Source organism: Aquipseudomonas alcaligenes NBRC 14159 (assembly GCF_000467105.1).
In the GTDB taxonomy this organism is placed as follows: Bacteria; Pseudomonadota; Gammaproteobacteria; order Pseudomonadales; family Pseudomonadaceae; genus Aquipseudomonas; species Aquipseudomonas alcaligenes.
The window spans coordinates 1-57,671 of record NZ_BATI01000024.1 but is presented as its reverse complement, the minus strand read 5'-3'; the positions used below and the strand labels follow the sequence as shown (position 1 = coordinate 57,671).

At 60.0% G+C, this 57,671-nt stretch carries 46 protein-coding genes, 2 tRNA genes and 2 pseudogenes (1 of these 50 running past the window's edge); 36 read left to right on the top strand and 14 right to left on the bottom strand.

Going from position 1 to position 57,671, the window contains the following annotated elements:
• From PA6_RS13890 to PA6_RS13850, 9 genes are all read left to right on the top strand, one after another.
• Positions 1 to 777: the 3' portion of a benzoate/H(+) symporter BenE family transporter gene (locus tag PA6_RS13890; RefSeq protein WP_021701562.1), read on the top strand. 429 nt of this gene lie to the left of the window's left edge; only the last 777 of its 1,206 coding nucleotides appear in the window; its start codon lies off the left edge, out of view; the stop codon is at positions 775 to 777.
• 86 nt (positions 778 to 863) lie between these two features.
• On the top strand, positions 864 to 2,144 hold the full coding sequence (locus PA6_RS13885) for an OprD family porin (RefSeq protein ID WP_021701561.1): 1,281 nt from the start codon (positions 864 to 866) through the stop codon (positions 2,142 to 2,144).
• Positions 2,145 to 2,286: 142 nt separating this feature from the next.
• Positions 2,287 to 3,135, top strand: coding sequence for a CoA transferase subunit A (locus PA6_RS13880; protein ID WP_021701560.1), 849 nt, complete (start codon positions 2,287 to 2,289; stop codon positions 3,133 to 3,135).
• Positions 3,135 to 3,920, top strand: a complete 786-nt coding sequence (locus tag PA6_RS13875; protein WP_021701559.1) for a CoA-transferase subunit beta — start codon at positions 3,135 to 3,137, stop codon at positions 3,918 to 3,920. The genes PA6_RS13880 and PA6_RS13875 overlap by 1 nt, the downstream gene beginning before the upstream one ends.
• The gene (pcaF, locus tag PA6_RS13870; protein WP_021701558.1) at positions 3,917 to 5,122 is read left to right on the top strand and encodes a 3-oxoadipyl-CoA thiolase; all 1,206 of its coding nucleotides are present in this window, start codon (positions 3,917 to 3,919) and stop codon (positions 5,120 to 5,122) included. Before PA6_RS13875 ends, pcaF begins: the two co-directional genes overlap by 4 nt.
• A gap of 98 nt (positions 5,123 to 5,220) precedes the next feature.
• Positions 5,221 to 6,015 (top strand): 3-oxoadipate enol-lactonase, encoded by a 795-nt coding sequence (pcaD, locus tag PA6_RS13865; protein ID WP_021701557.1) that lies wholly within the window; start codon positions 5,221 to 5,223, stop codon positions 6,013 to 6,015.
• Positions 6,016 to 6,263: 248 nt separating this feature from the next.
• Positions 6,264 to 10,022 carry a PAS domain-containing hybrid sensor histidine kinase/response regulator gene (locus PA6_RS13860; protein WP_052520171.1) on the top strand — a complete coding sequence of 1,253 codons (3,759 nt, stop codon included), beginning with the start codon at positions 6,264 to 6,266 and terminating at the stop codon, positions 10,020 to 10,022.
• Complete coding sequence (locus PA6_RS13855; RefSeq protein ID WP_021701555.1) at positions 10,019 to 11,089, top strand: HD-GYP domain-containing protein; 1,071 nt, start codon at positions 10,019 to 10,021, stop codon at positions 11,087 to 11,089. The genes PA6_RS13860 and PA6_RS13855 overlap by 4 nt, the downstream gene beginning before the upstream one ends.
• Positions 11,090 to 11,186: 97 nt before the next feature.
• The gene (locus tag PA6_RS13850; protein ID WP_021701554.1) at positions 11,187 to 11,492 is read left to right on the top strand and encodes a DUF2388 domain-containing protein; all 306 of its coding nucleotides are present in this window, start codon (positions 11,187 to 11,189) and stop codon (positions 11,490 to 11,492) included.
• A 58-nt stretch (positions 11,493 to 11,550) separates the two neighbouring features.
• Here PA6_RS13850 and PA6_RS13845 read toward each other — a convergent pair whose 3' ends face one another.
• Positions 11,551 to 12,834 (bottom strand): NAD(P)/FAD-dependent oxidoreductase, encoded by a 1,284-nt coding sequence (locus PA6_RS13845; protein WP_021701553.1) that lies wholly within the window; start codon positions 12,832 to 12,834, stop codon positions 11,551 to 11,553.
• Between the two features lie 185 nt (positions 12,835 to 13,019).
• Here PA6_RS13845 and PA6_RS13840 point away from each other — a divergent pair.
• The 10 genes from PA6_RS13840 (at position 13,020) to PA6_RS13795 (ending at position 20,776) form a co-directional block, all read left to right on the top strand.
• Positions 13,020 to 13,096, top strand: a tRNA-Val gene (locus tag PA6_RS13840).
• A 227-nt stretch (positions 13,097 to 13,323) separates the two neighbouring features.
• The gene (gene thrS / locus PA6_RS13835) at positions 13,324 to 15,246 is read left to right on the top strand and encodes a threonine--tRNA ligase (protein ID WP_021701552.1); all 1,923 of its coding nucleotides are present in this window, start codon (positions 13,324 to 13,326) and stop codon (positions 15,244 to 15,246) included.
• The gene (infC, locus tag PA6_RS13830) at positions 15,246 to 15,797 is read left to right on the top strand and encodes a translation initiation factor IF-3 (protein ID WP_169919782.1); all 552 of its coding nucleotides are present in this window, start codon (positions 15,246 to 15,248) and stop codon (positions 15,795 to 15,797) included. The genes thrS and infC overlap by 1 nt, the downstream gene beginning before the upstream one ends.
• A 60-nt stretch (positions 15,798 to 15,857) precedes the next feature.
• Positions 15,858 to 16,052 carry a 50S ribosomal protein L35 gene (rpmI, locus tag PA6_RS13825; RefSeq protein ID WP_021701550.1) on the top strand — a complete coding sequence of 65 codons (195 nt, stop codon included), beginning with the start codon at positions 15,858 to 15,860 and terminating at the stop codon, positions 16,050 to 16,052.
• A gap of 31 nt (positions 16,053 to 16,083) precedes the next feature.
• Complete coding sequence (gene rplT / locus PA6_RS13820) at positions 16,084 to 16,440, top strand: 50S ribosomal protein L20 (RefSeq protein ID WP_013716023.1); 357 nt, start codon at positions 16,084 to 16,086, stop codon at positions 16,438 to 16,440.
• Positions 16,441 to 16,535: 95 nt separating this feature from the next.
• Positions 16,536 to 17,552 carry a phenylalanine--tRNA ligase subunit alpha gene (pheS, locus tag PA6_RS13815; protein WP_021701549.1) on the top strand — a complete coding sequence of 339 codons (1,017 nt, stop codon included), beginning with the start codon at positions 16,536 to 16,538 and terminating at the stop codon, positions 17,550 to 17,552.
• Positions 17,553 to 17,595: 43 nt separating this feature from the next.
• Positions 17,596 to 19,974, top strand: coding sequence for a phenylalanine--tRNA ligase subunit beta (pheT, locus tag PA6_RS13810; RefSeq protein WP_021701548.1), 2,379 nt, complete (start codon positions 17,596 to 17,598; stop codon positions 19,972 to 19,974).
• 3 nt (positions 19,975 to 19,977) lie between these two features.
• Positions 19,978 to 20,280, top strand: a complete 303-nt coding sequence (ihfA, locus tag PA6_RS13805; protein WP_002553164.1) for an integration host factor subunit alpha — start codon at positions 19,978 to 19,980, stop codon at positions 20,278 to 20,280.
• A complete protein-coding gene (locus PA6_RS13800; RefSeq protein WP_021701547.1) occupies positions 20,261 to 20,617 on the top strand; it encodes a MerR family transcriptional regulator in 357 nt (118 codons plus the stop codon). Before ihfA ends, PA6_RS13800 begins: the two co-directional genes overlap by 20 nt.
• Before the next feature lie 82 nt (positions 20,618 to 20,699).
• Positions 20,700 to 20,776: transfer RNA gene (locus PA6_RS13795), tRNA-Pro, on the top strand.
• A 122-nt stretch (positions 20,777 to 20,898) separates the two neighbouring features.
• On the opposite strand, the gene PA6_RS13790 is transcribed toward PA6_RS13795, so the two are convergent.
• A complete protein-coding gene (locus tag PA6_RS13790; RefSeq protein ID WP_043216706.1) occupies positions 20,899 to 21,741 on the bottom strand; it encodes a hypothetical protein in 843 nt (280 codons plus the stop codon).
• Between the two features lie 432 nt (positions 21,742 to 22,173).
• Here PA6_RS13790 and PA6_RS13785 point away from each other — a divergent pair, with 432 nt between their 5' ends.
• Both PA6_RS13785 and PA6_RS13780 read left to right on the top strand, forming a co-directional pair.
• Positions 22,174 to 22,428 carry a helix-turn-helix transcriptional regulator gene (locus PA6_RS13785; RefSeq protein ID WP_021701545.1) on the top strand — a complete coding sequence of 85 codons (255 nt, stop codon included), beginning with the start codon at positions 22,174 to 22,176 and terminating at the stop codon, positions 22,426 to 22,428.
• Positions 22,429 to 22,749: 321 nt separating this feature from the next.
• Positions 22,750 to 23,721, top strand: coding sequence for an inovirus-type Gp2 protein (locus PA6_RS13780; RefSeq protein WP_021701544.1), 972 nt, complete (start codon positions 22,750 to 22,752; stop codon positions 23,719 to 23,721).
• 13 nt (positions 23,722 to 23,734) lie between these two features.
• On the opposite strand, the gene umuC is transcribed toward PA6_RS13780, so the two are convergent.
• The 3 genes from umuC to PA6_RS13765 form a co-directional block, all read right to left on the bottom strand.
• Entirely contained in the window at positions 23,735 to 25,009 is a 1,275-nt protein-coding gene (gene umuC, locus PA6_RS13775; protein ID WP_021701543.1) for a translesion error-prone DNA polymerase V subunit UmuC, read from the bottom strand.
• On the bottom strand, positions 25,002 to 25,439 hold the full coding sequence (locus PA6_RS13770; RefSeq protein ID WP_021701542.1) for a LexA family protein: 438 nt from the start codon (positions 25,437 to 25,439) through the stop codon (positions 25,002 to 25,004). The genes umuC and PA6_RS13770 overlap by 8 nt, the downstream gene beginning before the upstream one ends.
• A gap of 332 nt (positions 25,440 to 25,771) precedes the next feature.
• Positions 25,772 to 26,647 carry a helix-turn-helix transcriptional regulator gene (locus PA6_RS13765; protein ID WP_021701541.1) on the bottom strand — a complete coding sequence of 292 codons (876 nt, stop codon included), beginning with the start codon at positions 26,645 to 26,647 and terminating at the stop codon, positions 25,772 to 25,774.
• Between the two features lie 138 nt (positions 26,648 to 26,785).
• Between PA6_RS13765 and PA6_RS13760 the strand changes: the two genes are divergently transcribed.
• The 8 genes and pseudogenes from PA6_RS13760 to PA6_RS13730 all read left to right on the top strand — a co-directional run bounded on the left by PA6_RS13760 (position 26,786) and on the right by PA6_RS13730 (position 40,737).
• The gene (locus tag PA6_RS13760) at positions 26,786 to 27,454 is read left to right on the top strand and encodes an OB-fold protein (RefSeq protein ID WP_021701540.1); all 669 of its coding nucleotides are present in this window, start codon (positions 26,786 to 26,788) and stop codon (positions 27,452 to 27,454) included.
• A 159-nt stretch (positions 27,455 to 27,613) separates the two neighbouring features.
• A pseudogene (locus tag PA6_RS23415) lies at positions 27,614 to 27,997 on the top strand (NUDIX hydrolase); the annotation flags it as partial.
• 106 nt (positions 27,998 to 28,103) lie between these two features.
• Entirely contained in the window at positions 28,104 to 28,559 is a 456-nt protein-coding gene (gene brxF / locus PA6_RS13755; protein WP_021701538.1) for a BREX-3 system P-loop-containing protein BrxF, read from the top strand.
• A gap of 39 nt (positions 28,560 to 28,598) precedes the next feature.
• On the top strand, positions 28,599 to 32,339 hold the full coding sequence (locus PA6_RS13750) for a DUF6079 family protein (protein ID WP_021701537.1): 3,741 nt from the start codon (positions 28,599 to 28,601) through the stop codon (positions 32,337 to 32,339).
• A 46-nt stretch (positions 32,340 to 32,385) separates the two neighbouring features.
• A complete protein-coding gene (locus tag PA6_RS13745; RefSeq protein ID WP_021701536.1) occupies positions 32,386 to 35,175 on the top strand; it encodes a DNA methyltransferase in 2,790 nt (929 codons plus the stop codon).
• Between the two features lie 2 nt (positions 35,176 to 35,177).
• The gene (locus PA6_RS13740; protein WP_021701535.1) at positions 35,178 to 38,006 is read left to right on the top strand and encodes a DEAD/DEAH box helicase; all 2,829 of its coding nucleotides are present in this window, start codon (positions 35,178 to 35,180) and stop codon (positions 38,004 to 38,006) included.
• Complete coding sequence (pglZ, locus tag PA6_RS13735) at positions 38,003 to 40,018, top strand: BREX-3 system phosphatase PglZ (protein ID WP_021701534.1); 2,016 nt, start codon at positions 38,003 to 38,005, stop codon at positions 40,016 to 40,018. Before PA6_RS13740 ends, pglZ begins: the two co-directional genes overlap by 4 nt.
• Entirely contained in the window at positions 40,015 to 40,737 is a 723-nt protein-coding gene (locus PA6_RS13730) for a hypothetical protein (RefSeq protein WP_021701533.1), read from the top strand. Before pglZ ends, PA6_RS13730 begins: the two co-directional genes overlap by 4 nt.
• Before the next feature lie 9 nt (positions 40,738 to 40,746).
• Here the strand turns inward: PA6_RS13730 and PA6_RS13725 are convergent, their stop codons facing one another.
• The 8 genes from PA6_RS13725 to PA6_RS13695 form a co-directional block, all read right to left on the bottom strand.
• Positions 40,747 to 41,049 (bottom strand): hypothetical protein, encoded by a 303-nt coding sequence (locus tag PA6_RS13725; protein WP_021701532.1) that lies wholly within the window; start codon positions 41,047 to 41,049, stop codon positions 40,747 to 40,749.
• A 122-nt stretch (positions 41,050 to 41,171) separates the two neighbouring features.
• The gene (locus tag PA6_RS23835) at positions 41,172 to 41,336 is read right to left on the bottom strand and encodes a hypothetical protein (RefSeq protein WP_021701531.1); all 165 of its coding nucleotides are present in this window, start codon (positions 41,334 to 41,336) and stop codon (positions 41,172 to 41,174) included.
• 9 nt (positions 41,337 to 41,345) lie between these two features.
• Complete coding sequence (radC, locus tag PA6_RS13720) at positions 41,346 to 41,843, bottom strand: RadC family protein (protein ID WP_021701530.1); 498 nt, start codon at positions 41,841 to 41,843, stop codon at positions 41,346 to 41,348.
• Positions 41,815 to 42,765 carry a recombination directionality factor gene (locus tag PA6_RS13715; protein WP_021701529.1) on the bottom strand — a complete coding sequence of 317 codons (951 nt, stop codon included), beginning with the start codon at positions 42,763 to 42,765 and terminating at the stop codon, positions 41,815 to 41,817. Before PA6_RS13715 ends, radC begins: the two co-directional genes overlap by 29 nt.
• Positions 42,766 to 42,856: 91 nt before the next feature.
• On the bottom strand, positions 42,857 to 43,861 hold the full coding sequence (locus PA6_RS13710; protein WP_021701528.1) for a YqaJ viral recombinase family nuclease: 1,005 nt from the start codon (positions 43,859 to 43,861) through the stop codon (positions 42,857 to 42,859).
• A 78-nt stretch (positions 43,862 to 43,939) separates the two neighbouring features.
• Positions 43,940 to 44,908, bottom strand: a complete 969-nt coding sequence (locus tag PA6_RS13705) for a DUF932 domain-containing protein (RefSeq protein ID WP_021701527.1) — start codon at positions 44,906 to 44,908, stop codon at positions 43,940 to 43,942.
• Positions 44,909 to 45,005: 97 nt separating this feature from the next.
• Entirely contained in the window at positions 45,006 to 45,335 is a 330-nt protein-coding gene (locus PA6_RS22820; RefSeq protein WP_081693986.1) for a hypothetical protein, read from the bottom strand.
• Between the two features lie 285 nt (positions 45,336 to 45,620).
• Positions 45,621 to 47,051: an IS1182 family transposase gene (locus tag PA6_RS13695; protein ID WP_043216704.1), complete on the bottom strand. Its 1,431-nt coding sequence runs from the start codon at positions 47,049 to 47,051 to the stop codon at positions 45,621 to 45,623.
• Positions 47,052 to 47,377: 326 nt separating this feature from the next.
• On the opposite strand from PA6_RS13695, the gene PA6_RS13690 reads away from it, so the two are divergent.
• The 5 genes from PA6_RS13690 to PA6_RS22810 all read left to right on the top strand — a co-directional run bounded on the left by PA6_RS13690 (position 47,378) and on the right by PA6_RS22810 (position 52,888).
• Entirely contained in the window at positions 47,378 to 48,109 is a 732-nt protein-coding gene (locus PA6_RS13690; RefSeq protein ID WP_021701524.1) for a hypothetical protein, read from the top strand.
• 16 nt (positions 48,110 to 48,125) lie between these two features.
• Positions 48,126 to 49,622 carry a DUF262 domain-containing protein gene (locus tag PA6_RS13685; protein WP_021701523.1) on the top strand — a complete coding sequence of 499 codons (1,497 nt, stop codon included), beginning with the start codon at positions 48,126 to 48,128 and terminating at the stop codon, positions 49,620 to 49,622.
• A complete protein-coding gene (locus tag PA6_RS13680; protein WP_021701522.1) occupies positions 49,612 to 51,642 on the top strand; it encodes a DUF262 domain-containing protein in 2,031 nt (676 codons plus the stop codon). The genes PA6_RS13685 and PA6_RS13680 overlap by 11 nt, the downstream gene beginning before the upstream one ends.
• Positions 51,643 to 52,334: 692 nt before the next feature.
• Entirely contained in the window at positions 52,335 to 52,607 is a 273-nt protein-coding gene (locus tag PA6_RS13675) for a CopG family ribbon-helix-helix protein (RefSeq protein ID WP_021701521.1), read from the top strand.
• On the top strand, positions 52,595 to 52,888 hold the full coding sequence (locus PA6_RS22810; RefSeq protein ID WP_021701520.1) for a type II toxin-antitoxin system RelE/ParE family toxin: 294 nt from the start codon (positions 52,595 to 52,597) through the stop codon (positions 52,886 to 52,888). Before PA6_RS13675 ends, PA6_RS22810 begins: the two co-directional genes overlap by 13 nt.
• Here the strand turns inward: PA6_RS22810 and PA6_RS13670 are convergent.
• On the bottom strand, positions 52,882 to 54,291 hold the full coding sequence (locus PA6_RS13670; RefSeq protein WP_021701519.1) for a tyrosine-type recombinase/integrase: 1,410 nt from the start codon (positions 54,289 to 54,291) through the stop codon (positions 52,882 to 52,884). The two genes, PA6_RS22810 and PA6_RS13670, sit on opposite strands and share 7 nt — an antisense overlap.
• Before the next feature lie 412 nt (positions 54,292 to 54,703).
• Between PA6_RS13670 and PA6_RS13665 the strand changes: the two are divergent.
• Positions 54,704 to 56,539 (top strand): annotated as a pseudogene (locus PA6_RS13665) (N-6 DNA methylase); the annotation flags it as partial.
• The coding region (locus tag PA6_RS13660) for a restriction endonuclease subunit S domain-containing protein (RefSeq protein ID WP_021701517.1) at positions 56,536 to 57,671 on the top strand (1,136 nt) is incomplete at its 3' end. The pseudogene PA6_RS13665 and the gene PA6_RS13660, both read left to right, overlap by 4 nt.

Here is a 57,671-nt window from a genome sequence, read left to right as displayed (position 1 = left end):
AAGGCGCTGCCCGAGCAGCCGCTGCTGATCGCCAGCATGTTCGTCACCTACCTGCTGCTGCGTCGCGCGGCGCCACGCTACGCGGTGGCTGGCGTACTGCTGGTGGGCGCGGCACTGACCCTGCTCGGCGGCCAGCTGCGCAGCGAGGCGCTGGTACTGCAGCTGGCCACGCCGCAGTGGATCGCCCCCGAATTCAGCCTGGCCGCCACCCTCAACCTGGCGCTGCCCTTGGTGCTGGTGGCGCTCACCGGGCAGTTCATGCCGGGCATGGCGGTGCTGCGTAATGCCGGCTATGCCACCCCGGCCAGCCCGATCATCGGCGCCAGTGCCCTGGGGGGCGCGCTGCTGGCGCCTTTCGGCTGCCACGGCCTGAACCTGGCGGCGGTCACCGCCAGCCTGTGCACCGGCCGCGAGGCCCACGAGGACCCCGAGCGGCGCTACGTGGCCGCGGTGGTCGGCTGCCTGGCCTATCTGGCGCTGGGCATCGGTGGCGCCACTCTGGTGTCGCTGTTCGCCGCCTTTCCCGCGGCGCTGATCGCCGCCCTGGCCGGGCTGGCGCTGTACGGCGCGTTCAGCGAGGCGCTGGCGCGCAGCCTGAATGAGGCCGCCGAGCGTGACGCCGGGCTGTTCACCTTTCTGGTGACGGCCTCCGGGGTGAGTTTCCTCGGCCTGTCGGCGGCCTTCTGGGGCCTGCTGTTCGGTATCGGCGCGCACCTGCTGCTGCGTCTGCGTCGGCCGCCAATACCGGCACCGCGCGCCGTGCCCGCGCGCGACTGATCCCTTTCCTGATTCCCCGAGCCGGCCGCCCCCGAGGCAGCCGGGCGGGTTCCTGCAACCTGGATAACAACAAGAGCACCACGACGATGACGCACACCCCACGCCTTTGCCTGCTGTCCACCGCCATTGCCGCCTGCCTGCCGAGCCTGAGCCAGGCCGGCGAGGGCGGCTTCATCGAAGACACCACTGCCAGCATCACGGCGCGCAACTACTACTTCAGCCGCGACTTCTCCGATATCGTCGGGCCGAATCAGCAGTCCCGCGCGGAGGAGTGGGCGCAGGGCTTCATCCTCAACGTCAAATCCGGCTACACGGAAGGGCCGGTGGGCTTCGGTGTCGACGCCATCGGCCTGCTGGGGGTGAAGCTCGACAGCGGGCGAGGGCGGGTCAACAGCGGTCTGCTGCCGGTTCAGGAGGACGGCGAGGCGGCCGATGACTACAGCCGCCTGGGCGTGGCCGGCAAGATGCGCTTGTCGAATACCGAGCTGAAGGTCGGCGAGCTGCAGCCGAACCTGCCCGTGCTGGCGTTCTCCGATATCCGCCTGCTGCCGCCGAGCTACCAGGGCGTGAACCTGACCTCCAGCGAGATCGCCGGGCTGACCCTGCAGGCCGGCCACCTCAACTCCACCAGCCTGCGCAACGAGGCCGGCGACGACCAGATGATCGCCATGCTCGGCCATCTGCCAAAGCGCGGCGCGGTCAGCGATGCCTTCAACTACGCCGGCGGCGACTATTCCTTCAACACTGCGCGCACGACCGCCAGCGCCTGGTACGGCCAGCTGGAGGACATCTACCAGCAGCGCTTCCTCGGCCTCAAGCACAGCCAGCCGCTGGGCGCCTGGACCCTCGGCGCCAACCTCGGCGTCTACGACTCGAGCGAGGACGGCCAGGCCCTGCTCGGCGATATCGACAACCAGGCGGCTTTCGCCCTGCTGTCGGCCAAACACGGCGGCCACACCTTCTACCTCGGCTACCAGGCCATAGACGGCGACAACGCCTTCCCGCGGGTGTTCGCCAACATCTCGCCGCTGGGCAACGAGGTGCCGACCTACGAGTTCGCCTCGGCCGACGAGCGCTCCTGGCAGGTGCGCTATGACTACGACTTCGCCGCCCTGGGCGTGCCGGGACTGATCGCCGGAGTGCGCTACATCGAAGGCGATAACGTCGATGCCCAGGCCACCAACCGTGGCGGCTCGCGCTACGAGGGGCAGGACTGGGAGCGCGATCTGGACATCGGCTACGTGGTGCAGAGCGGTGCGCTCAAGGGGCTTGGCGTGCGCGTGCGCAACGTCACCGCGCGCTCCAACTACCGCAGCGACATCGACGAGAACCGACTGGTCTTCAACTACACCTGGACCCTGCTCTGAGGTGAGCCAGGTCTGGGACGGAACGGTTCGATAATCGCCCAGTAAGGCCGTTAGCGCATTGTTCCGCCCAGGTGCCGACCCTAACCTCGTTTCATACCGGCTGCGTCCTCGCAGCCCCCGTACCACTAGCGAGAAGAACCCGATGGCCGACATCATTTCTCTGGGCGAAGCCATTTCGCGCCACGTCAACGACGGCGACTGCATCGCCCTCGAAGGCTTTACTCACCTGATTCCCACTGCCGCGTCGCACGAGATCATCCGCCAGGGCAAGCAGAACCTGCACCTGGTGCGCATGACGCCGGACCTGGCCTACGACCTGCTGATCGGTGCCGGTTGCGCGCGCAAGCTGACCTTCTCCTGGGGCGGCAACCCTGGTGTCGGCTCGTTGCATCGCCTGCGCGATGCGGTCGAAAAACAGTGGCCCAACGCCCTGGAAATCGACGAGCACAGCCATGCCGACCTGGCCAACGCCTATGTCGCCGGAGCCTCCGGTCTGCCATTCGCCTTGCTGCGCGCCTATGCCGGCTCCGACCTGCCCAAGGTCAACCCGAGCATCAGGTTCATCACCTGTCCCTTTACCGGCGAGAAGCTGGCCGCCACTCCGGCGGTGCGTCCGGACGTCACCGTGATCCATGCGCAGAAAGCCGACCGCAAGGGCAATGTGCTGCTCTGGGGCATCCTCGGCGTGCAGAAGGAAGCGGCCCTGGCGGCGAAGCGCTGCATCGTCACGGTGGAGGAGATCGTCGACGACCTCAACGCGCCGATGAACGCCTGCGTCCTGCCGGGCTGGGCGCTGAGCGCGGTCTGCCACGTGCCCGGCGGCGCCCATCCGTCCTACGCCCACGGCTACTACGAGCGCGACAACCGCTTCTACCAGGCCTGGGATCCGATTGCCCGTGACCGGGAAGCCTTCAGCGCCTGGATCGATGAGTACATCCGTGGCACCCGGGATTTCAGTGAGTTCCAGCAAAAGATCGCGGAGGACAAGTGATGAGCACCGACTACAGCACCAATGAGATGATGACCGTGGCCGCCGCCCGCCGCCTGAAGAACGGCGCGGTCTGCTTCGTCGGCATCGGCCTGCCGTCCAAGGCAGCCAACCTGGCACGTCTGACGTCCTCGCCGGATGTGGTCCTGATCTATGAATCCGGCCCGATCGGCGCCAAACCGAGCGTGTTGCCACTGTCCATCGGTGACGGCGAACTGGCCGAGACTGCCGACACCGTGGTGCCGACCGGCGAGATCTTCCGCTACTGGCTGCAGGGCGGGCGCATCGACGTGGGCTTCCTCGGCGCGGCCCAGGTCGACAAGTACGGCAACATCAACACCACCGTGATCGGCGATTACCACAACCCCAAGGTGCGCCTGCCCGGCGCCGGTGGCGCGCCGGAGATTGCCGGCAGCGCCAAGGAGGTGCTGATCATCCTCAAGCAGTCGCACCGCACTTTCGTCGACAAACTGGCCTTCATCACCTCGGTGGGCTTCGGCGAGGGCGGCGAGCACCGCCAGCAGCTGGGACTGCCGGGCAAGGGGCCGGTGGGCATCATTACCGACCTGTGCATCATGGAGCCTGAAGCCGGCACCCATGAGTTCATCGTCACCGCGCTGCATCCGGGCGTGACCCGCGAACAGGTGATCGAGCACACTGGCTGGGCCATCCGTTTCGCCGAGCAGGTGATCGAGACTGCGCCGCCCACCGAGGTCGAGCTGCAGGCCCTGCGTGCGCTGGAAGCCCGCACGGCGGCCGCCCACGGCCAGGCCGGAGGTGAGGAATGAGCCGCGAGGTCTTTATCTGCGATGCGGTCCGCACGCCCATCGGCCGTTTCGGCGGCGCGCTCTCGGCGGTGCGGGCCGACGATCTGGCTGCCGTTCCGCTCAAGGCACTGGTCGAGCGCAATCCGCAGGTCGACTGGGCGCAACTCGATGAGGTTTATCTCGGCTGTGCCAATCAGGCCGGCGAGGACAACCGCAATGTGGCGCGCATGGCCCTGTTGCTGGCCGGGCTGCCGCAGAGCATCCCCGGCGTGACCCTCAATCGCCTGTGCGCCTCCGGTATGGATGCGGTCGGCACGGCCTTTCGTGCCATCGCCAGCGGTGAGGCCGAACTGGTGATCGCCGGCGGTGTGGAGTCAATGTCCCGCGCGCCCTATGTGATGGGCAAGGCCGACAGCGCCTTTGGCCGTGGCCAGAAGATCGAAGACACCACCATCGGCTGGCGCTTCGTCAATCCGCTGATGAAGGCGCAGTACGGTGTTGATGCCATGCCGGAAACCGCCGACAACGTGGCCGAGGACTATGGCATCAGCCGCGCCGATCAGGATGCGTTCGCCCTGCGCAGCCAGCAACGTGCGGGTATCGCCCAGGCCAGCGGCTACTTCGCCGAGGAAATTGTCCCGGTGGTGATCAGGGGCAAGAAGGGCGACACCGTGATCGAAGCAGATGAGCATCTGCGCCCGGACACTACGCTGGAGATGCTGGCCAGGCTGAAGCCGGTCAACGGCCCGGACAAGAGTGTCACTGCCGGCAACGCCTCGGGTGTCAACGACGGCTCGGTCGCTCTGATTCTGGCCTCTGCCGAGGCTGTCAAACGGCATGGGCTGGTGCCTCGGGCCAAAGTGCTGGGCATGGCCAGCGCCGGTGTTGCCCCGCGCGTGATGGGCATCGGCCCGGTGCCGGCGGTGCGCAAGCTGCTGGAGCGGCTCAACCTGGCCATGGCCGACTTCGATGTCATCGAGCTGAACGAAGCTTTTGCCGCCCAGGGCCTGGCTGTGACTCGCGAACTGGGCCTCGCCGACGACGATGCACGGGTCAATCCCAACGGTGGCGCCATCGCCCTCGGTCATCCGCTGGGCGCCAGCGGCGCGCGGCTGGTGCAGACTGCCCTGCACCAGCTGGAGAAATCCGCCGGCAAGCGCGGACTCTGCACCATGTGTGTAGGCGTGGGGCAGGGCGTGGCACTGGCCGTCGAGCGTGTCTGAATCATTCGGCCGTACTGCTGCGACAGCCACGGCCTTGCCAACCTTAACCCTGCGCAGGTGTCCTGGATCCCTGCAGCATGGCCTGAACGGAGTTTTCCATGCCTAGCGTACGACTCGCCGACGGCGACCTGCATTACCAGCTCGAGGGCCCGGCCGGCGCGCCGGTGCTGGTGCTGTCCAACTCCCTGGGCACCGATCTGCACATGTGGGATGTGCAGATGCCCGAGCTGATCCGGCATTTCCGTGTGCTGCGTTACGACACCCGTGGCCATGGCGCATCACTGGTCACGCCGGGCCCCTACAGCATCGAACAGCTGGGGCGCGATGTGCTGGCCCTGCTGGATGCGCTGGATATCGCCCAGGCCAGCTTCTGTGGCCTGTCCATGGGCGGGCTGATCGGTCAGTGGCTGGCGATCAACAGCCCTGAGCGCATCGAGCGCCTTGTGCTGTGCAACACCGCTGCGAAGATTGCCGGGCCCGAGGTCTGGAATCCTCGCATCGAAACGGTACTGCGCGACGGCCAGGCGGCGATGCTGGCCCTGCGTGATGCCTCCGTTGCCCGCTGGTTCACTGCCGAGTTCGCCGCCGCGCAGCCTGCCCAGGTCGCGCCGGTGGTCGACATGCTCGCGGCCACCTCGGCGCAGGGCTATGCCGCCAACTGCGCGGCGGTGCGTGACGCCGATTTCCGCGAGCAGATCCGGGCCATCCAGGCGCCGACTCTGGTGGTCTGTGGCGACGCCGATGCGGTGACCACGATCGAGCATGGCCGCTTCCTGCAGTCCGGCATTCCGGCTGCCGAGCTGCTGGTGCTGCCGGCGGCACACCTGTCGAATGTGCAGGCGGCTGCACAGTTCACCCAAGGCGTGCTGGCGTTTCTCGTCCCACGCCATTGAGCGTGCCGGCGGTGCTGCATAGAGCGCCAGCCGGGGCGCTGCAACCTGCGTGACGACTGTCACTGCCTGGGATTCTCGCGCGACGGGCTCGAATGATGTCATATTGATATCTATGGGCTCGTTGCGCCGTCGGGATTTCATTCGGCTCGGGCTCTGAGCTATACAGGCAGGAAAGTCTCCGAGGATTTCACCGGGTGAAGTTGGCGAGAATAAGTAATCTGCTGACATGGCTGGTCGCAGGGCTGCTGGTGAGTGCCTGTGTTTCGGTATGGCTGGCGTTCGAGCTGAATGGCCGCTACCGCGCAGAGGTCGATCAGCTGCACCGGGCTGGTGACGCGATCAATCACCTGCAGCTGCTGGCCCACCAGCGCAGCATGGCGGTGCGCAGTTATGTGAGCACCACCGAGGAGTTCTACTACCGCGACTACCAGGCGCTACGCGAGTCGGCGAATGACTTCGACCAGGTGGTGCAGAGCTTCGTCATCCAGCGCATGCCGGAAAGCTACGTGATGCAGTTACTGGCGGCCCGGGACAAATCGACGCAGATGGGCGAGTACGAGTTGCAGGCATTCGCGCTGGCGCGTGCCGGTGACTGGAAGCAGGCCATCGAGAAGGTCTTCGGCCAGGAGTACCAGCAGGCCTCGCTGGCGGTGCAGGCACCGCTGCAGGCGATAGAACAGGCGCTGCACGAGCAGGGGCGGGCGCAGGTCAACCAGGTCGAGCGCAATGCCCGCACGGCCATGTACGTTGCCGTGCTCCTCACCCTTGGGGGGCTGCTGCTGGTGGCTCTGGCGTTACGCAGCTTCTATCACCGCCGGGTCCTCAAGCCGCTGGTCGAGATGACCACGCTGACCGACCATCTGTTGCACGGCCAGCGCGATATCCAGTACCGCTATGCCGAAGAGCATTCGGAAATCGGTGACCTCAGCCGCGCGCTGTGTCGCTACCGCGATGTCATGCAGGAGCTCGACAGCCAGCGTCGGCAGTTTTCCGAGGCGGAGGCCTGGTATCGGCAGATCATCGAATTCGCGCCCGATGGCATGCTGGTGGTGGACGAAGGCGGCACCATCCTGATTGCCAACCCCAAGGCCCACCAGCTGTTCGGTTATGTCCATGGCGCCATGCTCGGGCTTTGTGTCGATGACCTGGTGCCGCCGAATATCCGCCCCCAGCATGCGCAGATGCGCGCCAAGTTCATGAGCTCCAACCGCTCCCGGGCGATGGGCAGCATCAGCGGCGATTTTCGCGCGGTTGATCGCCAGGGCCGCGAGTTTCCAGTGGAGCTGGGCCTAACCCGCCTGCCGCTGATCGAAGGGCGCAGCCCCTGCGCCTGCGTGACCATCCGTGATATCAGCGAGCGCAAACGCCTCGACCAGCAGATTACCGATCAGCTGGCCTTCCAGCGGGTTCTGCTCGATACGCTGCCTTACCCGGTGTTCGTCAAGGACGCCGAAATGCGTTACATCGACTTCAACCAGGCGTTCCTCGATACCTTCGGGATCAGCCGCGACGAGCTGCTGGGGCGCACGGTTGTGCAGTTCAAGGGGCTGCCGGCCGAGGATATTCCCCGCTACCTGGAAGCCAATCAGAAGGTGATCCGTGAAGGTGGCAGCCACACGGCCGAGGTACGCGTCCCGCTCGCCGACGGCCAGTTGCACCCGGCCATCTACTGCCTGACCAGCTACAACGGCAGCGACGGTCGTGTCGCCGGCCTGGTGGGCACGCTGATCGATATCAGCGCGCAGAAGCAGGCGGAACTCGATCAGGCGCGTGCCAAGGAGCTGGCGGAGGAGGCCACGCGCCTCAAGTCCGACTTCCTGGCCAACATGAGCCATGAAATCCGCACGCCGATGAACGTGATCATGGGCATGGCGCACCTGGCTCTGGACAGCGGACTGGAAGGGCGCCAGCGCAACTACGTGGAAAAGATCCAGACGGCCGCCCAGGGGCTACTCGGCATCATCAACGACATTCTCGACTTCTCGAAGATCGAGGCCGGCCGGATGCATTTCGAGCAGATCGATTTCTTTCTCGAGGATGTTCTCGGCGGCCTGGTCGACCAGGCCACGCTCAAGGCCCAGGAAAAGGGCCTGGAGCTGCTGTTCGACATTGCCACCAGCGTGCCGACCGGGTTGGTAGGCGATCCTCTGCGCCTGGGGCAGATCCTCAACAATCTGCTGAGCAATGCGCTGAAGTTCACCGAACGCGGCGAGGTCACCCTGCGTATACGCCTGGAGCAGGAGAGCGAGGGCAAGGTCTGGCTGTATTTCGAGATTCAGGACACCGGCATCGGCATGAGCGCCGAGCAGATTTCCCGGCTGTTCAGGGCCTTCACCCAGGCCGACAGCTCCACCTCGCGCAAATACGGCGGAACCGGCCTGGGGCTGACCATCTGCCAGCGCCTGGTGCAGCTGATGGGCGGCGAGATCGGGGTCGACTCGGAGCTCGGCGTCGGCAGCAGCTTCTATTTCCGCGCGCCCTTCGGGCTGCAGCAGGAGCAGCGTCAGCTGAGCATCAGCACGGATGACCTGCAGGGGATGGCGATTCTGGTGGTGGATGACAACGCCACCGCCCGGGAAATTCTGACCAGCATGCTGGTCTCCCTGAAGTTCCAGGTGGACAGCGCGGCTTCTGCGGAGCAGGCGATCGCCAAGCTGGAGCAGGCGAATGCCGCCGGCAAGCCATTCCGCCTGGTGCTGATGGACTGGATGATGCCGGGTGTGGATGGTGTCGAGGCACTCCGGCGCATTCGCAACGATGAACAGATCTCCGGAACGCCGCTGTTCATCATGGTCACGGCCTATAGCCGCGATGAGCTGCTGGAGCGGCTGGGCGAAATGGAGGTGCAGGACGTGCTGGTCAAGCCGGTAACACCTTCGACACTGCTGGACAGCATCCTCAACGCCTTCGGGCGCGAGGCGCTGGCCCGTCCGCGGCGCCGCGAGGTCGCCCAGGAAGTCGAGCAGGCGCAGCAGCAGCTGTCTGGAGCCTACCTGTTGCTGGTCGAGGACAACCTGGTCAACCAGGAAATGACGGTCGAGATTCTCGGACGCGCCGGTATTCGCGTGGACGTCGCCAACAATGGTGCCCAGGCCCTGGCGATGGTGGTGCAGAAGGCCTACGACGGCGTGCTGATGGATTGCCAGATGCCGGTGATGGATGGCTTCGAGGCCACGCAGCGCATTCGCCAGCTACCTGGCCTGGCGCAGCTGCCGATCCTGGCCATGACGGCCAACGCCATGGCCGGTGACCGGCAGCGCTGCCTGGATGCCGGCATGAACGAGCACATTGCCAAGCCGCTGGATGTCAATCAGCTGTTCATCACCCTCAATCGTTGGATCAAGGGCCACGGTGTGCAGTTTGCGCCTGCGCCGCAGGCGGCCGTGAGCTTGCCGGTGATCGACGGCCTGGAGCTGGACAGCGCCCTGCAGCGCCTCGCCGGCGACGGTGCGCTGCTGCGCCGGCTGCTGGGGCGCTTCTGTGAAACCGAGCGCGACTGCATCGCGCGGGTGCGTCAGGCGCTTGCCGCGCAGGCGCAGGGTGATGCCGTGCGCATGGTCCATTCGCTCAAGGGGCTGGCCGGCAATATCGGCGCGCGTGAGCTGGCGCAGCGCGCGGTCGATCTGGAAAGTCTTCTGCGTCATCCGCGTGAGGCGGCCGAGCTCGAGTCCATGCTGTTGCAAGTCGAGCAGGATCTGGCCAGGCTGGTCGAGTCGATCGAGGCGGCGCTGCGACTGGCCGAGCCGCTTGCCCCGGCTGCGCAGGAAACGACCGACCTGGATGCCGCGACGCTGTTCGCCGGTCTCGACCGGCTGCACAGCCTCCTGGACGAGGATGATGGTGAGTCGATGCATGTGCTGGAGCCGCTGTTGCCTGCCCTGCGGGCCCGGGGGCATGGACGCGAGGCGGACGCTCTCGCCGAGCTGATCAGGCGCTATGCCTACGAGGAGGCGCTGCAGGGCCTGAGCGCGCTGCGTCAGGCGCTGAGTATCGAGAAGGGAAGATGATGGACCGCACCGATTCGCGCGCAACGATTCTGCTGGTCGACGATATCGTCGACAACATCGATATTCTCAACAGCATCCTGCTGCCGCACTATCACACCCGGATTGCCCTCAATGGCGAAAAGGCCCTGAAGATCGTTGGTTCGGCCAATCCGCCGGATCTGATTCTGCTCGACATCATGATGCCGGGGCTCAACGGCTACGAGGTCTGCCAGCGTCTCAAGGACAATCCGGATACGCGCGATATTCCGATCATCTTCATCACGGCCATGAGCGAGGTGGAGGACGAGCAGCATGGCCTCGAGCTGGGCGCGGTGGACTACATCACCAAGCCGGTCAATCCCGCCATCGTGCTGGCGCGTGTGCGCACCCACCTGGCCCTCTACGACCAGAATCGCGAGCTGGCGCGCCAGGTCCGCGAGCGCACCGCCGATCTGTTCAAGACCCGCCAGCAGATCATTCGCCGCCTCGGTCGTGCCGCGGAGTTTCGTGACAACGAAACCGGCAACCACATCATCCGCATGAGCCATTTCTGCCGCCTGATCGGTATTGCTGCCGGCCTCGGGGAAAAGACCGTGGAGATCCTCTACAACGCCTCGCCCATGCACGACGTGGGCAAGATCGGCATTCCCGACCATATCCTGCTCAAGCCCGGCAAGCTGAACGAGGAGGAGTGGCAGGTGATGCGCAGGCACCCGCGGATCGGTGCCGACATCATCGGCCAGCACTCCGACGAGCTGTTGCAGAGCGCTTGGGCCATCGCCCTGTGTCACCACGAGAAGTGGGACGGAACGGGATACCCTACCGGACTCAAGGGCGAGGACATCCCGCTGATGGCGCGCATTGCCGCGCTGGCCGATGTGTTCGATGCGCTGACGACCGAGCGCCCCTACAAGAAGGCCTGGACGATCGAGGCGGCTGTCAGCCATATCGAGGCACAGGTCGGCAGTCATTTCGACCCGGGGCTGATCGAGCCTTTCCGCCAGGCCTTGCCGGAGATGCTGCGCATTCGCGAGCAGTTCGCCGATACCTTCGGCGCGATGGAGGATTTCGGCCCGCCAGCACCATGAGCGGTGGGCTCGGCAGTTGCGTGGGAGGCTGCTATACCTTGATCATGTCGCCAGGCGTTTCGTAGAACGGCTTCATCTGCTAACAGGAGTTTGCCCTATGCAAAGCAAGTACTGGCTGGCCGCCCTGGCCTTGGGACTGAGCCTGCAGGCCGGTGCCACCAGTTTCGTGGTGACCACCGACGGCATCGTCAATACCGTGGACGGTACCAGCGACGTGACATCTTCCAGCTTCGGCGACGACAAGGTGGTGCGCGAGGCCAAGGATGATGCCGCCAGCTTCGTCGCCAGTGCCGGCGCCATCCGTGGTGCACATCTGGAAGCAGCCTTCCTGCACATTCGCAGCCAGCAGCCGACGCTGCAGATGGACGATATGCAGCTGGCTCAGGCCATCCTGGCCATCTGAGCACCCCGCTGAAATGAGAAACGGCGCCCTTGGGCGCCGTTTTTGTTTGCGGTCGGTGTTACAGGCCCAGCTTGTCGCGCAGGCTGTAGTACCAGGCGCCCATGGCGGTGAAGGGCACGCGGAACAGACGACCACCCGGGAAGGGGTAGTGCGGCAGGCTGCCGAAGGCGTCGAAACGCTCGGCCTGGCCACGCAGGGCTTCGGCGAGGATCTTGCCGGCCAGGTGGGTGTAGGTCACGCCATGGCCGCTGCAGCCTTGCGAGTAGTAGATATTGTCGCCGATGCGGCCGACCTGCGGCAGGCGCGACAGGGTCAGCAGGAAGTTGCCGGTCCAGGCGTAGTCGATCTTCACGTTTTTCAGTTGCGGGAAGGTCTTGAGCATCATCGGGCGGATCATTGCCTCGATGTTAGCCGGGTCCTTGGCGCCGTAGACCACGCCGCCGCCGTAGATCAGGCGACGGTCACCGGTCAGACGGAAGTAGTCGAGCAGGTAGTTGCAGTCTTCCACGCAGTAGTCCTGCGGCAGCAGGCTCTTGGCCACTTCTTCGCTGAGCGGCTCGGTGGCAACCACCTGGCTGCCGCATGGCATGGTCTTGGCCGCCAGTTCCGGCACCAGATTGCCCAGGTAGGCGTTGCCGGCGACCACGATGAACTTGGCCTTCACGCGGCCTTCGGGGGTATGTACCACCGGGTTGGCACCGCGCTCGATGCGCACGGCCGGGCTCTGTTCGTAGATGACGCCACCCAGGCTCTCCACCGCTGCGGCTTCGCCGAGCGCCAAGTTCAGCGGATGGATGTGGCCGCCGCTCATGTCGAGCATGCCGCCGATGTAGTTCTCGGTCTTGACCACTTCACGGATGCGCTGGGCGTCCATGATCTCCAGCTGGGTGTGGCCGAAGCGCTCCCACAGCTTCTTCTGCGCTTCCAGGTGCTTCATCTGCTTGGGCGTGAAGGCGGCAAACACGCCACCGTCCTTCAGGTCGCACTTGATGTCGTACTTGGCGATGCGCTCGCGAATGATGCGACCGCCTTCGAAGGCCATCTGGCCCATCAGCTGAGCCTGCTTCGGGCCGACGGTGCGTTCGATCACGTCGATGTCGCGGCTGTAGCTGTTGACGATCTGGCCGCCGTTACGGCCGGAGGCGCCGAAGCCGACCTTGGCCGCCTCGACGATGCTGACCTTGAAGCCGTTCTCCAGCAGGAACAGAGCGGTGGACAGGCCGGTGTAGCCGGCGCCGATGATGCAGACATCGGTCTCGGTCTCGCCCTGCAGGGCCGGGCGCTGCGGCACCGGATTGGCCGAAGCGGCGTAGTAGGACTGGGGGTAGGAGGTGTGCGCCATATTTGAACCTATGTTCTTTATTTTTTACGGAATGAGCGGATGCTACCCGAGTCAAAATGCGCCGGCTAGCCTCTGTGCAAAATTTTCAACGTGCCGCTGTGCGGCAAAAAATCCACTTTTTCAGAGGCTTAGCGAAAAAAGGTGTTGACACCGCGGCGAATCTCCCTAAAATGCGCCTCCATTGCAGGCACATAGCTCAGTTGGTTAGAGCACCACCTTGACATGGTGGGGGTCGTTGGTTCGAGTCCAATTGTGCCTACCAAATCCGAAAGGGGTCGTTGATACGACCCCTTTTTTATTGGCTGCTTGCCAGAGAATAGGCTTTCTGGAAGCATCCGCGATTCTGTTTACCTCCAGTGACTCTGGTTCGGTTCTGGTTGGCCCGTAAGGCTCCTGCCATCGTCAGGCAGGTATACCGCCGGATCGCTTCCTGGCTCATCCCAACCCATGTGACCTTTGGTAGGGGTCACCACTAGGAGAGGAGGCGCCATGCCCACCATTACTCTTCCCGACGGTAGTCAGCGTTCGTTTGATCATGCGGTATCCGTGCTTGAGGTGGCTCAGTCCATCGGTGCCGGTCTGGCCAAGGCCACTCTGGCCGGCAAGGTCAACGGCAAGCAGGTGGATGCCTGCGATCTGATCGAGGCCGATGCGACCCTGCAGATCATTACGCCGAAGGACGAGGAAGGGCTGGAGATCATTCGCCACTCCTGCGCACACCTGGTGGGGCATGCGGTCAAGCAGCTCTATCCGAACGCCAAGATGGTCATCGGCCCGGTGATCGAAGAAGGCTTCTATTACGACATTGCCATCGATCGTCCTTTCACGCCGGAAGACATGGCGGCGATCGAGAAGCGCATGGCCGAGCTGATCGACAAGGACTACGACGTCATCAAGAAAATGACGCCGCGTGCCGAGGTCATCGAGCTGTTCCGCGCGCGTGGCGAGGAATACAAGCTGCGCCTGATCGACGACATGCCGGACGAAAAGGCCATGGGCCTGTACTTCCATGAAGAGTACGTGGACATGTGCCGTGGCCCGCACGTGCCCAATACCCGCTTCCTCAAGTCCTTCAAGCTGACCAAGATCTCCGGTGCCTACTGGCGCGGCGACTCGAAGAACGAGCAGCTGCAGCGTATCTACGGCACCGCCTGGGCGGACAAGAAGCAGCTGGCGGCCTACATCCAGCGCATCGAGGAAGCCGAGAAGCGCGACCACCGCCGCATCGGCAAGCAGCTGGACCTGTTCCACCTGCAGGAAGAGGCGCCGGGCATGGTGTTCTGGCATCCGGCTGGCTGGACCGTCTACCAGGTGCTGGAGCAGTACATGCGCCAGGTGCAGCGCGAGAACGGCTACGTCGAGGTGCGCACGCCGCAGGTGGTCGATCGCATTCTCTGGGAGAAGTCCGGCCACTGGTCGAACTACGCCGAGAACATGTTCACCACCAGTTCGGAAAACCGCGACTACGCGGTGAAACCGATGAATTGCCCGTGCCACGTGCAGATCTTCAATCAGGGTCTGAAGTCCTACCGTGATCTGCCGCTGCGCATGGCCGAATTCGGCTCCTGCCACCGCAACGAGGCGTCCGGCGCCTTGCACGGCATCATGCGCGTGCGCGGTTTCACTCAGGATGACGCGCACATCTTCTGCACCGAAGAGCAGGTGAAGAAAGAGGCTTCCGACTTCATCAAGCTGACTTTGCAGGTCTACGCCGACTTCGGCTTTACCGACATCTCCATGAAGCTGTCGACCCGCCCGGCCAAGCGCGTGGGTTCTGACGAGCTGTGGGATCGTGCTGAAACCGCGTTGGCGGATGCGCTGAACGAGTCTGGCCTGGCCTGGGAATACCAGCCGGGCGAGGGTGCCTTCTACGGCCCGAAGATCGAGTTCACCCTGAAGGACTGCCTCGGCCGTAACTGGCAGTGCGGTACCCTGCAGTACGATCCGAACCTGCCAGAGCGCCTGGATGCCAACTACATCGCCGAAGACAACAGCCGTACGCGCCCGGTGATGCTGCACCGCGCCATTCTCGGTTCCTTCGAGCGCTTCATCGGCATGCTCATCGAGCATTACGCCGGTGCGTTCCCGGCCTGGCTGGCTCCGACCCAGGCGGTGATCATGAATATCACCGACAAGCAGGCCGATTTCGCCTTGGAAGTCGAGAAAACTCTCAACCAAAGCGGATTCCGTGCCAAGTCGGACTTGAGAAACGAAAAAATCGGCTTTAAAATCCGAGAGCATACTTTGCTCAAGGTTCCCTATCTCCTGGTTATTGGCGACAGGGAAGTTGAGACACGATCCGTTGCTGTGCGTACCCGCGAAGGTGTCGACCTAGGCTCCATGCCTCTGGAACAGTTCGCCGATCAGCTCAAGCAAGCGGTTTCCCGGCGTGGTCGCCAAGATTCGGAGTAATCATTATTAAGCGTGAAATGAGACAGGATAAGCGGGCCGCCCCCAAGGCCCCGATCAACGAGAACATCACTGCTCGTGAGGTCCGCCTGATTGGTGCGGATGGCGAGCAGATCGGTATTGTTTCGATTGATGAGGCATTGCGCGTGGCTGAAGAAGCCAAGCTGGATCTGGTAGAGATCTCGGCTGACGCGGTACCGCCAGTTTGCCGAATCATGGACTACGGCAAACACCTGTTCGAGAAAAAGAAGCAGGCTGCGATTGCGAAGAAGAATCAGCACCAGCAGCAGATCAAAGAAATCAAGTTTCGTCCAGGGACGGAAGAAGGGGATTACCAGGTAAAGCTACGCAACCTGGTACGTTTCCTTAATGAAGGGGACAAGGCCAAGGTATCCTTGCGATTCCGTGGTCGTGAGATGGCCCACCAGGAGCTGGGGATGGAGCTGTTGAAGCGGGTCGAAGCCGACCTCGCCGAAATCGGCACCGTCGAACAGCATCCCAAGCTGGAAGGACGCCAGCTGATGATGGTCATCGCTCCCAAGAAGCGTAAATAACCTCCCGGGCACTGGCAGGCCTGATGGTTATCAGTTGTTAATGAATGCGGAGTACTAAACATGCCAAAGATGAAAACCAAGAGCGGTGCAGCCAAGCGTTTCCTAAAGACCGCTGCTGGCTACAAGCACAAGCACGCTTTCAAGAGCCACATCCTGACCAAAATGTCCACCAAGCGTAAGCGTCAACTGCGCGGTAGCGAGCTGATGCATCCGTCGGACAAGGCAAAAGTCGAGCGCATGCTGCGCGTTCGTTAATTCGGTCAAGATATTTTAGAGGTTATTACTCATGGCTCGTGTTAAGCGTGGCGTTATCGCTCGTGCCCGTCACAAGAAAATCCTGAAACTCGCCAAAGGCTACTACGGCGCGCGTTCGCGCGTGTTCCGCGTTGCCAAGCAGGCTGTGATCAAGGCAGGCCAATACGCCTACCGTGACCGCCGTCAGCGCAAGCGTCAGTTCCGCGCTCTGTGGATCGCTCGTATCAACGCTGGTGCTCGCATCAACGGTCTGTCCTACAGCCGTCTGATCGCTGGCCTGAAAAAAGCGTCGATCGAAATCGACCGCAAGGTTCTGGCCGATCTGGCAGTGAACGAAAAAGCGGCGTTTGCTGCGATTGTCGAGAAAGCTAAGGCCGTTCTGGCTTAAGTCCCCCGACAATCACCGGGCTTGCCCGGTGGCAACGTCAAAGATAGGGGAAGAGCCTTCAAGCTCTTCCCCTATTTCGTATCTGGAGTCCGTACATGGAAAACCTGGATGCATTGGTCTCGCAAGCGCTTGAGGCCGTGCAAAGCACCGCAGATGTGAACACCCTGGAGCAGCTCCGGGTCCAGTATCTCGGCAAGAAGGGCGAGCTGACCGCCCTGATGCAGACCCTTGGCAAGCTCTCTGCCGAGGAACGCCCGCAGGCCGGCGCCCTGATCAATGCCGCCAAGAACCAGGTTCAGGACGCCCTGAACGCCCGCAAAACCGTGCTTGAGCAGGCTCTGCTCGCCGAGAAGCTGGCGTCCGAGCGTATCGACGTGACCCTGCCGGGCCGCGGTCAGGCCTCCGGTGGCCTGCACCCGGTTACCCGCACCCTCGAGCGCGTCGAGCAGTTCTTCACCCATATCGGCTACAACGTGGCCGAGGGTCCGGAAGTCGAGGACGACTACCATAACTTCGAGGCGCTCAATATCCCCGGCCACCACCCGGCGCGGGCGATGCATGACACCTTCTATTTCAACGCGAATATGCTGCTGCGCACCCATACCTCGCCGGTGCAGGTGCGCACCATGGAATCGCAGCAGCCGCCGATCCGCATCGTCTGCCCCGGCCGCGTCTACCGCTGCGACTCCGATATCACCCACTCGCCGATGTTCCACCAGGTCGAAGGCCTGCTGGTCGACGAGGGCATCAGCTTCGCCGACCTCAAGGGCACCATCGAGGAATTCCTCCGGGTGTTCTTCGAGAAGCCGCTGGGCGTGCGTTTCCGTCCGTCCTTCTTCCCCTTCACCGAGCCGTCGGCCGAAGTCGACATGCAGTGCGTGATGTGCTCCGGCAAGGGCTGCCGCGTGTGCAAGCAGACCGGCTGGCTGGAAGTGATGGGTTGCGGCATGGTGCATCCGAATGTGCTGCGCATGTCCGGCATCGATCCGGAGAAGTACCAGGGCTTCGCCTTCGGCATGGGCGTCGAGCGCCTAGCCATGCTGCGTTACGGCGTCAACGACTTGCGCCTGTTCTTCGATAACGACCTGCGGTTCCTGGCGCAATTCCGCTAGCCGCATGCCCCGTATCGAATTCGCTTAATGGAGAACAGACAGCATGAAATTCAGTGAACAGTGGCTGCGCAGCTGGGTAAACCCGGCGGTCTCGCGCGACGAACTGGTGGCCCGCCTGTCCATGGTCGGCCTGGAAGTGGACGCCGTGATCCCGGTCGCCGGCCAGTTCAGCGGCGTGGTAGTGGGCGAGATCCTCAGTGCCGAGCAGCACCCGGATGCCGACAAGCTGCGCGTGTGTCAGGTCAGCAATGGCAGCGCCACCTTCCAGGTGGTCTGCGGAGCGCCCAACGCCCGTGCCGGCATCAAGATCCCCTTCGCCATGATCGGCGCCGAGCTGCCGGGCGACTTCAAGATCAAGCAGGCCAAGCTGCGCGGCGTGGAGTCCCAGGGCATGCTCTGCTCGGCCTCCGAGCTGCAGATCAGCGACGACAACAGCGGCCTGATGGAGTTGGCGGCGGACGCTCCGCTCGGCCAGGACGTCCGTGCCTACCTGGGCCTGGACGATGCCAGCATCGAGATCGGCCTGACCCCCAACCGAGGCGACTGCCTGTCGCTGGCCGGCCTGGCCCGCGAAGTCGGTGCCATCTACGGCGCGCCGGTCACCGCGGTGTCCATCGCGCCGGTCGCCGCCGCGCATGACGAAGTGCGCCCGGTTGAAGTGCTGGCGCCCAAGGCCTGCCCGCGCTACCTGGGTCGCGTGATCCGTAGCGTCGACCTGTCCAAGCCGACTCCGCTGTGGATGGTCGAGCGCCTGCGTCGTTCCGATATCCGCAGCATCGACGCCGCCGTCGACATCACCAACTACGTGATGCTCGAGCTCGGTCAGCCGATGCACGCTTTCGACCTCGCCGAGATCAACGGCGGCATCCGCGTACGCATGGCGGAAGAGGGCGAGAAGCTGGTCCTGCTGGATGGCCAGGAAGTCAGCCTGCGCGCCGACACCCTGGTGATCGCCGACCACAACCGCGCCCTGGCCATCGCCGGCGTGATGGGTGGCGAGCACAGCGGTGTCAGCGGCAAGACCCGCGACCTGTTCCTCGAAAGCGCCTTCTTCGACACCATCTCGGTGGCCGGCAAGGCCCGCTCCTATGGCCTGCACACCGACTCCTCGCACCGCTTCGAGCGTGGTGTGGACTCGCAGCTGGCGCGCAACGCCATGGAGCGCGCCACCGCGCTGCTGCTGGAGATCGTCGGCGGCGAAGCCGGTCCGATCATCGAAGTGGCCAGCGCCGCCGACCTGCCGAACGTTGCGCCGATCACCTTGCGTGCCGAACGAATCAGCCAGATGCTGAGCATGGACATGGACGGTGCCGAGGTCGAGCGCCTGCTCACCGCGCTGGGCCTGGGTGTGACCGCTCAGGGCGCTAGCCAGTGGCTGGTCAGCGTGCCGAGCCACCGCTTCGACATCAGCCTGGAAGTGGACCTGATCGAAGAGCTGGGCCGCCTGTACGGCTACAACCGCCTGCCGGTGCGTTACCCGCAGGCCCGTCTGGCTCCGCAGGCCAAGGCCGAGGCCCGTGCCGAGCTGCCGGCCCTGCGTCGCCTGTTGGTGGCGCGCGGCTATCAGGAAGCCATCACCTACAGCTTCATCGATCCCAAGCTGTTCGAGCTGTTCAATCCGGGCGTGGCGCCGCTGCAACTGGCCAACCCGATCTCCGCCGACATGGCCGCCATGCGTTCCTCGCTGTGGCCGGGTCTGGTCAGGGCGCTGGAGCACAACCTCAATCGCCAGCAATCGCGCGTGCGTCTGTTCGAGAGCGGCCTGCGTTTTGTCGGTCAGCTCGAAGGGCTGAAGCAGGAAGCCATGCTGGCGGGTGTGATCAGCGGTAGCCGCCTGCCGGAAGGCTGGGCCAACGGCCGCGAGAGCGTGGACTTCTACGACCTCAAGGCCGACGTCGAGGCGCTGCTGGGCTATGCCGGCGCCGCCGCTGCATTCAGCTTCGTACCGGGCGAGCACCCGGCTCTGCATCCGGGCCAGACCGCGCGCATCGAGCGGGAAGGGCGCCTGGTCGGCTTCGTGGGGGCACTGCACCCGGAGCTGGCCAAGACCCTCGGTCTGGATCAGCCGGTGTTCCTCTTCGAGCTGGTACTGGCCGAAGTCGCCACCGGGCGCATGCCGGCGTTCAGCGAGTTGTCGCGCTTCCCCGAGGTGCGCCGTGACCTGGCGTTGCTGGTGGATCGCGAACAGCCGGCCGAAGCCGTGCTCGCCACCATTCGCGAGGCTGCAGGCGAATGGCTGACTGACCTCAAGCTATTTGACGTCTATCACGGTAAAGGTATTGATCCGCATAGAAAAAGCCTGGCAGTCGGCTTGACCTGGCAACATCCATCGCGCACTCTTAACGACGATGAGGTGAGTACAACTACGCAAAACATCATCACCTCGCTGGAAGAAAGGTTCAACGCCACGTTAAGGAAGTAGCGTATGGGGGCTCTGACGAAAGCTGAAATGGCGGAACGTCTGTATGAAGAGCTTGGCCTGAATAAGCGGGAAGCCAAGGAGTTGGTGGAGCTGTTTTTCGAGGAAATCCGCCACGCGCTGGAAGACAACGAGCAGGTCAAATTGTCCGGTTTCGGCAATTTTGACCTGCGCGATAAACGTCAGCGCCCAGGTCGCAATCCCAAGACAGGCGAAGAAATCCCGATCACGGCTCGCCGTGTCGTCACCTTTCGTCCGGGCCAGAAATTGAAGGCCAGAGTAGAGGCATATGCTGGAACCAAGTCATAACGACGAGCTGCCGCCTATCCCTGGCAAACGCTACTTCACCATTGGCGAAGTCAGCGACCTCTGTGCCGTCAAACCTCATGTTTTGCGTTACTGGGAGCAGGAGTTTCCCCAGCTCAATCCGGTGAAGCGGCGGGGTAACCGTCGCTATTATCAGCGCCAAGACGTGCTGATGATCCGCCAGATCCGGGCGCTCCTGTACGACCAGGGCTTCACCATCGGCGGGGCGCGTCAGCGTCTCTCCGGCGACGAGGCCAAGGACGACACCACCCAGTACAGGCAGCTGATCCGGCAGATGATTGCCGAGCTTGAGGATGTTCTGCTGGTACTCCGTAAATAAGTGCCCTGCAGTAAAAAAAACTTCCACAATTCAGCAGCTTATTGTAAAGTCCACCTCGCTTCCGGTAACACGGAAGCATCGTCGGGGCGTAGCGCAGCCCGGTAGCGCACTTGCATGGGGTGCAAGGGGTCGAGTGTTCGAATCACTCCGTCCCGACCAAAAAACCCTAGAAAATCCAGTCACTTAACGGTGACTGGATTTTTTTATGCCTGATGGTTTTCTGTCTCTCCCGAATTTTGTGCCACTTTTTGTGCCACTGGCTTTTCGAGGCTTCAGATGGCTCATGTCGAGGGAGGTTTGGGGAGGTACAGTTCGTGCTGTTCCTCGCCCAAGATAAGCAGCTCCAGGACCCGTGTTCGTGATAGCTGGCGATCCTCAGCCAGTTTGTCCAAGACTGCATTGACGCTGATAGGGAGTACAAAGTTGTACTGCTTCCTCTCGGTGGCCTTCTCGCGCGTTTTTTGGGTGTTCCAGCGTCTCTTTATTTTCTCGATGTAGAGCTCCTTTTCCTCGGCGGATGCTTCGCTGAGGTCGAAGAACTCCAGCATCTCATTGAGCTTCGTAAAGGGCGCTGCTCGCCATGTCAGCCAAGACTTGTTTTTTTCCATCCAGCTCCAGGCTAGAGCACATTTTTCATGTTCATCGTCATCCTTGAACCAGCTGAATAGCTTGTCGGTCTTCAGCTGCCTATTCCAGCTGTTGGACAGTTGGTTCAGTGTTCTCTTTTTTTCGTCGAAGCTCTCATCCCAAAGATCAAAAAGGGCAATCAGCTTTGCCTTGTCAGTGAGCATCTGGAAAACGCTGCTTACGACTTCTTTACCGAGTAATTTTTGGGCTTGAGCTGTCAGCCACTTTGGCTGTCTTCCTGCCTTGTCGATCCATTTGAATGCTTCCTCTGGCAGAAGCGTTCTCGCCTTCGCGTCGTTTAGATGCCATCGAAGCGCTGGTTCCTGACTCATCACCTTATAAATTTCATCGCGCATGGTTGCGCTGTTCAGCTGGCAATCGGCGAGCTCGAATTTTGGATTCGTCTTTAAGGTTAGCCATAGCCATGTCACCTCCCTATCGTCGAGTCTCCAGTCGCTGAGTATGTTGGAAAGATTGTCATTATCGTTAAATGCCATCGTATTGGTCCAAATCAAGATGTATTAAAGAATAATCCTAGACCAATTTAAGTACATTTCTAGTCAATTAATAGATCAAATCTATCTCTTAAAAAGAATAAAAATAGATTATTTATAGATGTCTGACAATCATAGGAACCCCTGAATTTCGGTGGTTTCGTGCCTTGATCAGCCTTCAGATGGTGTTTTAGGAGGACAGACATTTATCAGATGCGGACAGCGCAGCAACAGGCTCTTATGCTCGTTTGCTTGGCTGCTTTAATAGGGGACGACTTCAGTGGAAGGATCTATCGGCGTGGCTGTGCTGGCGGCCAGTGACTAGTCAGGGCTTCTGATGGTCGTGAGTTGTGTTGGCGGGGCTTGGGTAGGCTTCAGTCGGTTAATTTTTGACAGACCCAGCACATCCTCTGAGCCATAGAGAGGAGCCTGCTCATGCGTATAATGCGATTAAAAGAAGTACTCGATACGACCGGTCTTGCCAGGTCAACTATTTACAAATACATCGCGGACGGAATCTTCCCCAAGCCTGTGAGTCTGGCCCCTGGCGGTATAGATGTGCCGAATACCCGAGGCGTGGGCTGGATCCAATCGGAAGTCGAAGATTGGATCCTGGCAAGAATCGAGGAGCGGGATATGGCTGAGGGATCCGCCACACGTCCAAGCAACCATCTGAGCGTCGCCAAGTAAACTTTCCGCCATGACCGGCTTCGGCTGGTCATGGCGCTTATGCCGTTCTGGTAGGGCTCTGCTCTCAGCTAACTCCCCCAGCGCTCAGTACGGAAAATCTCTCGACAGGCTTGGCAATGATGCTCCCCATTGCCCGGCCTGATCGGGAGGGGCGGCTCTGGTTAGGGCTGCATCTATTGATATAGCTATTAACTATCTACTCTTAATAATCAATAGTAACCACCACTACCTATCACCACTGACTACACCAGCGGGAGAGACCAGTAAAAAGAAACACATCACGTACCTGGTATGCACCATCAACCAACCAGGTACTGCACCATGACCAACCGCAAGCACAACACCCACCTCTCACAGTCAGACATAGCCCTGCAGATCGACGCACTCGTCCAGGCTATCGAGTACAGCGATACACCTGCATACCGGATCACGCACAAACGTTCAGGCTATGAGCGTGTCGAGCGGACCAGACTGTCCCACCACTTCACCCACGTGCAGCAGATGTGCAACCTGTTTGATGATCGAGTGCCATACGACTACAGCGAGCACCTGTTAGCGTTCCGGGAAGCCTGTGACGACGTTGGTCTTCAGCGCTCACCCAATGGTCCCGTCTGCATGAGCGAGACGGGTACTTACTGGCTCAGTTATGAGCAGAGCATGAACGTCCTGACCGAGCGGATCCGCGAGTTGACCCGTCAGCGGTGGTATCAGCGCAAAGCTGGGGATCGAGCCTACGAGGCACGCAAGCAGGCGAAGGAGATCATCGCTTACAACGATGCAGTGATGAGCCTTTACTCACGCACTACGATCATCCGGCTGGACCTTTACTACCGCACTGAAGCCCAGGCCAGGCAGCGAGTCGAGCAGGTATTCGATCACCTGGATGATCTGATCTATGAGCACAGCCGTAATCCGATATTCGAGCACCTGATTGGCTACACCTACTCAGTCGAGCAGGGGGAGTGCAAGAAGGGGCGGGGGTACCACATCCATGCGGCCTACTACTTCAATGGCAACATAGTGTGCCGGGATGTCTGTAAGGCAACTAGGATCGGCAAGCTGTGGGAGGAGATCACTCGTCGTCAGGGTTATGCCCACAGCTGCAACCATGACAAGGATCAGTACGGCGACAAGCTCGGCATCGGCCAGATCCATAGGGATGATCAGTCGAAGCGGCCTAATACCCACGAGGCAATGAGGTACCTGGTCAAAGACGATCAGCACCTGCGTGTGAAGCCTGCAGGGGCTCGTTGCCTGCGTAAGGGGGCTCTGAACCGTGTTCGTCGCATATAAGTGAACGGGAAAGCTACGTGGCCTTTGCAACCATCAGCTCAGACCAGCGGGTGGTGTATGCGGGGGAGAGCAATTCTCTTCGCATAGCCCACTCGGTTGGCTTTGCGATGCGTCCTGGCTGCAGCGTGCCGCGTCCCCAGCGATTGTTGATCGCGTCCATTGTGTTCATCAGTCGCTCGGTTTTCACGGGCTGCTCGGGAGCAAACAGATCCGGCGTGTATTCGTTCTTGTGACACAGATCCAGCAGCATCACCTGAGCTTTGGCGTAGCTGAAGCCCTCGCGGTATAGCTGCTTCAGCCCAGCCTGAACAGCCTTGATGATCAGTCTACTGTCGTCGGTCGGGTAGGGCAGTTGGCAGAGGATGCCATTGGCATATTTGGCTTCAGTGGGGTTGAACATGCCAGTGCGCAAGCTGACTCGTACCTGCCGGCATAGCGACTCTTGCTTGCGCAGCTTTTCAGCTGCGCGCGTGGCGTAGCTGGTGACGGCCTCCTGGATAGGCGCTAGCTCGCGCAGCCGCTTGCCAAATGAGCGGCTGGAGCAGATCTCCTGCTTGGGCTCGATCTCGTTCTCGATCTCCAAGCACGCCACCCCGCGCAGCTCGCGCACGGTTTTCTCGATCACGACATTGAATCGTTTGCGCAGTGTCCAGGCATCCATCTGTGCCAAGTCCCAAGCGGTTTTGATCTGCATACCTTCCAGGTGCGCACGCATGCGGGGACCAACGCCCCAGACTTCTTCTACGGGCATGGCCTTGAGCAGCTTGTCGCGCCGCACGGGGTCACGGATGTCCACGACACCTCCGGTTTGCTTCTGCCAGCGCTTAGCAGCGTTATTGGCGAGCTTGGCCAGTGTCTTGGTGGTGGCAATGCCAATGCCGACGGGGATACCGGTCTTCTGCCTGATCTCTGCCTGCACCTGGCGGCCTATCGACTCCAGCGGCTCGGGCAGCCCGGTCATATCGGCAAAGGCCTCATCGATGCTGTAGACCTCGATGCTTGGAAAGCAGGCCTCTAGGATCGTCATCACACGCTCGCTCATGTCGCCATAGAGGGCGTAGTTGCTGCTGAAGGCGACGATGCCGTGGCGCTTGAGGTCGCCCCTGATCTCGTGGAACAGGGCGCCCATTTTCACGAACGGCTTAGCATCGGCAGAGCGAGCAATCACGCAGCCGTCGTTGTTGCTGAGCACGACGATGGGCGTTCGCAACAGGTCAGGGCGAAACACGCGCTCGCAACTGGCGTAGAAGCTGTTGCAGTCGACCAGTGCGTATACCGGCTCAGCCATGGATGAGGTGATTCCGCAGGCTGTGAGTGACGACGCCCCAGATCGTCAGCTCATCGTTTTCCAGGATGTAACGCGGAGAGTAGGCCGGGTTCTCCGACTGCAGGATGAACTGGCCCTGTTCCTGGGTCAGGCGCTTTACCAGGACATCGCCGTTTAGGCAGGCAACGACCACATGGCCCGGTTTTGCTGGGATGGCGCGGCTGACGATCAGATGGTCACCGTCGAAGATGCCAGCCCCAGTCATGCTGTCACCACTCACTGCGACCACATAGGTGTGCGTAGCTTGCAGATCTAGCAGAGCATCAAGCGATAGCTTGTGCTCCATGTGATCAAGCGCAGGGCTGGGAAAGCCAGCCGGAACGCGTGCATCAAAGAGGGGAAGGGCTGTGCTGCTGCTCTGAAGCGGGCCGAGGATAAGTGCGGTGCTCATGACGGGTCGTCCGTTAACTGTATTTATATACAGTAATAAGCGCTCCGCCATCCAGGCAAGGTGCGTTCGTCGCCGGTGTCTGGGGTATGCACGGATTGTTTACAGGCGAAATGTAGACAGATCGCGCTGTCGGGATGTTATCGCTAGGTTGGTCAAAACCGACCAGGAGGATCTCCTATGAGCTTGCTACCTACCCTTAACGATCTTTTGCCGCTGGCGCTGTTGCTGCCTGCACTGCTCGGGCTGGCCAAGCTGGCCTACGGCGGCACGACTGATTGAGAGATAGCCTCGCCTGGCGGCATCGACTCAAAGCCAGGCGTGCCTGCCGTTAGTCAGTGATACAGCCAGGGCTGTAGCTCTTCCAGGTTGGCGACCACGATCTGCTGAGCCGTGGCCTTGGCATGCACCTTGGTCGGATCGATCTGGTAGCGCTGCAGCACGTACTGCACCAACGCACCTCGTGTCTCGATCACCAGCTGTCCGTCACGCATGCCGTAGTCGGCTTCGATAATCGCGCGCTGCTCCAGCTTGAGACGAGAATCCGGTTCAATGATGACCTGCACCTGACTGTTCCAGCCCGGATCCTGCTCACGGGTGTTTTCGGTTTCGTCGTCCATTAACTCTGGCTCACTACGAAAGCGGCTGAGCACAAAGTCCCGGTAATCTCGATTCTTCTCGCAATAGGCGCGCACGTGCCAGCGCATACCGGTGTAGATCAGCGTATGCGGCGCGATCAGGCGGGTTTCGCCGTCCGGCGTCGTGAAGGACACATACTCGCACTCCAGTCGCAGCCCATCGCGGCAGGCCTTGAGTAGTGGGCGCAGCACCTCCGGGCGCACTGAGCGATCCGGCACATCCAGTACCTCAGTGTGCGCATAGGCCAATGCCAGCCCTTCAACATACGGTGCACGGTCGTGACTCTCGTTGAGCAAGTGCAGGTAGGCGCTGGCGCTGTCATCGATAAACAGCGGTTTGAAGTGGCGGCTTAGCACATACCCCTTCAAATGCTTGTCGTATTCCAGGTTCTTCGGCGCGTAGTCGGTGATGTAGGAATTGATGTCCTTCGACGCCTGCTGCCTGCTGATACCGAAGCTCTGCATCAGATGCCCGGTGGTTAAACGTCCTTCCCACCACACCACCGTTTCGATCAGGCGATAGCGCAGCGCCAGATCCCAGCGCACGGACTCGATTTCCTGTTTGCGTTTCATCCCGGCCTCACTTGCTCGAAAACTTTACCTGTACGAACGCACACTCTAGATGCGTCAAGCCACGCTACATATCTTGATCCTGACAAACAAGTCGGCCAATCCAGGCCGGCTCAGGAAGTGCAATCAAGGAGTAGTGAAATGGCATTGATCAACTGCAACGAGTGCGACCGCATGGCCAGCGACCAGGCTGCTGCCTGTCCGCATTGTGGTGCGCCTATCGCTAAGCAGACTGCCGCCGTTCAAATGCATCCCGCCCAACCCGCAAGCCGTAATGTCGGCTTCTGGCTGGGCGTCGGGATTTTCCTTTTTCCGATCATTTTTGTCTGGTTCCTGCTGCGCCAGGGGCATAGCACTGCCAGCCGGATAGTCGGTTTTGCATGGCTGGCGCTGATGCTGGTTGCGATGGCTTCAGGGGAGCGTCCGTCCGGCAAGGCTGCTGCGCCCACGACTAGCCAGAGTCAGCCTGCAGAGGTGGCAGCCCCGGTTGTACCCGTGTTTGAAGTAAGCGCTCAGCAACTGGCTCAGGCGTATGACCGCAATACGGTCGCAGCCGATCAGCAGTTCAAAGGTAAGCGCTTCAAGGTCACTGGCGTGGTGGAGTCGATCAATACCGATCTGTTCGGTAATCCTTACGTCACCCTGCGTGGCGGGGTAAACCAGTTCATGGAGCCGCAATTCCAGCTCGATGACGCCCATGCCAACTACGCCGCAGGCCTGCAGAGCGGTATGCGCATCAGCTTGATCTGCATTGGGGGCGGTGATGTGGCCAAGACGCCAATGTCGAAAGGCTGCGTGCCGGCAAATTGACCTGGATACCAGAGAGCGCCGAGCATGTTTTACCTAGCATGGATGAATTGAAGGGGAAGCACCATGACCTGGAGTATCGATAAGGCCTCAGCCTACGGTGGCATTCCTCTGATCCGTACCGGTCAGATCCTCTAGCGCGAACCGGCCAACCACTTCGCTGGCTATGTTTGGACCTTTGCTAGAAGCACGCCAGAGGCAGGGGATACACCGGAGATGACGGCACTGCGAGAAGTCAGGGAGACTGGCTACGAGGTAGAGATCGTTGATGTCTTGCCAGGGCTATTTAAAGGCGGCTTGAGTACCAATGCCTATTTTGTCATGCGTCATATCGGCCCACAGGGCAAATTCGACTGGAAAACCCAGGCTACCCGTTGGGTTGATTTTGAACAGGCGGAAGCGCTGATTGGGCTGACGCACAACCCCACTGGGCGGTTGCGGGATCTGGCTCTCGGAACACATGGTCGCAGTGTCAAGGCTGTACGTGGGCCGGATTACTGGTGCTTTCAAGGAGAGACATTGGCTGAATTGAGGCGCAGGAAATGAACTAGAAGTATTGCGCTCAGCTCAGCAGTCGCTGTTCTTATATCGTAAAGTGATAAGATTTCACTCCGATCTGTCAACTGTGGTCGGCCCAGGAAAGGGAATTAGTGTGCTGACAAAACTCGAACGGCTCATCGGCGAAATCGGCGACCTAAACAGCAAGTTGATCCTGCTGGTTGGTCCCAGCCGCAGTGGCAAGACCCAACTCCTTCGCCAGCTCTGCGCCAAGCTCAATATCGAGCCGCTCAACGTTGGCCTGGAGCTGGGACGCCGTTTGGCCGCCACGCCAAACAGTAAGCGTGGCTTCTATGCCGGTGAGCTCCTGCGGGAGATCGCGGACAGGGAACGCACTGAAGATCCGCTGTTGCTCGACAACCTCGAGTTATTGTTCGAGCCCAGCCTGCAGATCAACCCGCTTGACCTCGTCAGGCGGCTGGCTCATTCCAAGCGCGTCGTGGCTGTCTGGCCTGGCGAGCTGCGCGGCGACCGCTTGGTGTACGCGGACATGAGCCATCCAGAACATCGTGACTACAGCCGCGACGGTGCGGTTGTATTAGAAATTTGACCTGAATTTGAAAGTAGAGAGCAGGGAAGAGAGAACCATATGGCCAAGAACATGAAATACGGGGATCTGATTCAGTTCGAGCAGATCGAGTCAGTCATTCAGCTGCTCGATGCCGGGCGCCCAGACGAGGCCAAAAAGCTCGTCGCGACCTACGTCATCTCCGACGACATGGCCGAGCGGATCTCCAAGCTCATGGTTCCTCAGCTCAGTTTCGACGACTCCGTCGATCACAAGGGCGTGCTCATCGTCGGCAACTACGGTACCGGTAAGTCGCACTTGATGTCGGTGCTGTCGCTGGTGGCTGAGGACGCTGCCTACGCGCCGATGATCCGACACCCCAAGGTCGCCGAGGCGGTTGCCCCGATCGCTGGCCGCTTCAAAGTGCTGCGCATCGAGGTGGGCGGGCTGCAGATGCCGCTGCGCCAGATCATCACCCTGCAGCTTGAACGCTTCCTTGAAAAGCTCGGCGTCGACTACACCTTCCCGACCGCGGACAAGGAGCTCAACAACAAGGACTCCTTCGAGGAGATGATGGCCGCGTTCGGCGAGAAATTCCCGGACCAGGGCGTGCTGCTGGTGGTCGACGAGTTCCTGGAGTACCTGCAGTCCCGCCGCGATCACGAGCTCGTGCAGGATCTGGCCATCCTGCGTCAGATCGGTGAAGTCACTAAGCACCTGAAGTTCCGCTTCGTGGCCGGTGTGCAGGAAGCCATCTTCGACAGCGTGCGTTTCCAGCATGTGGCCGACAGCATGCGCCGCGTCAACGAGCGCTTCACCCAGATCCTGATCGACCGCCAGGACGTCAGCTTCGTCGTCTCCGCGCGCCTGCTCAAGAAGACGGCTGACCAGCAAAACAAGATCCGCGAATACCTGACGCCGTTCGCCAAGTTCTACGGCTCCATGAACGAGCGCATGGACGAGTACGTGCGGTTGTTCCCGGTTCACCCGGATTACCTGAAGACCTTCGAGCAGATCCATTTCACCGAGAAGCGCGGCGCGCTCAAGACCATCGAGGCCGCCATGCTGGCCATCCTCGACCAGGAAGTGCCCGCCGACAAACCGCTGTTCATCAGCTACGAGAGCTTCTGGAACACCATCAAGGCCAACTCGGTCCTGCGCGCTGACCCCAATATCAAGGAAGTCATGCGCGTCTCCGAGGTGCTGGAGTCCCGCGTGCAGCAGGCCTTCACGCGCCCGGCCTACAAAGCCATGGCGCAGCGGGTCATCAACGCGCTGGCCGTCCACCGGCTGACCACGGGCGGCGACATCCATGTGCCCATCGGCCCCACGGCCGCCGAGCTGCGCGATGCCCTGTGTCTGTTCCAGCCGGGCGTGGAAGACATGCCGGGCGATCCGGCCGAGAACCTGTTGTCGATGGTGCAGACCGTGCTGCGCGAGGTGCTCAAGACCGTCAACGGCCAGTTCATCTCCAAGGCACCGGACACCGAGCAGTACTACCTCGACCTCAAGAAAGACATCGACTACGACGCGCAGATCGAGAAGCGCGCCGAAGCCCTGTCCGACGACGCGCTGGATCGCGCCTACTACAGCGCCATCAAGGCGCTGATGGAATGCAGCGACGATCTGCGTTACCCCGGCTTCCAGATTTGGCAGTACCAGATCGAGTGGCAGGAGCGCCGCGTCGAGCGCATGGGCTACCTGTTCTTTGGCGCCCCGAATGACCGGCCCACGGCCCAGCCCGAGCGCGATTTCTACATCTACTTCATCCAGCCATTCGACAAGCCGAAGTTCAGCGACAACAACCTGGCCGACGAAGTGTTCTTTCGCCTGAAGTCACCGGACGAGGACTACAAGCGCCACCTGTCGCAATACGCTGCGGCACTGGATCTGGCCTCCACCGCCAGCGGTGGCGCGAAGGCCATCTACCTGTCCAAGGCGCAGGACTCACTGCGGTCTATGAGCAAGTGGCTGCAGGAAAAGCAGATGACCGCATTCGAGGTCACCTACCAGGGCAAGACCAAGACGCTGCAGGACTGGTCAAAGGGCGTGTCCCTGCGCGACCGCGCGCGACTGGGTCCGGATGAGCGCATCAACTTCCGCGACGTGGTGAACATCGTCTCCGGCCTGGCACTGGGCCAGCGCTTTGCCGACATCTCACCCGACTACCCCACCTTCTCGGTGCTGGTCACCGAGGCCAACCGCAAGCAACTGGTGGGCAATGCCCTGCGCGCCCTAGCCGGAGGCACCCGCACCAAGGACGCCGCTGCCATCCTCGATGCCCTGGAGCTGCTCGATGGTGACCGTGTCGATCCCGCCAACTCCCGCTACGCGCAGGAGGTGCTGAACCGACTCAAGGCCAAGGGCCACGGCCAGGTGCTCAACCGCAGCGAACTGCTGTCGGGCACGTCTGATGTGGAATATTTCGCCCCGATCAAGTACCGGCTGGAGCCAGATCTGCTGGTTACGGTGCTGGGTGGCCTGGTCTACTCCGGCGACATCGTGCTGTCGATCACCGGAGACAAGATCGACTCCGGCAAGCTGGTGCAACTCGCAGAGCGTTCGCTGGAAGAGCTCAAGCAGTTCAAGCACGTCGAGGCGCCCAAGGAGATTAACCTCGCGGTGCTGCGTGCCTTGTTCGAGTTGTTCGACCTACCGTCCGGTCTGGCCCAGAAGGCCAGCCAGGGCGACACCGAGCCGGTCATCAAACTGCAGGAGAAAGTCAGCGCGCTGGTACCGCGTGTGCTCAAGGCTGGCTCCGACCTGCAGCAAGGCAAGCTCGGCTTCTGGGGCCAGAACCTGCTTCGTGAAGAAGAAGCCAAGGACTGGCACGCCCGGCTGGATTCGCTGAAGAAGTTCACGGAGTCGCTGGCGCCGTACAACACCGTCGGCAAGCTCAAGAACCTGCGCGTCACGCAGGAAGACCTGGACAGCCAGAAGAAGAATCTGGAGATCCTGGCCGCCGTCGAGCGTCTGCTCGAACTGGTGGTGGAGTTGGGCAGCACGGCGTCCTACCTCTCGCAGGCCGAGATGGTGTTGCCCGCCGAGCATCCGTGGGTGAAGCAGGCAGAGGCGGCCCGCAAGGCCCTGCAGGAAAAGCTGAGCCAAGACCGCACGGCCGAGCACGCTTCCGAATACCGGCAGACGCTCAACCAGCTCAAGAAGGACTACATCACCGCCTACATCGCCAGCCACAGCAAGGCGCGGCTGGGTGTGGCCGAGGACAAGACCCGCAACGCCCTGCGCAAGGACGACCGCCTGCTGGCGCTGCGGGTGCTCGCCGGCGTGTCGCTAATGCCCACCAGCCAGCTCACCGCGTTCGAGGAGTCCCTCAACGGCCTGAAGAGTTGTTCCTCGCTGGATGAGCCGACGCTGATCACGGCCGCCGTTTGCCCGCACTGCCAGTTCCGCCCTTCTGCCGAGCAGTTGGAGCTGATCCCGGCAGCCAACCGCCTGCACAAGCTGGATGACGATCTGGATCAGTTGATGACCAACTGGCAGCAGACTCTGCTGGAGAACCTGGAAGACCCATTCACGCAGGACAGCCTGGGATTATTGCCGCCCGCGTCCAAGAAACTGATCGACGCCTTCCTCACCTCACGCAAGTTGCCAGACCCGATGACCACGGAGTTCGCCAATGCCGTGCAAGAGGCGCTGTCGGGGCTGGAGAAGATCGCGGTCAAGGGCGACGAGATCAAGCAGGCGCTACTGCAAGGCGGCTCGCCGGCCACGCCGGACGACCTTCGCAAGCGCTTCGATACCTTCATGAACGAGCGCTGCAAGGGCAAGGATTCGACCAAGCTGCGCTTCGTGATCGAGTGACACGGTGATGGCTCGACCATGACAACAAGAATTTGAGGAACGACTGATGAGTGACCTATTCCAGAACCATGCGGCCAAGTCAGGCCCGGTTGAATGCCTCGGGCAAACGTTCCCGAGCGACGAGGCTCGCCGCGAGCACTACCTGAAGTTGCTTGCCGAGAAACTTAAAGATCCAGTGTTCCGGAAGATCGAAGGTTTTCCAATCGGGACAGACGAAGCCATCCTCGCGCTATCCGATCCGCCGTATTACACGGCATGCCCCAATCCATTCATCCGAGAATTTCTGGAACTTTATGGAACGACGTATCAAAACAGCGCAACGGCAATAAAGGAGCCATACGCGGCAGATGTTAGCGAAGGGAAGAATGATCCCATATATAACGCCCACAGCTATCACACGAAGGTCCCCCATAAGGCAATCATGCGGTACCTGCTTCATTACACAAATCCGGGCGATATAGTTTTCGATGGATTTTGTGGAACTGGAATGACGGGTGTTGCTGCTCAACTCTGTGGAGAAATTTCTGCAGTAGAGGCTCTAGGTTATAGAGTGTTACCCGATGGAAAGATTGCAGAGCAGAGAAATGACGGCACTAAAAATGCGTGGGTTCCTTTCTCTACAATTGGTGAGAGGAAGGCCGTTCTAAGTGACCTATCAACGGTCGCAACATTCATTGCCTCAAACTTCACGACGCCGCTGGATGCCGATTCGTTTTCGCATGATCTCGATCGCGTGCTGCACGCCGCTGAATCAGATCTAGGTTGGATGTACGAAACACTACATACCGACAAAAAGACAAAAGGGACGATCAACTACACGATATGGTCCGATGTTTTTTCCTGCCCTCAATGTGCTGGTGAAGTTGTCTTTTGGGATGCTGCAATTGATCAAGTCGCAGGGAAATTGCGCGATGTGTTCGACTGTCCACATTGCGGGGCGAACTTATCAAAGAAGGGACTTGAACGAGCAAGCTTTACAGGCATTGATGCCAGCACAGCGAAGCCACACATTCAAGCAAAGCAGATCCCTGTTTTGATTAATTACAGCATCGGTAATAAGCGATTTGAGAAGCGCGTAGATAGCTACGACCTGCAAGTCATAGATCGGATCGATCGTATTGGTATAGAAAATTGGTTCCCGGACGATCGAATGATTGAGGGCTCTGAAAGCCGTAGAAATGATCCTTTTGGGCTAACAAATGTTCATCATTTCTACACTCGAAGAAACTTGCTTGCGCTTTCTAAAATATGGGCGCTTTGCGCGACGTTTAAGGATGCGAATCATGCGAAATTCGCCTTCACATCCGCGCACCAGTACGTTAATCGCCTCTGCAGGCTACATATCGGGAATCACTTCAACAAGAAGGGCGGAACTGTCGATAAGCCACTTGAGGGAACGCTCTACCTTCCATCGATTTCCCTCGAGGTTAATCCCATTGATCGTTTCAAGCTTCGCAGTAGGCTCGATAGAGCTTTGGCGACGATCAAAAATCGCTCGCTCGTTTCTACTCAGTCTTCAACGGCAATTTCCGCACCAAGCAACTCTGTCGACTACATATTCATAGACCCGCCATTTGGTGCGAACCTCAATTACTCAGAGCTGAGTTTCCTCTGGGAGTCCTGGCTTGGCGTGAAGACCAGAAACGACTTTGAGGCCATCGAAAATCGTGCGCAGGGGAAATCGATAGACGATTACCGGCACTTGATGGCCCGCTGTTTCAAGGAACTGTTTCGGATCTTAAAGCCTGGCCGCTGGATGACAGTTGAGTTCTCAAACACACAGGCGGCTGTCTGGAACACTATTCAAATCGGTCTTCAGGAAGCGGGTTTTGTCGTTGCAAACGTTTCTGCGATCGATAAGCAAAAAGGCAGCTTCAAAGCAGTAACTACTGCCACTGCCGTAAAACAGGATCTGGTCATCTCTGCATATAAACCTAATGGAGGCCTCGAGGATCGTTTTGCTGAGTCGGGCGGTACTGAGGACTCCGTATGGGATTTTGTGCGCACGCATCTTCATTACCTGCCAATAGTTAAAGTTAAGGCGGGCGAACTGGAGTTTATAGCGGAGCGAGATCCTCGGATAATTTTTGACCGAATGGTGGCTTGGTTTGTTCGGCACAACACACCGGTCCCCATGTCGTCCCAAGAGTTTCAATCTGGGCTTGCTCAGCGTTTCGTTGAGCGTGACGGTATGGTGTTCTTGTCTGAACAAGTGGCCGAGTACGACAAGAAGCGTTTGCAGGTCACTGTTGCGCCGCAGATGGAGATGTTTGTCTCTGATGAACGAAGTGCGATCGATTGGCTAACAGATTTTCTGAAGCGTCGCCCTTCGACCTACCAGGAAATCAGCCCTGAGTTCATGGGGCAGCTTGGCGCGGGTTGGAAGAAGCACGAAGCCAAACCTGAACTGTCCGCCTTGCTGGAAGACAACTTCCTGAAGTATGACGGCGCAGGTGAGGTCCCCAGCCAAATCCACAGCTACCTCTCGACCAACCACAAGGATCTGCGCGGGCTGGAGAAGAACAGTCCGGCGCTGGTGGCCAAGGCGAAAGATCGCTGGTACGTGCCCGATCCGAATAAGGCACAGGACTTGGAGAAAAAGCGTGAGAAAGCGCTGCTCAAGGAGTTCGATGCCTATCGTTCGTTCACCGGTCGCAAGATCAAAGAGTCTCGTCTGGAAGTGCTACGTGCTGGCTTCCGGGCCGCTTGGGCAGCAAAAGACTACAAAACCATCATCGGCATCGCCAATAAGCTGCCAGATGAAACGCTGCAAGAGGACGAGAAACTACTCACCCTCTATGACCTCGCGCTGACCCGTACCGAGGACGGGATCTGAACGTGGCCGGTAGCGGATTCACCATCGGCGACTGGTGCTGGTTCACCCGGCAGGCATCGCCGTGCCGGGTGATCGAGCGGCAGGATGTGTGGGGCGAGGTAGCTTACCGAGTCTGGTTGCCAGCCAAAGACGTGGTGGTGCGCGCTCGGGCGGTGGATCTGGCCTCGTTGGAAAGCGTGCGCCCGAGCGTGGAGCAGATCCTGTACACCACAGCGGCGGCCAAGCTGCTCGATGCGCTGGAGGACAACCTGCTGCTGGCGCCCATCCAGTCCAGCGTGGTGCCGCTGCCGCACCAGCTCTATGCGTTGAATCGCGCGATCAGCCGCGATCGCATCCGCTACCTGCTGGCCGATGAGGTGGGCCTCGGCAAGACCATTGAGGCCGGCTTGGTGCTGCGCGAGCTGAAGTTGCGTGGCCGGGTAAAGCGCATCCTGGTGGTGGCGCCCAAGGGGCTGGTGCGCCAGTGGCAGGCGGAAATGCGCCTGCACTTCGGCGAGAAGTTCCAGTTCATTGAGCCGTCCGAGCTGGCGGCCTTTCGCCAGTGGCGCAGCGGCGGCGCGGGTGAGGAGGAAAACCTGTGGCGCATGCACGACCAGGTGATCTGCTCGCTGGATTCGGTGAAGCCGCTGGAAGGCCGGCGCGGCTGGAGTCTGGAACAACTCAACACCTACAACCGCGAGCGCTTCGAGGACCTCATCTCGGCGTCGTGGGATCTGGTCATCATCGACGAAGCCCACCGCATGGGTGGCAGCACCGAGCAGGTGGCCCGCTACAAGCTGGGCGCTGCGCTGGCGGAGGCATCGCCCTATCTCTTGCTGCTGTCGGCCACGCCGCACCAGGGCAAGACCGACCAGTTCATGCGGCTGATGCAGTTACTGGACCGCGAAGCCTTCCCGGACGAGAGCAGCGTCAGCCACGACCGGGTGCGCCCGTTTGTGATTCGGACTGAAAAGCGGCTGTCCATCAACGCCGAGGGCCAGCCGCTGTTCAAGCCGCGTGTTACCCGGTTGCAGGCGGTCGCTTGGCAGGCCCGACACGGCGCGCAGCAGAGGCTGTACGAGGCGGTGACCGACTATGTGCGCCACGGCTACAACCAGGCGATGGCAGCCAAGCAGCGCCACATCGGCTTCTTAATGATCCTGATGCAGCGGCTGGTGACCTCCAGCACGGCAGCCATCCGCACCACGCTGGAGAAGCGCCAAGCCCTGCTCGATACGCCACAGCCGCAGGCCAACCTGTTCGAGAACACCAGCGCTGATGAGTGGGCGGATCTGGACGGCCAGTCCCAAGTGGATCTGGCCATGCAGTCCAGCGGCTGGGAGCTGGAGAAGTCAGAAGTCGAGATGCTGCTGGAGCTGGCGCGGGAAACCGAGGCCGCTGGCACTGATGCCAAGGCTGAGGCACTGCTGGAGCTGATCTACAAGCTGCAGCAAGAGGAAGGCGACCCGGCCCTGAAGGTACTGATCTTCACCGAGTTCGTGCCGACGCAAGCGATGCTGGCCGACTACCTGGAGAGCCGTGGTTTCTCTGTAGCGACGCTCAACGGCAGCATGGACCTGGAAACCCGCACCCGTGCGCAGCAGGCGTTCTCCAAGGATGTTCGCGTGCTGATTTCGACGGATGCCGGTGGCGAAGGCCTGAACCTGCAGTTCTGCCACGTCATCGTCAACTTCGACATGCCGTGGAACCCGATGCGGATAGAACAGCGCATTGGCCGGGTAGACCGCATCGGGCAGAAGCACGTGGTTCGTGCCATCAACTTCGTGCTCGAAGACACCGTGGAGCATCGCGTGCGCCAGGTGCTGGAAGAAAAGCTCGAGGTCATCGCGCAAGAGTTCGGCGTAGACAAGGCGGCCGACGTTATGGATTCGGTCGAAGCCGACCCGATCTTCGACGAACTGTTCGTGCATGGCCTGCAGAACCCGGATGCCATCGAACAAGAGTGCGACGCGGTGGTGTCGCAGCTTCGATCCACCCTGGCGGAGTCGAAGAAGAACAGCGACCTGCTCACCACCGAACACGATCTTGATGCCGACGACGCCCGTAAGTGGCGTGACCACCCGGCGCAGTTCTGGTTGGAGCGTGCCATCACCAGTGGGCTGGCCGCCCGGGGTGGCTCGGCCGCCAAGATGGGCAATGCATGGCGGGTGAAGTGGGTCGACGGCAGCGAATCGGCGCAGGCTTGTTTTGACGCCCGCACCGCCGATGAAAACCCGGAACTGGAATGGGTCACGATGGAAGACCCACGGGCCCGGGCGGTGATCAGCGAGTTGCCACGCTTTGTCGCTGGCCAACCACTGCCGGTGATCCGTGTTTCTGGTCTGCCGGATTCGGTGCGCGGCATCTGGTCGCTATGGGAGATCAGCCTGGCGGCGGAAGGCTTGAGCCGGAAGCGCTTCCTGCCGTTGTTCGTCAACGAGGAAGGTCGCCCCTTCGTACCCACTGCCAAGCGCGTGTGGGACCTACTGCTGACCGAGACCGTGGATGTTCATGCCGTGACCGGCGCCGAGGAGTCGGTGAAGTGGTTCGAGGCATCCCATGTGGCCGCCAGCGCCCAAGGCGAACGGATCTTCACCGAGCTGCTGAACGAGCACCGTGCCCGACTGAAGGAAGAACGCGAGCGTGCGGTGTATGCCTTCGAAGCCCGAGGTCAGGCCATTGGGCGAATCGGCCTGCCCGCCGTGCGCGAGCATCGGCGCAAGCGACTGCAGCAGGAACACGATGCGCGCATGGCCGCTCTCGATGACATGGAGGCCAGCGTGCCAGATTTGAATGCCGTGATGATGGTGCGCGTCTCCGGCGATGTGATGCCCGGAGGACAGGTGGGATGAGCCAGTGGTCAGAACGCATTCTCAGCCACTTCACGGCCGATCTCACCCGACTCTGGGTGGCGTGCGACCCTGATGATGTGTTGCTCGACGAGAGGCTGTTGACCGAGCTGCGCGGTCGCGGCTTCGAGCTGATGCTGTACGAGGACCCATTTGCCTTCCGCGCGGAATATGAGGAGCGTTACCGCGCCGCATGGGATCGCGGTGAGCAAGGGCCTGCGCCCTCGCTGGTTCTGCATCTGCGCAGCGCCGATGCGAATGTCTTACCGTGGGACATCGTGCATCACGGTCGTGTGGTCCGGCTCTCCCTTGCGGAGCTATTCCCGAAGCTGGCTTACAGCGCGGTACAGCAAGTCGAGCCGGAGCACTTTGCCGGGCTGTTTCTTGCCCACCAGACCGAGCTGCAGTCGGCCAGGGGCGAGAACGAGTCGAAGGACTTCATCCTCGAACACGTCTACCAATTGGCGCCGAGATCCATTCGCAACCCGGTCGACTTCTGGCGTGAGCTACTGCGAATGCACTTCGCCAACCGCTCGTTGCCACCCCTGTTCGCTCAGCACGCGGCAGGCATCATTCAGGGCAAGGGGCTGTTCACGGACCTTCCCGTCGCCACATGGCTGGCATCCAAGAGCGCGCTGCTACGCGTGGTGCAGGATGCGTGGTACCGCTATCTGACGACTCAGGGGCTGGACGGAACCCGCACTGGCGAACCGCCACCACCAGACTACGTCGCCAAGATCGAGATTCCGTTCGACCACTCCGATGTACAGGTGCTGGTCGATTCCATGTTTCTCGACGGCAGCTTGCATCCGCTGGCGGTGCACAGCGTTCCGGCGGGGATGCCGAGTTGGATCAAGGCCGGGATCGTCCAGGACCCGGCGGCACTGCAGGCCTTGGTGCTCAAAGGCATCGATGGCCTAATCGAGACGACCCCAACAGCGGCCTCTTCGCACAAGGACTGGAGTGAGTTCGCCAAACGCTACGGTGAGATCCTGGCCCGCACGCATAGTCTGCCAGGCACGGAAGGCAGCGAACACCTGCCGGTGATTCGAGAGCGGATCAAGACCTTGCAGGCGCAATCAGACGAGGGTCTGCGAGCCTGGGTCGCAGCCAAGCATTACGCCGACCTGATCCTGCAGCCGGTGACCAAAGGTCCGGTGATGGTGCACCACGTGCCACGCTTCTTGCGCCATCGGCGGTCCGCAGGGGAAACCAAGGTCGCTCTGCTGGTCTTCGACGGGCTGGCCTTCGACCAGTGGGTGCAGATCCGCGAGCGCCTGATCGCCACCACGAAACGTTTCGCCTTCGACGAGGGAACCGCGTTTGCATGGCTGCCGACTGTGACATCGGTGTCGCGCCAAGCGCTGTTCTCCGGCCTGAAACCGCGTGAGTTCGACGACTCCATCGACCGAACGGACAAGGAGGAATCCTTGTGGAAGACGTTCTGGCAGAACGAAGGCGTCAACTCGAATGAGGTGATGTACCGACGAGCGCTGCGCCAGGTTGATCAACTGGACGCGCTTGAGGCGGACTTGAACGACCGCCGTCCGAAGGTGGTGGGCCTGGTCATCGATGAGGTTGACGATCGGCTCCACAAGGAGCGGTCCAAGAAGGACGTAGCGATGTGGATCGGGAACTGGCTGACGACTGGTTTCGTCGACCGGTTGTTCTCGCTGCTGCTGGACAAGGGATACCACATCTATCTCACGGCGGACCACGGCAACGTGGAGTCCACCGGCGTCGGCAGGCCCAGCCAGGGCGTGATTGCAGAGACGCGCGGCGAGCGTGTTCGGGTCTACAGGAGTGAGCCATTGCTGGCCGATTCCGCTGCGGCCTATCCCACCACAGTCAGGTTTGACATCGCTGGACTACCCGCGAACTTCATGCCCCTATTCGCAGGCGGACGAACCGCCTTTGTGCCGGAGGGCGAGCAGGTGGTGGTCCACGGCGGGGTGTCGATCGAAGAGTTGATCGTGCCCTTTGTGAAAGTCAGTTATGTGATTGGTACCGAATGAATTCATCAGCACCAAAAATAGGCTTTGATCGGTTCATTCAGCTTGATTGGGCGGCTGCGGCGCTGAATGTTCGTGCTGGCGCAGCTGGACTAGATGATCTGAATGCACTGCTCGATGCAGCCGGACTTGGCGCGGAAGCCAAGAAGAAAACACGCACCGTACTTAACCGGCTGTGGCTGGAGCCACGTGCCGAACTGGTCGATTACGCGGATCGCGGCGTGGCCATCCACAAGACGCAGCCGAACATACCGGTCGCGGCGCTGTGCTGGGGCATGTCTGTGGCGACGTACCCGTTCTTTGGCAAGGTGGCCGAGCTGGTGGGCCGCCTGTCCGCCATCCAGGGTGATTGCGCGTCTGCCGAAGTACACCGCCGCATGAGTGAAACCTACGGAGAGCGCGAAGGCACTCGGCGCATGACCAACATGGTCATCCAGAGCCAGGCGAGCTGGGGAGCTGTGGAGCGGGTTGAGAAAGGCAAGCGCGTCATCCGACTGGCACCAACCGCGATCGTCAACGACGGACTGACGGCCTGGTTGATCGAGGCGGCCGTGCGCTACGCCGGCAAGCCCGTCTCAGTGCCCAGCCTGCAGTCGCTGCCCGTGCTGTTCCCGTTCAACTTGACGCGGCCCCTGGCCTACTTGGTGTCGAACAGCGCAAACCTGATGCTGCGGTCGGAAGGACCGAGTAACCAGTTCGTTGCTTTGCGCGACCAGCCTTGAGTATCAGCGCTAAATCCAATGAGCTGGTAAATCTATGGCGTAGTTTTTGGCAACTGTAATAAGCGTGGTGATAATTTCAGAGTGGCGTGCTTGATCGGCCGCGTTCCAGTTCGCTCTGCGTTCCAAGAGGCTTTTCAGCTCGTCCAGGTTGTACATGCCAAGCCGATGAAAATTACCCCAGCTGGGAATGCCGAATAGGTTGTAGATGACCACGGTAGCATCGCGTTCGCTTGCCAGGCGCTTTTCTCCGGTGAGCTTATCCGCTGCTGCTTCGGCCTCGTCTCGGTCGTCGTAAGTGTTGAGTAGTTTCATCGGTGCTTAGCTGTCTTTCGAATGGGCGATGGATTCTGCCTGACTGACAAAAAAAGAACAGCAAGTAGCCTGTCCAGAGAGAACTGCTTGGAAGCAGCTCTCCCTGAACATTCGCTATCAAATTAGGACCGTTGGAACCGATTGAGGATCCAGCACGCCAGCACCACAGCCACGAGCAGTGGCGGAAAGCGCACCATCAGAATCACTAGCAGCAATAACGCCAGGCAGCCAGCCAGGATCCCGGCAAACATGACCGCGGCTGCGAGCGTGCGTAGCAGTAGCTTCATTTCGCCTCCTTACAGGTAGCCCAGTTCTGCCAGTGACACGCAGCCTTCGTCCCCCACCACGATGTGATCGAGCGTGCGCACACCGACGAGATTCAGCGCGTCCTGTAGTTTCGTGGTGAGGTTACGATCCGCCATGCTGGGTTCGGGATCACCTGATGGGTGGTTGTGCACCAGGATCAAGGCGGCGGCGTTGTGCTCCAGGGCTAGTTTCACGACCTCCCTGGGGTACACGCTGGAGCCATCGAGAGTCCCCCTGAACAGCTCCTCGAACGCAATCACCCGGTGCCGGCTGTCGAGCATGAGGAGGGCGAACACCTCGTGCTCATAAGCAGCCAGCAGCGCCTGCAGATGACTGAACACCTCCTTAGGCGACGTCAGGGCGCGTCCCTTGCGTAGGCGCAGACTGGCCAGTTGCTTGGCCATCAGCAGGATGTCGTTTTCCGTCACCGGTGACTCGACCAGGTAGGTGCCGGTCGTGTCACTGGCTTTCAGCTTGTGCAGGCGCATGTCGGCCTCCTTGGTCTTGGTCTGTGGGTGGTGTTTGACGAGCAGCCTGTGCATCGAGCTTTTCAATCAGGCTGGGTTTGGTGGGGTGGAGTGAAGCGGCGGGCGCTGCTGCAGGTGCTTCACCCTCGGGGTAGAACTCCTCGACGATGGCGCTGACATCCTCCTCGCAGTCTTCAAAGGCACCATTGCCGAAGCCTCGTCTTGCTGCCTCATCCAAAGCCGCTTGATCGAAGCCCGCAGCCTGCCGTCGCGAATCGATTTCACTGGCTGTCACCAGTGCTTCAGCCATGTCCATGCCGCCGCGTACTGTCAGGTCGGCGTAGAAGATCGGTGTGCCATGGCTCTGGCGAGTGGACTTGCCACGCAGCCGCAGTTCTAGCGGCAGGCATGCCAGGCGGTTGCCTGATATGGCCTGGAAGTAATGCAACCGAGCGGCGAGGGTACGGATGCTGTTGAAGCCGGTGGTGCGAAACACAAAACTACCCAGCGGATCCTCATCACCAATCACCACATTCAGTCGGCCATAGGGCTTGCAGGCACCGCCTTTCGCCAGCGGGCAGGCATCCGGTGACGGGCATGGCATCGACTGCATGCCGTCCTGAGTGACCCGCTTGCAGGTCTCGCCATTGCCGACGCAAACCGGTCGGCCCGATTGCCGGTCGAACAGCGTGTAATCCGCGCGGAAATTCAGCTCCGGCTCGTTGAATAGTAGGCGTACTGGAATGCTGCGCAGCTTGTCGTCCTTACCGTGGCGCAGCTGGTCGTTGAGCGGGTGCAGCAGCCATCCGTCCTTGCCTTGCACTTGGGAAGTGATGGTGAACTGGTCATCTTTCTCCGGCAGGCGCTTGCCGTTCTTCTCGATGACCTTGCCGATGGAAATCCGCCCGAGTACCGGCGGAGTGATAGCCAGACCTTTGAGCATGGCTGAGTCTCCTGGAAATGAAAAAAGCCAGCCATGCAGCGCGAACTGCATGGACTGGCCGAGGGGAGGGAAGGGTTGGAAAGGCAGGGTTTCAGCCGACCAGGAAGCGTCGTGCACCCGGTTTCAGCAGTGGGTACTTGGCCTGCAGGTAGGGCTTGTCCTGGAGCAACTGCACGACATCGAGGCCGATGCTGTCCTTGGCCTTGCGCCAGGTGACATAGCCGCTGGAGAACTCCGCCCGACTCGCGTCGCCCATGGCCTGCTGCAGCATCTGCTTGAGGTCGGCCTCGCGCTTTTCCTTGTCGGCAATCGACTGACGCACGGCCTTCAGTTCAATGAAGGCTGCGGCCAGCCCTGCATGGCCACTAAAGTCGACGACCTGGCCGTTGTCCTCCGGGTAGAGGCAGCGCAGCGCCAACTCAGCGGAAGCGGTGCCATCAGCAGGTGGTGGCGTGTCGGTTTCCACGTAGTGCCAGAACTTGCGCTCCAGCTCGATCAGGCGAGCGATCATCTGCTCGTCTCGCTCAATGCGATGGATCTCCAGCGTTTGGCCACCCAGCAGAACCGCTACATCCGCCGCCTGCTTGCCAGTGACGGCGAGCTGGTGCATGACTTGCAGCTGCACATACTCAGGCACGCCCTCTTTCCAGAGGCGTGCCCCGTTTATGCCGGCTGTCTTGCATTCAAGGATCTGCACATCGTCCGCCCCGATCACCTCGCGGTCGATGTTGGCCAGCATCCAGGGCAGCTCCGGATCCGGGTGCTGCAGCACGGTGTTTATGCGCCGTACCTTGTTCTTGGTGCGCTTGCTGTAGTGCCAGGCCACGATGGGCTCCAGAACGTTGCCCCAGTACATTGGGCTTTCCTCATCCTGTGGATCGGACTTGGGCATGCCAGCATCGCGACCGGTCTTTTCCATCCACAGCTCCAGCTGCGACTTATAGGGATTGAGACCCACGGCCGCTGCTGCATCTGAGCTACCGATACCTTGCTTGCGGATCTGCAGCCAGTCCTCGCGCGGCAGCTCCTTGGTGCTGACCAGACGCAGGGCCGGGCGGGATTTGCTGGTGCTGCGATTCAATGAAATAGCTTTCATAGCGTTCACCTTGCAGAAATAGAAACGCCCGTCCTGCAGCGAAGCGGGTCGGGCGTTAGGCGTTGAGTCAGTAAAAGGTCAGGCGACCAGTTGCAGGGCCGTATCCAGAGCGCGTTGCTTGATCTGGGAACCTTGGCCGAACCAGGCGGAGTCGAGGCGGTACTCGGTGCTACGTGCCCGGCGCTCGTGATCGACGTACTCGGTCACGGCGTTGAGCAGGCCCCAGGCAGTGCCACGTGCTGAATCCAGCTGGCTGCCTCGGCCACGACCTTCATACAGCTCTTGCACTTTGCGCAGGGCGCGCTCGTTGGGCAGTTGCTCCGGCAGTGCGCCGGTCGCGCTGGTTTCACACATCACGTTCATAAAGAAGCCCAGCGCCTCATGCCACTGCACTTTGCGTTCAGCCAAGTGGCGCATGCGGTACATGAAGTCGTCCCATTGCGAGACGGCGATGCCAAGCTGCTTCTTCACCAGGTCGCCGTCGAAGCGTGTGCTGTGCGGCACCTTGATCGCACGGCTAGTGCCGTCCAGAGCGATGGTCAGCGTGTTGTTGCAGACCACGCGGATGGTGGTGGGGGTTGCTGTGGTGGCCAGAGTGCCGTCGCAGGAAGTGGCCAACAGCAGGTAGCCATTCACCTGGTCGTTACCCTTGATCGCTGCACCTTGGCCGGTACGCGCCAGCGCCCAGAACTTGCGCCCGCCTTTGAGCACGCCAGCGGTTTCCAGCTCGTAGCCGGAGACCTCGGTCAGATCGCGGTAGAACTCCAGCACCTCACGAGGCTGGACGGTGTGGTAGCGCTGCGAGACCACCGACAGCGGTGACTTGGTATCCGAGCGGTAGAGCACCTTCTGTTCCGGGAACGAATGAATCGCGCCCAGGTGGCCTATGGCGTCCGACTTAAAGTGCACGGGGCTTTCCAGGATCTGCCAGTCCATACCGGCTTCGCGCTGCCAGACTTCGATGGGCTGTTTCTGCGGAAGGTTGTTGCCTAAGCCGTGCCACGGGGTAGCGCCAACATAGGCCATTTGTTCGATTTGATGAGCCATGACGAATTTCCTTTGGGTGCAGGCCGGCATAAAGCGCCGCGCAGAGCGCAGCACCGGCAATCAATGAGAGATAAGGAAGAGGGGAGCTATGGCCGGATCAGGCCGGCAGGTTGAAGCGGTGACCGCAAAGCAAGCAGAGATTGTGGGCCAGTACATGGCGGTCGAGCGACTCACCGAGCTGGGCACCGAGCGCACAACCACCGACGCCACCGGCAAGGCCTCCGAGAATGGCACCGGATACCGAGCCGAGTGTGATACCGACAGGGCCGGCAATTAGGCCGAGTGCTGCACCGGCCTTGCCGCCTGCCAGAGCAGCGCTGATACCACGTGCGAGACCACCGACTGCGCCGATGGCCGCGCCGGTTTTCATGGCGTGATGGAACGAAGCGACTTTGGGTGAGTGACAGCGGGGGCACTGCAATGACATGAGACGAACCTCCTTGGTGCTGATGTCATTGCGGTAATGTGTGGTTGAAATTTTTTTGGATCGAATGGCTAATTTTCAGCAGCGCTAACTGAGTGCGAACTGGCTGGAGTCGGCCCAGACCGTGTAAAAACGCAGCGGGTGATGGATAGCTGGATATTGGGTTGTTTTAGCGGCGCCCAGCGTCCCTACGGGCCACTGGTGTGTCGATCCGAGTTATTCAGCCAATTCGGGCAAGTGTGGCTCTGCGATGCTTGGGGACGAGTTCAACGGGCTGCCAATGGGGGTTCAGGCCCTCATCGCGGCCATTAGCGCACTATTGCCCAGCAGGTTCAGCACCCGTTTGAAGTTGTAGGCGAGCACATGCAGGCTCATTTCCGTGCTCACTCGGTCGAGCGTCTTGGTGAGGAAATGAGTGGCGCCCATCCAGGCTTTCAATGTCCCGAACGGATGCTCAACCGTCTGGCGGCGGATGCGCATCATCTCCGGAGCCTGATCTAGGCGGGACTGCATCGCATCGAGCACCGACTCGTGCTCCCAGCGACTCACCCGCCGCTGTGCGCTCGGCGTGCACTGATCTTTCAACGCACAACCTTGGCAATGCGAACTCCAGTAACGGTGCAGTTTTAGACCTTTCTCAACCGTCGAGAATCGCCAGACCAAGCGTTCTCCGGCTGGGCAACGGTACTCGTCATGGGCCGCGTCGTAGATGAAATCATCACGGCCAAAGCGACCCGCTGCTGCGGCGGCCGATGTCTTAGCCTTGGGCACGAAGGCGGTGATGCCTGCTTCGTGGCAGGCGAGGATTTCCTCGCTTTTGAAATAGCCCCGGTCGGCGACTACCGACAGTGACTCCACGCCCATCGCGTCCCGTGCCTGCTTGGCCATGGCACTCAATTGGTCGCGGTCGACACCGTTGTTGGTGACCTCGTGCGTCACAATCAGGTGATGCTTCGTATCGACCGCAGCCTGGACGTTGTAGCCAACCAGGCCGGTGCCGCGAGTCATCATCGAGCGGGCATCTGGATCGGTCAGGGAGATCTGCTTGTCCGGGACGGACTCAAGCTGAGCCCCGATGTCTCGCAGTTCCTGCATCTTGGTTTTCAGGGTGGCAATCTTGCCGTGCAGGCGCTCTGCCTTGGCCTGTGCCACTGCGGGCTCCTGACGGTCAGCAGTATCTAGCGCCGTCAGGTAGCGGCTGATGCTGGACTCGATCTCCTCCATCCGACGTTGCAGCTTGGCGCTGGTGAAGTTGCGGTCACGATTGTTGACCGCCTTGAACTTGCTGCCGTCGATGGCCACCAGTGCCTCGGCGAACAGCCCGAGCTGCTGACACAGCACCACGAACTGCCGACAAACGCCGCGGATTGCCTTGCCATTATCCTTGCGGAAGTTGGCGATGGTCTTGAAGTCCGGCATCAAACGCCCGGTCAGCCACATCAGCTCGACGTTGCGCTGAGCCTCTCGCTCAAGGCGGCGACTGGATTGGATGCGATTGAGGTAGCCATAGATATAGATCTTCAGCAGGTCGGCAGGATGGTAGGCGGGCCGACCAGTTTCAGCCGGGATGACACCCCCGAAACCCAGTTGGCCAAGGTCGAGTTCATCGACGAAAACATCGACCACCCGCACCGGGTTGGTGTCCGCCACGTAGTCATCCAGGCTCTCGGGAAGCAACGCGCTTTGGCCTCGATGCTGTCCCTGGATAAAACGCTTCATCGGTATCCCCCCGCTGATTTGAACCCATCAAATCACAGCAAGGTCGATGCCAGCGTTTTTACACAGCCTGGGCCAGAAGCAGCCATTGCAAACTGACGCCGAGCCTGTTTCACGGTAATCCTGTTCCAGGATTCGCCCCAGCATGGGCATGTACTTTCAGGGCTTGCCGCTACTGCGCTATCCCGTCACCATTTATGCAATGTGCTATTTAATTGCCACTATCGAGCGTGACCTCTCCATATCCAATCGGAGGGTGTGCGAAATAGCGGTTAACATCGCCGCAAATCGCGACGGCCCACTCACGAATCGTTCAAGGAACGAATGCAATGATCAGGAAATCAGTGTCGGAACTCGCTTTCGTCAACAGCGGCTCGCCAATGCCCACTGTCGAGGTCGACTCGGACTCCATCGAGAATGCGGGCTTCAGTTTCCACCACACCGTGATGCAGGTCCTGACTCGGTTGGCCGAACAGGATGCCTCACTTCGCGCCACCCTCTATCTGTACGTTTCTGCCAGCAGCAATTTCCGTGAGCCGGGCTGGTCTGAGTTTCTGCTGGTTGCGGGCCCCAGGAAGGTTCTGCTGGCCTTGGGCGCTGGCTTCGAGCGATTGCCGGCGGTGAAGTCGCGGTTCAGCGATTACGTGTCGTCTGCCGCCGCCCTTCGAGCGTTCCATGTCGAAGGTGGATTGGTATGGGAACCGGAGGACGCCAACACTTGGTATTCCAACGGCCAGAACCTAGCTGACTTGACCGATGAGGCCGAAGATGATCCGCAACCTCTGGAGGAAGACGAAGAGGAAGAGGACGAGGACTGGGAGGCCGAGGAAGCGGAGGCCGAAGATGAGCAGGATGCAGACCAGAGCGTGACCGCTAACGAACGCAGAGCAGCGCGATATCGGGCCGCACGTTCGGATGCGAAGGTCAGCAGCATTCGGGCCGCCATCGAGGAGGTCTTTGGCCTGCCGGCGGGCTCGGTCGCGCTCTGCGGACCAGATCGGCGTGCGCTTCGCGGTGATGCCCGGATCAGGACGTTGCGCAAACGCTGGGAAGAGAGCTGAGCAAGGAATTCGATAGATGACACAGGAATCTCTTGTTCAGGTTAGCACCCTGGCCTTCGCCGATCTGCTGAAGGCAGGTACGCCATTGGCATTGGACAGTTACCAGCGAGGCTTTGTCTGGGGGCCGGACAAGCTGCTGCAGTTGAACAGTGATCTCGTGGAATTCGCAGGCCAGCCAGACAATCGCTTGCCTTACTACATTGGTGCGGTATTACTGCATCGCGATGCGCGCCAGTCGAAAAGGTTCATCATCGATGGTCAGCAGCGCATCACGGCGTTGTCGCTGCTGTATCACCGCGCTACCGGCAAGCTGCCCGCGGGCCAGGCGCTCAGCTATTCGGGGCAGTCCGCACGGCATATCCGTGAAGGGATGCTGGCGTTGCAGCAACAAGAGGCTATAGCACAGGAGATCATCGAAAAGCTGCGTCTGACAGTGATCGAAGTGGGCAGCAGCGACCTTGCCTTCACCTTTTTCGATACCCAGAACAATCGCGGCGTGCCCCTGCGGGCCACCGATCTGCTCAAGGCCTATCACCTGCGGGCGATCGATCATGCGGACGGCGAGGGCAAGCTCAAGATTGCTCTGCAGAAGCACTGCGCCGAGCGCTGGGAAGCGTTGCAACGTCTGCCCGCGGTACTGTCGCCGGGACAGGATTTTGCCCCCAACCTCTTCAATCGTTTTCTCTGGCGTGCGCGCCGCTGGCGTGGTGCGCAAACACCAGCGGGCAGGCACGAAACGCTGCTGACAGAGTTCCAGAACGACACTTGGCACCATGACGCAGACAGCCACAGCAGCGTCGACAGCGTGCCGCTCTATGCCACCCGGCCCAACCGGCTGGCGACTGCGCTTACGCTGGAGGGTGATGGAGAGTATGTACTGCAGGGCAACCAACTGCGTGTCAGCCAGAACCCCGCGAACCTGCCCATCGCGCTGCGCCAGCCCATCCATGAAGGCGTGGGCTTTTTTCTCTACGCCGACAAGTACGCTGCATTGCTGCAAAGGCTGATGAATGCCCCTGCACCCTGCTCGCAAGTGAGTACGTTCCGCGCGATCTATCGACAGCTGCTGTGCAACAACCAAGAGTATCTGCGCGAGATCTTCATGCTCTGCAGCTTGGTGTATGTGGATCAGTTCGATGTCGAGCAACTGACTGCTTTTGCTCTGCGCCTGGAGTTTCTGCTAGGTGCGATTCGTCTGAAGCAACAACTGGTCAAGCAGGAAACCGCCGCCAACTTCTTCAGGCTGGCCGAGCTGAACCTGCTAGATGTGATCGCGCAGAGCTATCACCCGAAGCAGGTACTGGACTTTCTGCAGAAGCGCCAATTGGTCGTGGCATCGTTGTATGCCGAGGAAACGATTGAAGTTGGCAATGGTGTGCAAGGTCGATACAAACGGGCTGTCCTGGCGTTTTACCGGGAGCAGACGGACTCTGAATGCCGCAGCCTTGCGGACAAATATCAATGGATCGAGGCGTTTTTGAAAGCTTCTCTAGGAGGTCGCCATGAGCATTGATTCCAGCCTTTGCACCCTGGAGCAGCTGACCAACAGAGAAGACGCCGCATGGTGTTTCAACGTGCCGATCTACCAGCGCCTTTACGTGTGGGGTGATGACCAGATCAAGACGCTTCTGACTGACATGGCAAATGCATTCGATCGCAGAGACACACAGTTTTTCCTGGGCGGCACGTTGTTGGTGGAAAAGACCACCGCTGAAGACCGCGACCAGGGCATGCGTCGCTTCGACCTGATCGATGGGCAGCAGCGTTTCACCACGTTATGGATGCTCAGCACTGTGCCTGTATGGCGCGAGGTGATGGGAGACTTCAGCAGGGTGGTGCTGAAGAACGGGACGATTCCGCGTCTACAGTTCTCGATCCGCGAGGAGGTCAATGACTTCCTTGCCAGCATGATGCCGGGCGGCAAGGCGGTGAACAGTGAAGCCATCGATACCCGGAGCATGAGAGAGGCTCAGCAATTGATGGCCTCCTTCGCGCAGACGTACAAGCGTGCGGACGGCGGGCCTGTGGATGATGAATATCTGAAGGCGCTGGCTGGCTTCGTGTATCGCACTGTCTCGCTGGTGCTAACACAGGTGCCCGAGGGCATGGACCTGAACAAGCTGTTCGAGGTCATCAACAACCGCGGCATCCAGCTACAGCATCATGAGATCCTCAAGGCTAGGTTGTTGCACGACATCCCCGCGGAAAACCGTTCCCGCTACGCGGCCTTGTGGAATGCCTGTGCCGACATGAGCGGTTTCGTCGAGCGCAATCTGTGTCTGGAAACCCAGCTGGATGCGCATCGGCTGGGAGATCTCTACAGCAAGGGGCAACTGTTGCATGCCGGCGCGGTGCATGGCTTGCTCGGGCGCAAGGCCGACGCCACGCAAACGGATGACGACGATCGCCTGACTTTGGAGGACATTGTTGGTGGCTCGATTGGTGATACCGGCCCGGCGCGAACAACCATCACCGAGGACGACGGCGAAGCCCCTTGGGCGCGCAGCATCATCGGTTTTCCGCTTTTCCTACTTCATGTCCTGCGTATTTGGCTGAAGGAGCAAGGGCCGCAGGACCTGCCACGTGTGCTGGACCGGCAGCTGCTCGCCCTGTTCGAGGCCTACTTGCTGGTGCCAGCGGAGCCAGCACAGCGTGCGGCGAGGGCACAAGGCTTCATCGATCTGCTCTGGCGTATGCGTGTGCTGTGGGACGAGTACGTGATCAAGTGGGTCGACCAAGGCGATGAGGAAATCCATCAGGTCTGCCACACTTCGATTTCCGCCAGCGAAGACAAGCGCTATATCAATCGTAGCCGCGACAATACTCTGCATCAGGGGCTGTCGTTGCTGCAGAGCATGCTGTATCACACGCAGGAAATTACCACCCATTACTGGCTGACCCCCTTCCTGTACTTCATCCACAAGCATGCGCATACAGTGCGCGGTGGCGGCGGTGAAATCGAGCGTTACTACGGCTTCCTGTGCCATTTGGATAACCAGTTGCTTGGCGAAGTGACTGATTCTTCGCTGGTCGCACGTAGCCGCCGCTTCATGGATACCCCTTGGCGTAACGCTTCGGTACTGCAGTTCGAATCGGCGCTGGCGGAGAACGATGGCGTCAGATTTGCGCATTACTGGTTCTACAAGCTGGACTTCGTGCTCTGGTATGAACAACAAGCTGACCGTGAATTCTGGGGCAATTTCCGTTTCACCGCGAAGAACTCGGTAGAGCATATTTCGCCGCAGAATCCACAGGCGACCGATACCAATACGGTCTCGAAGGAATGGCTGGACCGCTTTGGCAATCTCGCGCTGGTCTCGCGCAGTATCAACTCGGAATACGGCAATCTGCCCTTCAACGAAAAGCGCCAGCGATTCCTCAACAAGCGGGAGTATGAGAAGCGGCCCGACTCCTTGAAGATGGACCTGATCTATTCAAACGATAAGTGGGGAGAGGCCGTGGCCGATGCTCATCATTCAGCCATGCTGTCGGCACTGCGGAGACATTATCAAAGGGCTTTCAATATCGACTAGCGAAACTGGCGCAAGCGGTATCCAGTAAGCGTAACGACGGGTGATATGCCCAAGGACGATGACGTCCGATGAGTCGCGATGGCTGCTTTTGGCCGGTTTTTGCCTGTTGCTACCGGCTACTTTGTTGCTGGCTGTGGATGGTCATTTTCTCTCGTGCACAACTCTGCCCAGTCCACCATCAGTGTCCGGCCCTGTTAACAAATAAAAGTTTGGCCTATCTATATTTGAAAAGCCGTGTGGGCTTCAAGCTCATCCGGCGTAGGGATCTTTCATCCAGATTCGTCCTGAAACCCTCGGGCAATAGGGGCAAAGAGGCTTTCTATGCAAAACATCTTCTCTCAGGCAGCAGTCAGCATTTCTGATCTGAAGAAAACCCATCCCGCATCTTGGCTGAAGCCGCAAGTACCCCTGTAGTCTTGCTCGAACAGGATCGTGTTATGGCATATCTGGTGCCAGCAGAGCTGTACGAACAAATACTCGAGCGCCTGGACGATTTCTAGCTGGCTTCATTGGTGAGGGCTCGGGCAGCTGAAAAATCCATCCAGGTGTCCTTGGAAGACCTGTAAGCAGCAGATGCCCGGCTTGGTTTGGGTCATTCGCTGTTATGCCCATCGGCGTTTTCATAGGCAGCATAGTTCTTTTCTCTGCTACGATATTCAAAGGTAATACCTTTAGATAACTGAGGGCTGACCATGGCCACTTCCATCAAAATTGACGACGAGCTGAAAGGGCGCATTCAGAATTTGGCCAACTTGCGCCAACGCTCATCTCACTGGATCATGCGTGAGGCGATTACCCAGTACGTCGAGCGAGAGGAGGCCCGTGAGAGCTTCAAACAAGAAGCGCTGGCATCTTGGGCTGCATACCAGGAAACCGGCCAGCACTTGACCGGCCAGGAGGCTCGCACCTGGCTTGGTAGCTGGGGTACAGATGCTGAGGCAGAGCTACCCAAGTGCCACGACTGATTGTCACTGAAGGCGCGGCGAAGGGCTTGGAGCGTTGCCGACGATTCCTCTCCGATAAAGATCCGCAGGTCGCGCGCCGTGCTTCACAAGCAATCGAGCGTCAATTCGCTCGATTGGAGGAAAGTCCGGAAGTAGGGCGTCCATTTCCAGATCTGCCAGAGCTGCGTGAGCTAATCATCGAGTTTGGTGACTCAGGTTACGTTGCGCTTTACCGCTATGAGCGCGCAGATGACACGGCCTATGTCTTGGTCTTTCGCCATCAAAAAAAAGCTGGCTACTGATGCTGGATAGCAGCTGCCGGGCTCCCGGCAAGAATCGACTCTAACTTCTCGCCCAACAAGCGCCAGGCTTCAGTTTTTTCCTTGGCGTAATCGTGGTGCAGATAATGTCGACGGACCTTCGAGCCGCCCAGCAGGTGGTTCTGGCAGCGGTCGATGATTTCCAGTGTTACACCCAGCTCCTGCATCATGGTAGCGCCCGTGCGGCGCAGATCATGCGGGGTCCATTCACCCTTGGTTCCCTTGCTCAGTACCAGTGAGTCGTCATGATGCCGGCCAGCCAGTGGCTTGCTGCGGCTCTTGAATCGACATTGGCGGTCTCCAATGAGCTTGCTGACAGTCTTGGTATCAACGTGGCTTCGAGCATCCCTGCTGGGGAAGCAGAACGGCGTATCGCCGGTTTCTTTCTTAAGGCGTTTGAACTGCGCAACGGAAAACGCTGACAAGAACACATGGTGATCCTGACGCTTGCCTTTATGGCCTTTGGTTGCCTCGGCCGGAATGAACCAAGTGTTCTTCTCCAGATCCACGAAGCGCCATTCGGCCTTAAGTAACTCGCCGATTCGGCAGAGGGTGCTCAGGCAGATCCACAGCGCGCACTGGACGCGCGTATTGACCGGGCGAATGCCTGAATACTTCTGGCCAGCAGGAAGCTCTTCGTAGTCTTTCTCCAGGCGTTCGAGGATGTCCCGCAGTTCTCGAATCTCATCAGGGGAGAGCAGTCGATCCCGCTGTTCTTCGTAGTCATGGTCGAGCAGCTTGTTGACGTCTATCAGGTCGGCTGGATTGCCGTCAGTCATGAGACCACGCCATGGTTTGCGTTTCTCGGCCCAACGCAGCATCTGGCCGATGTCCTTGCTGCGGATAACGACGGTGCGGTTTAGGCCGCGAGATTTGACTGAGCGAAGGACAGCGAGCAGATCCTTTTCAGTAAGATTGCGCAGCGGCTTCTTACCAACTAGTGGCAGGACGTCCTTCTTAAAGCTGCGGATCAGCTCGGCATTGCCGTCCTGGCGGGAGACGCCGTCACGTATCCACTCATCAAAGAGATCGGCCACTGTCTTGTTTTCTGCGGCTTCACGCTCTGCTTCAGCAATAGTGGTGGCGATTGCCGCTTGCGCTTGGATCCGTGCTGCTTTTGCTGCAAGCGTGGGGTGCAATCCTTTTGTGACAAGTACCCGGGCTTCGTCTCGCTCAGACCGAATTTGCGCCAAGCTTTTCTTCGGCCAACTACCCAAGCGCTTCCTGGTGCGCGCTCCATCCAGCTTGAATTCATAGCTGAACTGAACTGTGATCCCGCGGACTCCGGCACGCACCTCAGCAACCAGTCCTCCATCCTCACGGAAGACCTTGCCGTCATCTTGCGCTGTCAGTGCCTCCAATTGCTTGATCGTTACCTTGGACACTCTCTACCCCTAGTAAAATTCCTCGCGCCCGAATTTTGTGCCACTTTTGTGCCACCAAAATGCTTGGCTGGTGGTGGGCGGTGTCGGACGTTATTGGATGCAAGATTAGCCTGTAAGGCTCGTATTTGCTAGGGTTAAGTCTGTCTCATGGCGTCCGGTACGATCTATGGGGATCTATAAAATAAGTGCATGGGGTGCAAGGGGTCGAGTGTTCGAATCACTCCGTCCCGACCAAATAATCCCAACATCAAAGCCTGATCAGAAATGGTCAGGCTTTTTTGTTTTTGGCTAAGGCATAAACACCGGGGTAAACGCGCTCACAGAGATGCGGTCCCGACCTTTCCGTCAGGTTAAACTCGTGCTTTTGCTGTCCTGTTCCAGGAGAAGTTGCGTGAACACGGAAAACCATTCCCAGACGAAGGAAGCGGTGATCCGTGAGTCCTATGCGCAGGAAGGCCGTCCTGATCTGGTGCGTGAGCGGCTGTTGCTACGCGCGGCCGGGCAGCAGTTCTTCAATGCCTCCAAGCTGACCCTCGGCACGCTGTCCGACACCCAGACCGCCGCTGACTTGATGAGCTATGTGCAGTCCTTCAGCAAGGACGCCCGCGAGATCTTCGAGCACTTCCACTTCGAGGACTTCGTGCAGCAGCTCGCCGCCGCCAACCTGCTCTATCAGGTGGTGCAGCGCTTTGCTGCCACGGACCTGAGCCCCGAGCGCATCAGCAACTTCGGCATGGGCATCATCTTCGAAGAGCTGATCCGCAAGTTCGCGGAGAGCTCCAACGAAACCGCGGGGGAGCACTTCACCCCGCGCGATATCGTGCACCTGACCACCTCGCTGGTGATCACCGGGCAGGACGACAAGCTCAAGCCCAACAGCATCGTCACCATTTATGACCCAACAGCGGGGACCGGCGGCTTCCTCTCCGAGGGTGACGAGTACATCCAGTCCATCAGCCAGCAAGTCACCGTGTCGCTGCACGGCCAGGAGCTCAACCCCGAGTCCTACGCCATCTGCAAGGCGGACATGTTGATCAAGGGCCAGGACGTCACCAGCATCAAGCTGGGCAACACCCTGTCCGACGACCAACTGGCCGACAACCGCTTCGACTTCATGCTCAGCAACCCGCCGTTTGGTGTGGAGTGGAAGAAGGTACAAAAGCAGATCACCGACGAGCACAGCGAAAAGGGCTTCAACGGCCGTTTCGGCCCGGGCCTGCCGCGTGTGTCCGATGGCTCGCTGCTGTTCCTCTTGCACCTGGTCAGCAAGATGCGTGACCCGCGTGAAGGCGGCTCGCGCATCGGCATCATCCTCAACGGCTCGCCGCTGTTTACCGGTGGCGCCGGCTCGGGTGAGTCGGAGATTCGCCGCTACCTGCTGCAGAACGATCTGGTCGAAGCCATCATCGCCCTGCCCACCGACATGTTCTACAACACCGGCATCGCCACCTATGTGTGGGTGCTGAGCAACCACAAGGCCGCCGTGCGCCAGGGCAAGGTGCAGTTGATCGACGGCAGCCAGCACTTTGCCAAGATGCGCAAATCGCTGGGCAGCAAGCGCCAGTACATCACCGAAGACCAAATCGACGAACTGGTGCGCCTGTATGGCCGCTTCGAGGCAACCCCGCAGAGCAAGATCTTCCCGGTCGAGGCCTTTGGCTACCGGCGCATCACCGTCGAGCGCCCGTTGCGCCTGAACTTCCAGGCCAGTGCCGAGCGCATCAACAAAGTGCTGGAAGAAAAAGCCATCGAAAAGCTGGACGCCCCGGCCCGCCAGCGTCTGATCGAAGCCCTGCAGGCCATGGACGAAAGCCAGCTGCACCGCAACCGCGAGCAGTTCAGCAAGCTGCTTAAGAAGGCGCTCAATGCCCACGACGTGTTCCCCAGCACGCCCGAGCTGAAGGCCATCCTCAATGCCCTGAGCGAACGCGACCCGGAAGCGGATATCTGCATGGTCAAAGGCCAGCCGGAAGCCGATGCCGGCCTGCGCGATAATGAAAACGTGCAGCTGGGCGAGTCGGTGTACGACTACTTCGAGCGCGAAGTGAAGCCCCATGTGCCGGATGCCTGGATCGACGAAAGCAAGCGCGATGAGCAGGATGGCGAAGTCGGCGTGGTCGGTTTCGAGATTCCCTTTAATCGCCACTTCTATGTATTCCAGCCGCCGCGTCCGCTGGAAGAGATCGATCGCGACCTTAAGGCCTGCACAGACCGCATCAAGCAGATGATTGAGGGGCTGTCGGCATGACGTTTCCCGTGTATCTGGCGTACAAGGATTCCGGGGTTGAGTGGCTGGGTGAGGTGCCGGAGCATTGGGCTGTGCATCCACTCAAGCGGGCTATTGAACGTATCGAGTCTGGCACCAGTGTCAATGCGGCGGATTTTCCAGCCGAGCCTGGTTCCTTGGGCGTTCTGAAAACCAGTTGTGTTTACACAGGAAAATTCGACTGGGCCGAAAACAAGACGGTGAATGATGAAGACCTGAGCAGAGTCAGCTGTCCGCTTCGTAAAGACACGCTCATTGTTAGTCGGATGAACACTCCCGATCTGGTGGGAGCCACGGGTCTGGTTACCGAAGCTCCCAATGGAATTTTCCTGCCAGACCGACTCTGGCAAGTTTATTTCTTGGTAAATCATTCTCCAGAGTTCCTTTTCTACTTCAGCAAGTCTCGGGAATACCGGGAGCAGGTAAAGATGGCCTGTTCTGGAACCAGCGCAAGCATGCAGAATCTTGGCCAGGATGATTTTCGTGGCTTGCTTTTCGCGGAGCCACCAAAGCCTGAACAAACCAAAATCGCCCGCTTTCTTGACCACGAAACCGCGCGCATCGACGCGCTGATCGAAGAGCAGCAGCGCCTGATCGAACTGCTCAAGGAAAAGCGCCAGGCCGTGATCTCGCACGCCGTCACTAAAGGCCTCGATCCGACGCTGCCGATGAAAGACTCAGGCGTGAAGTGGCTGGGCGATGTGCCGGTGCATTGGCGCGTCGGCAACATAAAATATTTCTTGGAGGCGATAGGGGACGTCGACCATTACATGCCTCAATCGGTCGATAAAGGCATACCTTATGTCATGACCGGAGATCTGATGGAGCTTGTTAGCGATATCCAGTTCGAAGAGTGTAAGCAGGTTGCGTACGACGATTACTTAAGATTGTCTGGAAGGATAAAAACCTCGAAGGGCGATGTTGTGATGGCTAGATACGCAACGATTGGCAGTGTCTCCTATGTCGATATAGATGCTGAGTTTTTGGTCTCATATTCTTGCGTAACAATTAAGCCAGACCTCTCAAAGGTTCTTGGAATTTATCTTTTCTATTACTTCAAGTCAGATTCATTTTTGAACGGTATACGGGCGCGAACAAATACGAATACGCAGGG

Coding starts and splice junctions, on each gene's coding strand:
- radC (WP_021701530.1), bottom strand. CDS start 41,843: ATGCGCCTGCACAAGCTGAAAGCCAGTGACACGACCGGCACCTACCTG.
- PA6_RS13850 (WP_021701554.1), top strand. CDS start 11,187: ATGCAAAGCAAGTACTGGCTGGCCGCCCTGGCCTTGGGACTGAGCCTG.
- PA6_RS13695 (WP_043216704.1), bottom strand. CDS start 47,051: ATGAAGCGTTTTATCCAGGGACAGCATCGAGGCCAAAGCGCGTTGCTT.
- PA6_RS13780 (WP_021701544.1), top strand. CDS start 22,750: ATGACCAACCGCAAGCACAACACCCACCTCTCACAGTCAGACATAGCC.
- PA6_RS22820 (WP_081693986.1), bottom strand. CDS start 45,335: ATGTCATTGCAGTGCCCCCGCTGTCACTCACCCAAAGTCGCTTCGTTC.
- PA6_RS23835 (WP_021701531.1), bottom strand. CDS start 41,336: ATGAAGCTACTGCTACGCACGCTCGCAGCCGCGGTCATGTTTGCCGGG.
- PA6_RS13845 (WP_021701553.1), bottom strand. CDS start 12,834: ATGGCGCACACCTCCTACCCCCAGTCCTACTACGCCGCTTCGGCCAAT.
- rplT (WP_013716023.1), top strand. CDS start 16,084: ATGGCTCGTGTTAAGCGTGGCGTTATCGCTCGTGCCCGTCACAAGAAA.
- ihfA (WP_002553164.1), top strand. CDS start 19,978: ATGGGGGCTCTGACGAAAGCTGAAATGGCGGAACGTCTGTATGAAGAG.
- pcaD (WP_021701557.1), top strand. CDS start 5,221: ATGCCTAGCGTACGACTCGCCGACGGCGACCTGCATTACCAGCTCGAG.
- pheT (WP_021701548.1), top strand. CDS start 17,596: ATGAAATTCAGTGAACAGTGGCTGCGCAGCTGGGTAAACCCGGCGGTC.
- PA6_RS13690 (WP_021701524.1), top strand. CDS start 47,378: ATGATCAGGAAATCAGTGTCGGAACTCGCTTTCGTCAACAGCGGCTCG.
- umuC (WP_021701543.1), bottom strand. CDS start 25,009: ATGGCTGAGCCGGTATACGCACTGGTCGACTGCAACAGCTTCTACGCC.
- PA6_RS13745 (WP_021701536.1), top strand. CDS start 32,386: ATGAGTGACCTATTCCAGAACCATGCGGCCAAGTCAGGCCCGGTTGAA.
- PA6_RS13800 (WP_021701547.1), top strand. CDS start 20,261: ATGCTGGAACCAAGTCATAACGACGAGCTGCCGCCTATCCCTGGCAAA.
- pheS (WP_021701549.1), top strand. CDS start 16,536: ATGGAAAACCTGGATGCATTGGTCTCGCAAGCGCTTGAGGCCGTGCAA.
- PA6_RS13785 (WP_021701545.1), top strand. CDS start 22,174: ATGCGTATAATGCGATTAAAAGAAGTACTCGATACGACCGGTCTTGCC.
- PA6_RS13715 (WP_021701529.1), bottom strand. CDS start 42,765: ATGCTCAAAGGTCTGGCTATCACTCCGCCGGTACTCGGGCGGATTTCC.
- PA6_RS13725 (WP_021701532.1), bottom strand. CDS start 41,049: ATGAAACTACTCAACACTTACGACGACCGAGACGAGGCCGAAGCAGCA.
- thrS (WP_021701552.1), top strand. CDS start 13,324: ATGCCCACCATTACTCTTCCCGACGGTAGTCAGCGTTCGTTTGATCAT.
- pglZ (WP_021701534.1), top strand. CDS start 38,003: ATGAGCCAGTGGTCAGAACGCATTCTCAGCCACTTCACGGCCGATCTC.
- PA6_RS13710 (WP_021701528.1), bottom strand. CDS start 43,861: ATGAAAGCTATTTCATTGAATCGCAGCACCAGCAAATCCCGCCCGGCC.
- PA6_RS13770 (WP_021701542.1), bottom strand. CDS start 25,439: ATGAGCACCGCACTTATCCTCGGCCCGCTTCAGAGCAGCAGCACAGCC.
- rpmI (WP_021701550.1), top strand. CDS start 15,858: ATGCCAAAGATGAAAACCAAGAGCGGTGCAGCCAAGCGTTTCCTAAAG.
- pcaF (WP_021701558.1), top strand. CDS start 3,917: ATGAGCCGCGAGGTCTTTATCTGCGATGCGGTCCGCACGCCCATCGGC.
- PA6_RS13680 (WP_021701522.1), top strand. CDS start 49,612: ATGAGCATTGATTCCAGCCTTTGCACCCTGGAGCAGCTGACCAACAGA.
- PA6_RS13760 (WP_021701540.1), top strand. CDS start 26,786: ATGGCATTGATCAACTGCAACGAGTGCGACCGCATGGCCAGCGACCAG.
- PA6_RS13705 (WP_021701527.1), bottom strand. CDS start 44,908: ATGGCTCATCAAATCGAACAAATGGCCTATGTTGGCGCTACCCCGTGG.
- PA6_RS13875 (WP_021701559.1), top strand. CDS start 3,135: ATGAGCACCGACTACAGCACCAATGAGATGATGACCGTGGCCGCCGCC.
- PA6_RS13880 (WP_021701560.1), top strand. CDS start 2,287: ATGGCCGACATCATTTCTCTGGGCGAAGCCATTTCGCGCCACGTCAAC.
- PA6_RS13685 (WP_021701523.1), top strand. CDS start 48,126: ATGACACAGGAATCTCTTGTTCAGGTTAGCACCCTGGCCTTCGCCGAT.
- PA6_RS13790 (WP_043216706.1), bottom strand. CDS start 21,741: ATGGCATTTAACGATAATGACAATCTTTCCAACATACTCAGCGACTGG.
- PA6_RS13765 (WP_021701541.1), bottom strand. CDS start 26,647: ATGAAACGCAAACAGGAAATCGAGTCCGTGCGCTGGGATCTGGCGCTG.
- PA6_RS13855 (WP_021701555.1), top strand. CDS start 10,019: ATGATGGACCGCACCGATTCGCGCGCAACGATTCTGCTGGTCGACGAT.
- PA6_RS13750 (WP_021701537.1), top strand. CDS start 28,599: ATGGCCAAGAACATGAAATACGGGGATCTGATTCAGTTCGAGCAGATC.
- PA6_RS13885 (WP_021701561.1), top strand. CDS start 864: ATGACGCACACCCCACGCCTTTGCCTGCTGTCCACCGCCATTGCCGCC.
- PA6_RS13675 (WP_021701521.1), top strand. CDS start 52,335: ATGGCCACTTCCATCAAAATTGACGACGAGCTGAAAGGGCGCATTCAG.
- PA6_RS13730 (WP_021701533.1), top strand. CDS start 40,015: ATGAATTCATCAGCACCAAAAATAGGCTTTGATCGGTTCATTCAGCTT.